This window comes from Arthrobacter sp. FW306-07-I, assembly GCF_021800405.1.
Lineage (GTDB): Bacteria > Actinomycetota > Actinomycetes > Actinomycetales > Micrococcaceae > Arthrobacter.
Genome location: NZ_CP084550.1, coordinates 2,450,824 through 2,507,695, shown reverse-complemented (window position 1 = coordinate 2,507,695; position 56,872 = coordinate 2,450,824). Strand labels below are relative to the sequence as shown.

Below are 56,872 nucleotides of genomic sequence, written 5' to 3'. Positions count from 1 at the left end.
AGGCGGGTACTGGCGAAGAAAATTCTGTTGCCTTGGAAAACGGCCTGTAAAACAGTGTCTTAATTCGGTGCCGACTTGTTCCCTGCCGGTCACAGCCCATAGAGTCGTAGACAAGTTACCGCGGTAACGTGTCAGCGATCCTCCGATCTGGAGGGTGTGGGTGCCCCCATGTGGGCCTGACATTTGCTCACGGACTACTTCATGCAAGGCGTAACAGTCGCGGCTGCGTCCCTGGTGGAGTCCCTCCGTGTTCCCCAAACTCAATTCATTGCCGGTTTCCCGCCGTTTTTTCGGCGGAAAGCAGGCGATGGCCCAAAGCCAAGGACGCAAATGTCACCACCAAGTTTGATTGACGCACACCCGAACCTCTCCGACACCGCCCCGGTGGCGCTGTCCTATGAGCTGTTCCCGCCCCGTTCCCCTGCAGCAGCGGAAACCCTCTGGACCACCATCCGGGAACTGGAAACCACTGAGCCGGACTATGTCTCCGTGACCTATGGCGCCAGCGGCTCCAACCGGGACACCGCCGTCGAACTCATTAATCGGCTCCTGCTCGAGACCACGCTGCGGCCGCTGGCCCACCTGACCTGCGTGGGCAACAGCCCGCAGGAACTAGCCACTATCGTGGGCGAACTGCTGGACACCGGCGTACGGGGCATCCTTGCCCTGCGCGGAGACCTTCCCAAGGACGCCGGCGCACCCGCCGCCGGATCCCTTCGGTACGCCCAGGACCTCATTGAACTCATCCGCCGCGTGGAGCAGCGCCGTTCGGCCCTGCTCTGTGCCGGCAAGATCGCGGTCGGCGTGGCGGCCTATCCCGCCCGCCATCCGGAATCGCCCAGCGAGGAGCACGACGTCGAGGTGCTGCTGGCCAAGCAGCGTTCCGGCGCCGACTTCGCCATCACACAGGTGTTCTTTGAGACCAGGCACTACGCCGACCTGCTCACCAGGGCCCGGCGCGCCGGCGTGACCATCCCTATCATTCCCGGCGTCATGCCGCTCACCAGCCTCCGCCGGCTCAACCGCCTGGGACAGCTCACCGGCGTGGAGCCCGCGCCGGAACTGATGGCCAAGCTGGCCGCCGCCGAGACCGACCTCGAACGGCTCCACATCGGGGTCGACGCGACGGTGGACCTGGCCAATGCGGCCCTGGACGCCGGCGCTCCCGGCATCCACATCTACACCTTCAACGAGCACCAAAGCGCGCTGGAAGTGCTGGACAAGCTGGCCCTGCCCCGGCGAAGCCGACCCGGCAGCCAGCACGGCCGGCGGGAATCCGCCGCCCGCATCCAGCTCGCCAGCTGAGCGTTTCGCGCTCCTTACACACCTTTACCCGACCAGCCCGACGTCAGGGCTGCCCAAAAAACTTAGGATCTTCCATGTCTGAGCTGACTGCACCCAAAAACACCCCGTTCCCGTCCGCTTCACTTCTCGGCTACCCCCGCATCGGCCGCCGCCGCGAACTCAAGAAGGCCGTGGAGGCCTACTGGGCCGGCAAGATCGGCGCCGCTGCCCTGGACGCCGCCGCCAAGGACATCCAGCTGGCCGCCGCCCGCCGCCTCCAGGAACTCGGGCTCACCGAAGCCGCCGCCGTGCCGGGCACCTTCTCCTACTACGACCAGGTCCTCGACACCACCGCGCACCTGGGTGCCGTTCCTGCCCGCTTCGGCAAGCTGCTCAACGCCGACGGGCAGCTGGACATCGACGGCTACTTCACACTGGCCCGCGGCAACAAGGAGCAGCAGCCGCTCGAAATGACCAAGTGGTTCGACACCAACTACCACTACCTGGTGCCGGAAATCGGCCCGGAGACAGAGTTCACCCTGGCCTCCACCGCGAAGGTTGACGAGTTCGCGTTCGCCCTGGCCAACGGGATCGAAACCCGCCCCTACATCGTTGGGCCCGTGACCTACCTGCTCCTGTCCAAGGCTTCCGACGACGCCCACGCCGGTTTCGCGCCACTGTCCCGCCTCGAGGACATCCTGCCCGTCTACGTCCAGCTGCTCGAAAAGCTCGCCGACGGCGGCGCCAACTGGGTGCAGCTCGACGAGCCGGCCCTGGTGGTTGACCAGGAAACCCCTGCCGCCGGCATCGAAGCAGCCGTTGCAAGGGCTTACGAGGTCCTGACCGCCGCGGCCAACCGTCCGCAGATTCTGGTTTCCACCCCGTACGGCTCGCTCGAAAGCCAGCTGGGCACCCTCGCTGCCACGAACATCGATGCCCTTCACATCGACGTCTTCAAGGGCGCCGTTCCCTCCGCCGCAGCGCTGGCTGGCCTGGGCAACAAGACCCTGGTGGCCGGCGTTGTGGACGGCCACAACATCTGGCGCAACGATCTCGCCGCGTCCGCCGCCAAGCTGGACCAACTGAAGGCCGCCGCCGGCAAGGTTGCCGTCTCCACCTCCACGTCCACCCAGCACGTCCCCCATGACGTCGCTGAGGAGACCCAGCTGTCAGAGCAGCTCCGCAGCTGGCTGGCCTTCTCCGACCAGAAGGCCGTGGAGGTCAAGACCCTGGCGTCCTACCTCCCGGACCCGGCCGCGGCCAAGGTTGCCATCGAGGAAGCCACCGCCGTGATCGGTTCCCGCGCCACCGCGGAAGGGGTCCGCCGCGCTGATGTCCGGGCCCGGACCGAAGCGCTTACCGCCAAAGACTTCAGCCGCTCGGCCTACGAAGTCCGCGAGGCCGCCCAGGAAGAAGCGCTGCACCTGCCGCCGCTGCCCACCACCACCATCGGCTCCTTCCCCCAGACCTCCGAAATCCGTTCGGCCCGCGCCCGCAACAGCAAGGGCGAGCTGAGCGATGAGCAGTACGTACAGCTCATGAAGGACGAAATCAAGCGCGTAGTGGACCTGCAGGAAGAGCTGGGTTACGACGTCCTGGTGCATGGCGAGCCCGAGCGCAACGACATGGTGCAGTACTTCGCCGAGAACCTCGAAGGCTTCGACGTCACCGTCCATGGCTGGGTCCAGTCCTACGGCTCACGCTGCACCCGCCCGTCGATCCTCTGGGGCGACGTCACCCGCAGCGCTCCCATCACCGTCAAGTGGGCGGAATATGCACAGTCGCTGACCGGCAAGCCGATGAAGGGCATGCTCACCGGTCCGGTCACCATCCTGGCCTGGTCCTTTGTCCGGGACGACCAGCCACTGGCTGAAACCGCCAACCAGGTTGGCCTGGCGCTGCGCGACGAGATCGCCGACCTCGAAGCCGCAGGTATCAAGGTCATCCAGGTCGATGAGCCCGCCCTGCGTGAACTGCTTCCGCTGCGCAAGGCAGACCAGGCCGACTACCTGAAGTGGTCCGTTGAATCCTTCCGCCTGGCGACCGCGGGCGCTGCCGACGCCACGCAGATCCACACCCACCTCTGCTACTCGGAGTTCGGCGTCATCATCGACGCGATCGACGGCCTGGACGCCGACGTCACCTCCATCGAAGCCGCCCGTTCCCGCATGGAGGTTGTCCACGACCTTGAGTCCCACGGCTTCGGCCGCGGGGTCGGTCCGGGTGTTTACGACATCCACTCACCCCGCGTTCCGGGCGAGGCCGAGGTCACCGAGCTCCTGTCGACCGCGGTCAAGCACGTCCCGTCCCGCCAGCTCTGGGTCAACCCGGACTGCGGGCTGAAGACCCGCGGCTATGCCGAGACGGAGGAGTCGCTGCGGAACCTGGTCAAGGCCACGCAGACGGTCCGTGCGGAACTGCTGCAAGCGGCCAAGTAGCGGACCCACGACGGCGGCTGGTCACCTGGGGTGTCCGGCCGCCGTCGTCTCCTTGATCCGCCAGGCGCTGACTGCCAGCCAAACACTTGCGGCGACAATCGCTACGATGCCGACCAACGTAGGCACTGAGTTGGCGTCGGAAAACCCTGTTTCGCCGATGATCCATCCTTGCGCCAGGTAGGCCAGCCCGGACAGCGCCATGAGCAGTCCGATGATCCGGGGAACGCGATGTGTGGCGGTCACAACAACGCCCAGCAGCACCAGTGCCGTTCCCAGCAGGAAGCTTTGGTAGCTGCGCGTGCCCCACTCCAGCCAGCGAATGCCCTCCGCCGTGGCGAAACGCGCCGCTTTTTCAGGCTCCGGAGCTGCGGCCCAGGCGTCCACCGCCTGCTTCAGGGCAACCCCGTCCACCGCCTGGAGTACGGCGTGAAGTGCCAGGGCGGCCGCGGCGGCAAGGGCACCAAAGCGGGCAAGCCAAGCCACGGCGTGCTGCTGGACGCCAAGGGCTGCCCACAGGGACACCAGGCCCGCGCATACAAGCGCCATCCCCACGAACTGGCCCAGGTGCACGGCGGTCCAGATGCCGCTGTTGGCGTAGGCGGTGAAGGAAGCGGCGTGGTCGTTGGCGTCGTGGGACTCGGCATGGAACACGCCGGCGAGTATCGAGGCCAGCACACCGGCCAGGAGCAGCGACGCAGCCAGCCGCCACGTTCCGGCTTTCACATCATGCATGAGATCCATCGTGGAACCGGCCGCTCAGCAGCGCCAGGGTCAAACGCCCTTCAGGACTCCCAGACGATCTCGTCGTCCACCACTCCGTCCTGGTCGGCGGAGGCCACCAGGACCTCATCCGTGAAGTGCTGGCCCAGGGTGAAGTCCAGGACGAAGTAGCGCTCGGGCTGGCCGGGGTAGATCCCTACGTGGCCGAGTTTCAGCGCCTTGAGGAACACCTCGTTGGTGAGCTGTTTGCGGTCCTGGACGCCAAACACCTTGTGCAGATGCTCGTCCTTGAGGGCGTTGCAGTGGAAGTGCAGGTACTCCTGGGGGCTGGTGCCCTCCTGCTCAAGTTCCTCGGCAATCATGGCCCGGACTTCGTCCACCAGCTCGGGAAGGAAGCGCAGCCGGTACTCGACTTTCCGCAGCGCGGCTTCATCGAAGTGGTCGTGCGCGTTAATGTTCAGGTCGAGTTCCAGCGGGTGGCCTCGCAGCTCGTGCTTGGCGGCGAAGAGGTGATCCCTGCCGTGGTTGAGCTCAATCTCCCCAAAGTGCTGGCTCGCTACCTTGTTCATAGTCTCAACATAGACCTGAAGGGCAGACCATTCCAGCGTTCGGCCCTAATTCACCGCTGTGCGCATCCCGGCAAGGGTTTCAGCCAGCAGGTCCACGAAAAGTTGCACCCGCGCGGTCTTCCGGTCGTTGATCAGCAGCGCAAACACGTTCCGTGCCAGCCGGATCTCGGGCACGTCCAGCACCACCACGCCTGCCGGCTTGTTCCGCAGCGCCAACTCCGGAACCAGGGCTGCACCCAGTCCTGCTGCGGCCATTTCCAGGCTGGCGTGGAAGTCATCACTGTGTGCCACCACGCGGGGGTGCAGGTTGCAGCCGGCGAACAGCCGCTCGATCACCATGGCGTCACTGGTGCCGGGGTGATGCATGATCCACGGCATTTCCGAGAGATGGTCCGCCGCCACCTTGGCATCGGCCCGGAAGCCCCAGCCTGCCGGCAGCACCACGCGGAAGTCGTCGTCGCCGATCCACTGCCGGTTGATGGTGTTGGGCCAGGCGAAGCCGGTCTGGCCCACCTGGAACACCACCGCGAGGTCCAGGTCGCCGCCGGTGCGCAGGCCCTGGATGGTCTGGCCGGGCTCCGCCACCGAAACCCGCAGGTCAATGCCGAGCTTCTTCCAGGCCGGGTTCTTGAGGATCCGGGGCAGGACATAGGTGGCCAGGCTGGGGAAGATCCCCAGCCGCAGCTCCTGGCTTCCGGTGTCCTGCGTCCTTGACGCGGCAGCCATGAGCGCCTCGATGTCGGTGAGCACCTTGGCGGCATGGCGGGTCATGACGACGGCGGCCTCCGTAGGGACCACGGCGCGCGCCGAGCGCTGGAAGAGGGTTACGCCCGTTTCCCGCTCCAGCGCGGACATCTGCTGCGAGACGGCCGAGGCCGTGTAGCCAAGCGTTGCGGCTGCCGCAGCGAACGAGCCCAGCCGCGTGACCTCCAGGAGGGTCTTCAGGTGCACGGGATTTACCACGAGCCCACAGTACTGCACCCATCCGCGGCCGCTCCTGCGCCGAATTGCCGTCTGTATACCCGGCCCAGCGACAAATGTTCAGCAGAGGAGCATAAATTGTCACTTATCCCAGCAGGAAGTGCAGGCAGGCGGCGCATCGCCGTCATTGGCAGCGGCGTGGCGGGATTAACCGCCGCCTACGTCCTGAACAGGCAGGACGACGTCACCCTGTTCGAGGCGGACTCACGGCTGGGCGGCCACGCCCACACCCATGACATGCCGCAGCCGGACGGAAGCGTCATCGGGGTGGACACCGGATTCATAGTGCACAACGAGCGGACCTATCCCACCCTGCTGCGGCTGTTCGCCGAACTCGGCGTGGAAACGCAGGACTCGGAGATGAGCATGTCCATCCGCTGCGACGGCTGCGGGCTGGAATACGCCGGTGCGCGGGACGGTGCCCGGGGAATCATCGCCAAGCCTTCCAGCCTGCTGCGTGGCCGCTACCTGCTGATGCTGCTGGAGGTCACCCGCTTTTACCGGAAGGCGAGAGAGCTGCTCAGGACGGCGCCGCCGTCGGCCGTCAGCGATGAGGTGGAAGTCCCGGAACTGACGCTGGGCGCGTTCCTGGAGCGGGAGAAGTTCAGCCCTTACTTCATCTCCCACTTCATGACCCCGGTGGTCAGCGCCGTATGGTCCTGCGATCCCACCACCGCCCTTGGCTATCCCGCGCGGTACCTGTTCACCTTCCTGGGCCACCACGGCATGCTGGGCATCAAGGGCTCACCGCAATGGCGCACGGTCACCGGCGGATCCGCCCGGTACGTGGAAAAACTCGCTGCAACACTGGGCGACGTTCGGCTGAACACGCCCGTCACGGCCATCCGGCGTCTGCCCGACGGCGTTGAGCTCGCAAGTGACAACGGACTGGAAGACTTTGACGCCGTGGTCATTGCCACCCATCCTGCCCAGGCACTTGGGTTCCTGGCGGATGCCACGCCTGAGGAGAAGGAAGCGCTGGGCGGGATGCCCTACTCGGTGAACCACACCGTGTTCCACCGGGATCCCGCCGTCCTGCCGGCGTCGGAGAATGCGAGGGCGTCCTGGAACTATCGGCTGCCGGCTTGCGACGCCAGGCCGGACAAGGTCCTGGTGAGCTATGACCTGACCCGGCTGCAGCGGCTCACGCCGGCGGACGCCCGCCCCTACCTGGTGAGCCTGGGTGAATCGGAGCTGATCGCCGACGACGCGGTGCTGGAACGGATGGTCTATGAGCACCCGCAGTACACGCCTGAATCCCTGAAGGCCCAGCAGGCCATCGCGGCGCTAAGCAACAGCAGGATCGCGTACGCCGGGGCCTACCTTGGCTGGGGCTTCCACGAGGACGGCGCCCTCTCCGGTGTGCGTGCGGCAGAAAAGCTGGGCCGCACGTGGCCGCTGCCGCTGGCCGAGTCGGGCGACGCCACCGGTGAAGGGGAGCGGGAACTCGCCGCAGAACCTGCATGACCATGGGCGCCTCGATCTACCGCACGTCCATTTCCCATGTGCGGCGCAGTCCCTTGAAAAACGCCTTCACGTACCGGAGCTACAGCTGGTTCGTTGACGTGGACGCGATTCCGCGGCTGCCGCTCCTGCTCCGCCCGCTGGCAGTGTTCCGCGCCGGGGACCACCTGGGCAATCCGGAGGCCAGCATCCGGTCCAACGTGGAGCGGTACCTGCGCACCCAGGGCATAGAGCCCGACGGCGGGCCCATCCACATGCTGGCCAGCGCCAGGGTGTTCGGTTACGTCTTCAACCCGCTCACCCTGTTCTGGTGCTACCGCGCCAGCGGAGAGCTGCAGTGCGTGGTGGCCGAGGTCCACAACACCTACGGGGAACGGCACTGCTACCTGCTGCGGACCGACCTGGCAGGGCGGGCGTCGGTGCCGAAGGCGTTCTACGTTTCACCCTTTAACGACGTCGATGGGCAGTACCGCATGAAGCTTCCGGCGCCGGGGGAGCGGCTGGCGGTCTCCATCATCCTGGAGCGGGAGGGGCAACGGCCCTTCGTCGCCACCATGGACGGACGGCGGAGACCGGCCACCATCCCGAATATCCTCGCCGCCGCCTTGACGGTGCCCGCGGCGCCGCTGCTGGTAACCGCCCTTATCCGCATACAGGGCATTAAGCTCTGGGCAAGACGCCTGCCCGTCGTTGCCAGACCACACCACCCCTCACAGGAGGCAGTTCAATGACAATGACCGACGATAACGGCACCACTGCCCACCTCGAAGACCCGGCCCAGACCGCCGCGCACACCCCTGCAGCCTGGGGCGCAACCGGTGTGCCGGCGTCACCCGCCACCATCGATCCTGACCGCTGGCCCGGTGTTGCCACGCCGCCGTCGGGCCCCAAGGCAGAGGTGGCCGGGAAAGCCGCCGGCCTGTTGTTCAAGGGAGCCGTCAAGCGGCTGCCGCTGCGGGTGGAATACCCGGACGGAACGGCCCTGGGGACCAGCGGTCCCGACGCCCCGGTGATGACCATGGTGCGGCCGGACGCGTTCGAGAAGCGGATCGGCGACAACGGGCTGATCGGACTGGGGGAGTCCTTCATGGCAGGCGACTGGGAAGCGTCGGACCTGGCTGCGGTGCTTGAAGTCTTCGCCGCCTCCGTGGACGCACTGATCCCGATGCCGCTGCAGAAGCTGCGCTCGCTGTACCTGCCCCGGACGCCCGGCCAGGAACGGAACGCCGAACAGAACACCCGGAGCAACATCTCCAGGCACTATGACCTGTCCAACGAGCTGTTCTCCAACTTCCTGGACGCCACCATGAGCTACTCATCGGCGCTGTTTCCCGAGGCAGCCGGCCCGCTGTCCTCGGTGAGTTGGGATTTCCTGGCGGCGGCCCAGCAGGCCAAGATCGACAGGCTGCTGGACAGGGCCGGCGTGGGAAAGGGGACCCGGCTGCTGGAAATCGGCACGGGCTGGGGTGAGCTTGCCCTGCGTGCTGCGGCCCGCGGTGCCACCGTTTACAGCGTCACCCTGTCCAGCGAGCAGCAGGCGCTGGCCCAGGAACGCATTGCGGAGGCGGGGTTCGCGGACCGTGTGACGGTGGCGCTGCAGGACTACCGCGCGGTGGAAGGCGAGTACGACGCCGTGGTGTCCGTGGAGATGATCGAGGCCGTGGGCTACGAATACTGGCCCATCTACTTCCAGACGATCGACCGCGTCCTGGCCCCCGGCGGAAAGGTGGCCGTCCAGGCCATCACCATGCCGCACGGGCGGATGCTGGCCACCCGCAACGCCTACACATGGGTGCACAAGTACATCTTCCCCGGCGGGTTCCTGCCCTCCGTCCGGGCCATTGAGGGCGTGACGCAGCAGCACACCACCCTGCGCGTCCGGGAGCGCATGGGGATGGGCGACCACTACGCCGCCACGCTGCGGTTGTGGGAGGAGCGGTTCCTTGCGCGGTCCCGGGAAGTGGGGGAGTTGGGCTTCGACGCGGTGTTCCAGCGGATGTGGCTCTTCTACCTCTGCTACTCCCGCGCGGGGTTCCAATCCGGTTACCTGGACGTGCAGCAGATTGTGCTGGACCGCCGGGAGGCGCAGCTTTAGTTTTGCCTTGGTGTTAAGGAAGGGGAGGGACAGGCATGAAACTTAGGACACTGGCATGGACGACGGCGGCGACGGTCGCCACTGCCGCCGCAGGCGGGGTTGCCACGGACCCCAGGAGCAGCTGGTACCTGAAGTTGCGGAAGCCGGAGTGGCAGCCACCGGCAATTGCGTTTCCCGTGGTGTGGACTGCCTTGTACGCCGATCTGGCGGTGACGTCCGCCGTCGCGCTGGACCGGGCAGCCGAACTGGACAGTGCTGCCGACAGTCCCGGCCCGGTCAGAAAGGACCACCGCCGGGAGCTGCGTGCCTACCAGGGTGCCTTGGCCGCAAACCTTGTCCTCAACGCATCCTGGAGCTGGTTCTTCTGGCGCTCCCGCCGGCCGTGGCTGGGCGCTGTCGAAGCGGCAGTGCTCGCGGCCAGCAGTGCGGACCTGGTGCGGCGGACCTACCGGCTGAACCGGACTGCCGGCGTTTCGCTCGCTCCGTACGCTGCCTGGTGCGGATTCGCCACCGTACTGTCCACGGCAATCGCCAGGCTCAATCCCGGCGCGAAGTAGGAAGCGGAGGCAGTCTTCGCCTGACGCGTGCCGGATCGAAGGGTCCCTCATCACTACATGTAGTGATGATGGACCCTTTTCCTGTGGCTGGACAGGTGGGCGACACGCCGGTGAATCACGACACGCGGACTGTGCAAAAGTGGGCAAGCCCGTCCACAGGGTGTGGACCAAGCCCGCAAAAAACCCGGGATCCCGGGCATTTTTCCGGCTCCTGCCTGTGGATTAACGGTGCATTAAATGACATACTTGTAATACATCATCTTGGGGTTCCAAAGAGGCGTCTGCACTACATGTAGTATCTACATACAGCTGGACGGGGACACCGAACCAGCAAGAGTTTAACTAAGGGGACAGGGACAATGACCGTAACGGTTTACACAAAGCCTGCTTGTGTTCAGTGCAACGCCACCTACCGGGCGCTCGACAAAAAGGGCATCACCTACCAGAGCGTTGACATCTCCCAGGACGCCGAGGCCCTCGAGCGCCTGAAGTCACTGGGCTACATGCAGGCACCCGTTGTGGTCACGGATCAGGACCACTGGTCAGGTTTCCGCCCGGACAAGATCGAGGAACTGGCTCTCTCCGCCGTTTCTTCCGTGGCCTAGGAGCCACAGCTTTTTCCTGCCGGCGACCAACTACCAGCTGAGGTGACTCCCATGGCACCAACAGCACAGCGCGACCACACGGCTCAGCGTGTGGAGGTGTCCCCGCCGGCCGCAGATCGGAACGATCCCGGGCAGGCTCTCACGGAGAGCCAGCTCATTTACTTTTCCTCCACATCCGAGAACACCAGCCGCTTCGTCGCGAAGCTTGGCCGTGAGATGGCCCGGATCCCGTTGTATCCAAAGGACGCACCCCTCCTCGCCACCCGGCCGTTCGTGCTGGTGGTGCCAACCTACGGCGGCACCGGGGGAGAGGGATCCGTTCCCAAGCAGGTCATCCGGTTCCTGAACAACCCGCAGAACAGGCAACTGCTCCGCGGCGTCATCGGCGCCGGCAATACAAACTTCGGGGAAAACTACTGCATGGCCGCGGACATCATCGCCGCCAAATGCCAGGTACCCCACCTCTATCGATTCGAACTCATGGGAACGCCGGAAGACGTCACCCGGGTCAACCAAGGATTGGACACGTTTTGGACACGACTGTCGCAGACACAGAAGTAACCAGGGCCCAGAAGCCTGAGATGCCGGCTGCCTACAAGGGCTTGGGTTATCACGAGCTGAACGCCATGCTGAACCTTTATGGTCCCAATGGCGAAATCCAGTTCGAGGCTGACCGCGAGGCCGCCCACCAGTACTTCCTGCAGCACGTTAACAACAACACCGTGTTCTTCCACGACCTGGAAGAGAAGCTCGATTACCTGGTGAAGAACCAGTACTACGAGCGCGAGACGCTGGACCAGTACACGATGAACTTCATCCGTGACCTGTTCAACCGTGCCTACAAGAAGAAGTTCCGCTTCGAGACCTTCCTGGGCGCCTTCAAGTTCTACACTTCGTACACGCTGAAGACGTTCGACGGCAAGCGCTTCCTTGAACGCTACGAGGACCGCGTCTGCATGGTGGCCCTGCACTTGGCGCGCGGCAACGAACAGCTGGCCATGCAGATGGTGGACGAGATCATCGACGGCCGTTTCCAGCCGGCCACCCCCACCTTCCTGAACGCCGGCAAGAAGCAGCGCGGCGAGCTGGTCTCCTGCTTCCTGCTCCGCATCGAAGACAACATGGAGTCGATCGGCCGCTCCATCAACTCCGCACTGCAGCTGTCCAAGCGCGGCGGCGGTGTGGCGTTCGCACTGACCAACATCCGCGAGGTGGGTGCGCCCATCAAGCAGATCGAGAACCAGTCCTCCGGCGTCATCCCCGTGATGAAGCTCCTCGAAGACAGCTTCTCCTACGCCAACCAGCTTGGTGCCCGCCAGGGTGCCGGTGCCGTGTACCTGCACGCGCACCACCCGGACATCTACCGGTTCCTGGACACCAAGCGCGAGAACGCGGACGAGAAGATCCGCATCAAGACCCTCTCCCTGGGCGTCGTCATCCCGGACATCACGTTTGAGCTGGCCAAGAAGGACGAGGACATGTACCTGTTCTCGCCGTACGACGTCGAACGCGTCTACGGCATGCCGTTCTCCGACGTCTCGGTCACCGAAAAGTACTACGAGATGGTGGACGATTCCCGGATCAAGAAGACCAAGATCAAGGCGCGCGAGTTCTTCCAGACCCTCGCCGAGATCCAGTTCGAGTCCGGCTACCCGTACATCATGTTCGAAGACACCGTGAACCGGGCCAACCCGATCGACGGCAAGATCATCATGTCCAACCTGTGCTCGGAGATCCTCCAGGTTTCCCAGCCCACTACGTACAACGATGACCTGTCCTACGCCGACACCGGCAAGGACATCTCCTGCAACCTGGGCTCGCTGAACATCGCCAAGACCATGGACTCGCCGGACTTCGGCCTCACCATCGAGACCGCCATCCGCTCGCTGTCCGCCGTCTCCGACATGTCCAACATCACCTCGGTGCCGTCCATCGCCAAGGGCAACGACCAGAGCCACGCCATCGGCCTGGGCCAGATGAACCTGCACGGCTACCTGGCGCGGGAGCGGGTCCACTACGGCTCCGAAGAGGGCCTGGACTTCACCAACATCTACTTCTACTCGGTGGTGTACCACGCGGTGCGCGCCTCCAACCTGCTGGCCATCGAAACCGGCCAGACGTTCGGCGGCTTCGAGAAGTCCAAGTACGCCTCGGGGGAGTTCTTCGATAAGTACACGGAGCAGGAATGGGTTCCGCAGACCGAGAAGGTCCGCGAGCTCTTCAAGAACGTGCACATCCCCACGCAGGCTGACTGGCGCGAGCTGAAGGCTTCCGTCATGGAGCACGGCATCTACAACCAGAACCTGCAGGCCGTGCCGCCCACCGGCTCGATCTCCTACATCAACAACTCCACCTCCTCGATCCACCCGGTGGCGTCCAAGATCGAGATCCGCAAGGAAGGCAAGCTGGGCCGCGTGTACTACCCGGCGCCGTACCTGACCAACGACAATTTGGAGTACTACCAGGATGCGTACGAGATCGGCTACGAGAAGGTCATCGACACCTACGCCGCGGCTACGCAGCACGTGGACCAGGGCTTGTCGCTGACGCTGTTCTTCAAGGACACCGCCACCACGCGCGACATCAACAAGGCCCAGATCTACGCCTGGAAGAAGGGCATCAAGACGATCTACTACATCCGTCTCCGCCAGCTCGCGCTGGAAGGGACCGAGGTGGAGGGCTGCGTCAGCTGCATGCTGTAGTTGCAGCTTCAACTAACTAGCCAAGTACGACGGCGGGTGCCCGCCCGCCGTCGTACGCTTTAACTTAGAGAAAACCACCCAACGCATAGGGGATGACATGACCGAGAAGGTCAAGCTGCTCAGCCACGTCGAGGCCATCAACTGGAACCGCATCCAGGACGACAAGGACGTGGATGTCTGGAACCGCCTGGTTAACAACTTCTGGCTGCCGGAGAAGGTGCCGCTGTCCAACGACGTCCAATCGTGGAACACGCTGACCCCCGTGGAGCAGCAGCTCACCATGCGCGTATTTACGGGCCTAACCCTGCTGGACACCATCCAGGGCACTGTTGGTGCTGTCTCCCTGATCCCGGACGCGCTGACCCCGCACGAGGAGGCCGTGTACACGAACATCGCCTTTATGGAGTCGGTGCACGCAAAGAGCTACTCCTCCATCTTCTCCACGCTGGCCTCCACCAAGGAGATCGACGAGGCATTCCGCTGGTCCACCGAGAACGAGAACCTTCAGAAGAAGGCCCAGATCGTCATGGACTACTACCAGGGTGACGACCCCCTGAAGCGCAAGGTGGCCTCCACTCTGCTGGAGAGTTTCCTGTTCTACTCGGGCTTCTACCTGCCCATGTACTGGTCTTCACGCGCCAAGCTGACGAACACGGCCGACCTGATCCGCCTGATCATCCGTGACGAAGCCGTGCACGGTTACTACATCGGCTACAAGTTCCAGAAGGGCCTGGAGAAGGTCTCCGAGGAACGCCGCCAGGAGATTAAGGACTACACGTTCGAACTGCTCTTCGAGCTGTACGAAAACGAAGTCCAGTACACCCACGACCTTTACGACGGCGTGGGCCTGGCCGAGGACGTTAAGAAGTTCCTGCACTACAACGCCAACAAGGCCCTGATGAACCTGGGCTACGAGGCAATGTTCCCGGCGTCCGTCACCGACGTGAACCCGGCCATCCTGTCGGCCCTGTCCCCGAATGCGGACGAGAACCACGACTTCTTCTCGGGCTCCGGTTCGTCCTACGTGATTGGCAAGGCTGTGAACACCGAGGACGAGGACTGGGACTTCTAGTCCCTCCTTGATGAGATCGGAGGCTGGCAGACGGTTTGCTGGCTAGCTAGTCGGCGAAACGGCCCAACGTACTTGCCGGAGCGCCGGCAATGAGGATACAGACGCTCGGCTTCAGTTGTTGAACTCGCAACTGAGGCCGAGGTGTCCTCGGCGCCCATCGGAGCTGGATTCACTTGTTGCCTTCATGACCGCCTTTGATCCGACACCTTTCAACCCTGCTTCGATCGCTCAGCAACTCGCTAACTACTGCGACTAAGGAGTCTTAGCGTGGCTCGCTTGTTTGTTTATTTCATCGGAATTGTAGTTTTCACAATTGCGATGATTAATTCGGATCCCGACAAAGGATTCTTTGCAGTTTCCAGTGGTTTCGCGATCGGCTTCGCCATACCGCTGCTAGACACCATTATTACTAACTTTCGATTTCTGAAGGTCGCTTGGTACGCCCTCCGTACTTGGCAACGCCGTGTCCGTATCTCTGCATCGTACCTTTATCGCATTCAAGTTGACGGTGACTACTTACTGGTGAAGGGTCAAAGGTTCGATCAGTATCAACCCGTTGGGGGCGTTTACAAGACTCATCCGTCATCGTCAGGAAAATTACGCGACATGAACGTCCTGGACGACGATTTGTTGGTCCCAGACGCCGTCAGCGAGGGTGATCTCCGGGTGCGCGTCCCGGGCAAACATCTAGTTTCGTTCGTACGGTGGTTTGAGGGAGAGCGTGGACGTGAGACCGACTGCTGGCGCGAGTTCCATGAGGAACTAGTTGCTACTGGCATTCTGCCCCAAGAGCTATTTCGGCTCATCAAGTACGACCGAGTCGAACGTCTTTATCGCCCTATGAAGTACAGCCCCTGGGCAAAGAGCCAGGAACTGCTGATCGCCGATGTTGTGGAGCTCCTACCTACGCCTGACCAACTGGCTGCGCTGCGGCAGCTGAAGACCACTTCAGACTCTCGGGTTCTTTGGGCTAAAGAAGACCAAATTCGACGAAGGGGAGCGGCAGATGGCGCAGCCAGCCAGATCACTCAGATAGCCCAGACCGCAGAGTGGACTATAGATGCCGCTATCTGAGATCACAGTGCTGTGCTTAGCGGCTTGCTTTGAATTTCTTCAGAAGGACAAAAAATGAGTCAGTCCGGTGATTTTCGAGTTTTTCTCAAGGAAAAGGTTAATTTGAACCAGAGCAGGTTGAACCTGCTGTCTCAACGCGTGACCGCCATTGAGAACTTCCTCTCGAACGATGAGGTCTTTGGTGAGTATGTAGTCGAAGTGATTCCGCAAGGCTCCTTTGCGCACGGGACCATCATCAAGCCCGTCGGTAACAAAGAATTTGACGCAGACGTGTTGGTCCTGATGGATGGGGTTGAAGGCTGGGAGCCCAGCGACTACGTGCAGAAGTTGTACGAGGCGTTTGGGCGGAGTGCGTCTTACAGGTCAATGCGTTCGCGCAAGAAGCGCTGCGTGACGATTGACTACGCAGGCGACTTCCACGTCGACGTGGTCCCGTTTGTGACCCTGTACGGCGCTCCTTACGTCACCAATAGGAACACCAACCAGTTCGAACCGGCTGCCCCCGACGAATTCACCGAGTGGCTAGAGGGCAAGAACCGAATGACGAACGGAAACCTCGTCAAGGTCGTCCGGCTCCTGAAGTACCTACGCGACCACAAGGCCCGCTTCGCGATCCCGTCCGTCACACTAACAGCCGCGTTGGCTCACCACGTCAGTGAGACCGCGAGGATAAGCGATCCGGACGCATATAGAAACGTCGCTAATACGCTCCGAACACTTTCAGCGGCTTTGGCTACACAACTCGCTGGATATCCGCACGACGCCCCCTGCATTATTGACCCTGGCACTGGTCGGAACCTGGCTGATCGCTGGCAAAGCCACAACTACCAGACTTTCCGGACCCGATTCGCTTCGTATGTCGAAAAAATCGATGAAGCCTGTGATGAGTCCGACTACAGCAAGGCAGTGAAAATCTGGCGAGATCTGTTCGGATCTAACTTCGGTGCGATCGTTGAGCCCGCTAGCCTTACGGCGGCGGCCTCCATCAGGCCGCTGGTACCGGCGTCGGAGCGGTTCCTGGACCGAGATTTTGCCATTCCCGAGGCTCTCAACCCCGCTTATCGCTTCAAAAACGTCGGGTACGTAGTCCCGCGGAAGGGGTTCCGTGGCGGCCCCTTGCCTCGGCGCGGTGACAGGGTCGGGAAGCGTCAATCCTTGAAGTTCAAGATTGAAAAATCGAACATACCTGAGCCATATGACGTGTACTGGAAGGTTCGGAACTATGGAGAGGAAGCAGAGAGGGCCGGCTCACTACGAGGTGAAATTCAGAAGGACAGCGGAGCACGCAACTGGATCGAGACGACATCCTACGTTGGGTACCACTACGTCGAAGCGATGATAGTCAAGGACGGTAGTTGCGTCGCAAAGAGCCGCCAGGATGTCATCGTTATCTGAGGATGAGCTCCGTATGAACGACGTGAGCAGGGAGCGGAGTCAGGGCGGATCGCACTCGTTGGCCAAGAGCCGCGGCCGCCCAAGGCTATTGCATTGAGCGGCCGTCCTGGTTACCGGGTCCGTGTCGGCGACTACAGGATCATTTACACCATTCAGGACGACGTGCTCCTGGTCGTGGTGGTGAACCTAGGGCACCGGCGGGACATTTACCAGAAGTGAGAGGCGCTGGTGTGTAGGAGTTGATCCTAGGCGGTCGCTGACCTGATGTTGCGTGCCCTGTCCAGACCCCGGAGGATTAGTTCTCCAGCAAACCCGAGGCCCAGCAGAGTGAGAAGAGTTCCGTTCCGGGCGGAACTCGCGGCCATGTATGTGTTCTGCGCTGCGGTGATAGTCGCAATATCGTTCGCGTACCAGCCGTTGACTACAGTCTGCTGCGGCGCACCCCTCGTTTCACCGTTGTTGATTTCGTTCTTGACGCTGGCTGAATTGAGCTCCGACTTCCAGTCTGAGGGGCTGCCGGCATCAACTGCAGCAGGGCCGGTGCCGAGCCACGTCAAGATGAATAAGAACGCCAAGACTGCTCCCAGGACGATGCGTGCCAGCTGGATCGGTCCCACGGCGGCAGTAAATCTTCTAATCCGGCCCTTCCCTCTGCTGACGTTCACCTGCGGGGCGGACTCCGGAACCGGTGGAACAGCCGGGCCTTTGTAGCTTGTAGACGGATCGTATGACGACATGATTTCCCCCATTTTTCGTATTTTGTTGCTACTGCCTGCTGGCAGGTACTCGGGACTAGAGACGCGCTTCGGCAAAGCGCGGCGCCATGGACTCCATCTGCTCCATAACCAGCTTGATGGCCTCCGGCTGCTTGTCTGGCGGGTACCCGAAGCGCACAAGAAGCCGCTTAATCGAGGACCGCAGCTTGGCACGCACGTCGTCGCGGACGGTCCAGTCGGTCCGGACGTCGCGGCGCATCACGGAAACCAATTCGCGGGCAATGTCAGCCAGGACGCCTTCGCCTTGGACCTCCACCGCAGACTCGTTCTGGGCGACGGCGTCGTAGAAGGCCAATTCGTCCGAATTCAGCGGGGGAGTGAACTGCTGGCCCCGCTTACCTTCCGCGGCCACCTCGCGTGCCAGCTCCACCAGCTCCGCGATCACCTCAGCCGACGTCAGCTGCTGGTTTGTGTACTTCTTCATCAGCTCGGTGATCCGCTCAGAGAACGCCCGCTGCCGGATCACGTTGTTCCGCGTGGAAGAAGCGGACTCATCGGCAATCAGCTTCCGCAGCGCCTCGATGGCCAGCTGCGGGTTCCGTGCCTTCTGCGTCTTGGCGATGAACTCGGGCGTTAAATCATCCAGGGAAGGCTTGGGCATGCCGGCAGCATCGTAGATGTCCAGCACCTCGCCTGAGGACGTCGCGGACGCAATCAGGTTACCCAGCAGCCGCTGGATTTCCTCGGGTACCGGCTCGCCGCTTGCCTGCCGGTCGCTGGCGTCCATTTTTGCCATGAACACGCGGATCTCTTCGTACACGGCAATTTCTGGGCGGAGTGCTTCCAGATCCGTCGAGGACGAGCACAAAGCCCACGCCCGGGCGAGCTGACTTGAAACCCGTCGGTACTTGGCCGCGAGCGTCTCTTCACCATCGTCCGGACGGTTACCCGGTGTACGAGGATCCCGAAGGTAATTTACTGAACCCCACGTCGCGTTGAGGAAGGCCTTCGGTCCTCCCTTATGCCAAACTGCTTTCCAGTCATAGCCGGAAAGCAGGCCTCGGCAGGCGTCCACTCGATCACGGACTAGCGCAACAGCCTCATCGATGTTCTTGCCCACCGGCTTGTTCGCCTGGTCGGACTGCGTATACTCGCTCAAGGCCTTGGACAGGTTCTCGGCCAGCGGCGCGTATGCCACCAGCAGCCCGTCCTCCTTGCCCCGGAACGTGCGGTTGACCCGGGCCAGAGTCTGCATTAGCAGGGCGCCCTTGAGCGGCCGGTCCAGGTACAGGGTGTGCAGTGGGGGAGAGTCGTAGCCGGTGAGCATCATGTCCTTGACGATGACGAGCTCCAGTTCGTCGTTGACGTCCTTGAGCCGCTCCTTCACCTGCGCATTCAGCGAATCGCGGCGCACATGCAACGACACCGGCGGAACGTCAGTCGCGTCGCCCGAGTAGACCACCTTGATCTTGCCCTTCGACAGGTCGTCCGAATGCCAGTCCGGCCGCAGTGCCACGATGGCCGAGTAGAGGTTTGCGCAAATCTCCCGCGTCCCGCCCACGATCATCGCCTTGCCCGGCGCCTCAATGAACTTGAGCATCCGGTCGCGCCGGTTCTCCCAGTGCGCCACCAGGTCCTCGGCCAGAGCAGCGATGCGTTGCGGCGCCCCGTAGACAGCGTTGACGACGGCGACACTCGCTTCAATCCGGGCACGCTCCGTATCGTCGAGGCCCAGCGTCAGTTCATCTGCTGACTTGTCGAGATCCTCCTCCGTGACGCCCTCGGAAAGTCCCACCTTGATCAGCCGCGGCTCGAAGTAGACCGGCACGGTGGCGCCGTCCTCAACTGCCCGGGACAGGTCGTAGATGTCGATGTAATCGCCGAAGACTTCCTGCGTATTCCGGTCATCAAAAGATATGGGGGTGCCGGTGAAGGCGATGAGCGTGGCGTGGGGAAGTGCGTCCCTCAGGTGGCGGGCGTAGCCGTCCAGGTCGTCGTAATGCGAGCGGTGTGCCTCATCCACGACCACAATGATGTTGCGACGGTCGGACAGCAGAGGGTGGTCAGCGCCGGCTTCCTTTTCGGACTTGCTGCGGCCGAACTTCTGGAGCGTCGTGAAGTAGATGCCGCCAGTGGTACGGTTGCTCAGCTCGTCACGAAGTTCCGACCGCTTCTTGATCTGCTTGGGCGACTCAGCGAGGAGTAGGCTGCGGTCGAAGCCTTCGAACAGCTGGCCGTCCAGTTCATTCCGGTCGGTGATGACCACGACAGTGGGGTTCTTCAGCTTCGGCTGGCGCGCCACCATGTTGGCATACAACTCCATTTCCATGGACTTGCCAGACCCTTGGGTATGCCACACCACGCCAGCCTTGCCGTTGCTTTCCACTGCCTGAATGGTGCTGGCCACCGCCTTGGTCACGGCGTAGTACTGGTGCGGCTTGGCAATCCGCTTGGCCAGTCCGCCCGAGCCTTGGTCGAAGGCCGTGAAATTGCGGAGCAGCTGCAGGAACCGTTCCTGGTTGTAGAGGCCGTCCAGCGCGGTGTCGAGGGCGGTGACGGCGTCCCCATCCACCATGTAGCCCGGGGGGACCGGGACGCCGTCGTCATCGACATTCCAAGGTGAGAAGTGGTTGAAGGGGGTGAACGGTGTTCCGTACTTTGCCTGGATGCCGTCGCTGGCGAGCGTGAAAACACAGAAGCGGAACGCCATGGGGAATTCGCGGAGGTAGGTCTGCAGCTGGGCGTGGGCGCCGGGAAGGTCGGCGTGGGCGCTGCCGGCCTTCTTCAGTTCAATAATGCTTATGGGCATGCCGTTGCAGTAAAGAACGATGTCGAAGCGCCGTTTGTAGTCGCCCTGGACCAGCGTGACCTGGTTGACGGCGAGCCAGTCGTTTTGGTCCGGTGCCTGGCTCAGCAGTCGGATGGTCGGGTTGGCTTCGTTGCCGTCGGAGTCGATATAGCTCAGCCGGTAGCCGTCGACGAGGCAGTTGTGGATGCGGTGGTTTTCGGCCATCGGATCGTTTGACTTGGGTGAAGCGACTTCCGCCAAGGCCTGCTGCAGGTACTGGGCGGGGACGACCGGATTAAGGCGCTGGAGGGCGGCAAGCAGTCGCGGCCGGATCAGCAGCTCCGACCACGACTCTCGTTCCCCTGTACCAGGCGCAATGGACTGGCCCTCCAACGGCTTCCAATCCAGCTCGCCAAGCCGCTCCTTCGCGGCGCCTTCCCAGTCGGCTTCCGAGAAGGCTACTGCTGGTGATGTCACGGTGATTCCCCCAAAATCGATTTGTTGCTCAGCTTACTCAGGCTTCTGCCCTGTCCCCGGTACCCGCCGCAACTGCGCTGAGCGTTTACACCCCGGCGTTCTCCAAAACTTTCTCCGCGTCCTTGACCCGGAGCTTGCCGGACATGAGCTGGGGGAGGAGGGTGTCACGAGTAGCAGCGAGGGTCTGGTTTTCGCTCAGGAGCGCGCTCTCCATCTCCGACATCGACGCGATTCGCTCCCCGAGTTCAGCCTGCCGGCTCCTCTCGGGGAGCCTTATACGGAGCTTGCCGAGTTCAGTTCGTGATAGCTCTGTCTGCCCGGTGCTTCCTTCGCCCATCTCTTCGATGGTTGTCTGTGAAGCCAGGAGAGCCATGCCCGCGCAGACGGGATCAGCTTTCGCTGGATCGAACCGGACAATAGTGATGTGGGAGTCAACAGTAGCGTTGTCACTGTTGGTCCAGCGTGCTACCCGGCCGAGGGTTCCCTGGCCTGTGGAGTTCACAAGTACATCATCCATCTTCAGCATCTTGTTCCTGCCGACCTTCGATGCAATTGTTCGCCGAGCCGGATCTAGGTTGACGCGCTGATCGCGGATGCACTTTTGATTGAGCACCACGACAGTGTCCTCAGCCTCCGAGTATTTTGGTGCAACGCCTCGACTAAGGAGCTCGGTAACTTCGGAAAGCGCTACCTCGTGGTCCGCGGCGCGCATTGAAGCCGCGAACAGGGCCTGCGCCAAATCTGCGGACGTCTTAGCAAGTTTGGTGTTGGCGGCGATCTTGTCGTCGAGGGCGCCCAGCACCTCTGCGATCCCTCTTTGTTGACGGATGGGAGGGAGGGAGATGGGAAGCTGCCGAAAGGATGTTTTGTTGAACTTTGGCTGCGCACTGCCGCTGATGATACCGGCGATTAGCGACTGACCGACAGGACCCGCGAGGTAGTAATACAGATAGGTCTTGTCCACCTGGTCCAGGTCTCGAGGGCGGCAGACAATCGAGTTTGGTCCCAACGTCGTTGGCATGCCCAGGTTAGGTACGCGGAACACGGTTCCGGCGTTCGCACCAACGTTAGCGACTACCACATCGCCCTCGCTCAGGCGGCTCTTACGCAGATACTCGTAGGAAGACCTATCAACATAACTGAATGGGCCGGTCCATCCGGCATTGTGATCGACGAGGCGAACTAATACCGCGTATCCCTTGGCTGAAGACGTGAAAACGTTGAGCCGTAGCGATTCGAAACTGCCATTTGCCACGTAGTCCGATACTTCGACAGCGTCTCCAAGTTTCTGGTCCAGGACGAGATTGTTCACAGCACCCGCCCCAGCTGCTCGCGCACGATAGCCGCAAGCCGCTCGGACTCCTCGAACTGCTCAAACAGCTCCTTTGAAAGCCGCGCGATCTTTTCCTCGATCGGCTCGCCGTCGGCCTCAACCTCAGCGGCACCAACGTACCGTCCGGGCGTCAGCGCGTAGTCCGCTGCCTTGACCTCCGCAAGGCTGGCCGAGTAGCAGAAGCCCGGCTCGTCGTCGTACGTCAGCCCTGCCTCAATTGCCGAAGCGGTGCCGCGCCAGGCGTGGTAGGTGTTGGCGATCTTGGCGATGTCGTCGTCGGACAGGGCGCGCTCGGCGCGGTCCACCATGTAGCCCAGGTTCCGGGCGTCGATGAAGAGCACCTGCCCGGTCCGGTCCACGGAGCCCTGGGGGCCGGCGGTCTTGTCCTTCGCGAAGAACCAGGTGCATACCGGGATGCCGGTGCTGCGGAACAGTTGGGTGGGCAGCGCCACCATGCAGGATACGAGGTCTGCTTCCACCAGCTGGGCGCGGATCTCGCCCTCGCCGCCTGAATTGGAAGACATGGAGCCGTTGGCCATGACCACACCTGCGCTGCCGCCGGGCGCCAGCTTGGAGATGATGTGCTGGATCCAGGCGTAGTTGGCGTTGCCGGCCGGCGGGACGCCGTACTTCCAGCGCGGGTCCGACTCCGAGCGGGCCCAATCCTTGATGTTGAATGGCGGGTTGGCCATTATGAAGTCCGCGCCGTTGTTCCCGGTCAGCTCTGGGTGCTGGTCGCGGGCGAATGTGTCGCCCCAGCGGGAAGCCAGGTTTGCGTTGAGGCCGTGGATGGCCAGGTTCATCTTGGCCATTCGCCAGGTGCGCTCGTTGAGCTCCTGGCCGTAGACGGAGATGTCCGAGCCCTCCAGGTGGTGGGCGGCCAGGAACTTCTCCGCCTGGACGAACATGCCGCCCGAGCCGCAGCATGGGTCGTAGACGCGCCCGCGGTGCGGCTCAAGTACTTCCACGAGTACCCGGACCACGCCGGCGGGCGTGTAGAACTCGCCGCCGCGCTTGCCCTCCGCCTTGGCGAACTTCTCCAGGAAGTATTCGTAAACCTCGCCGAGCAGGTCGCGGGCCTTGCTGGCGCCCTGGCCGGTGAACCGTGCCGAGTTGAAGAGGTCCAGCAGCTCGCCGAGGCGGCGCTGGTCCACGTTGTCCCGGTTGTAGATCTTGGGCAGCGTGGCGGCCAGGCTCTTGTTGTCCTGCATGATGAGCTCCATCGCCTCATCAATCAGCAGCCCGATGGACTTCGGCGCGGCACCGTCCACCGCATCCAGGCCCTTGGCGTTCTCCGCCAGGTACGTCCAGCGTGCGCGGGGTGCTACCCAGAACACGCCTCGTCCGGTGTATTCGTCCACGTCGTCGATCAGCTGGGAGATCTGCTCCTCGTTGAGCCCTTCAGCTTCCAGCTCGGCCTGGATCTGTTCGCGCCGTTCCTCGAACGCGTCCGATACGTACTTCAGGAACACCAGCCCCAGGATCACGTCCTTGTACTGTGAGGCATCCATCGAGCCGCGGAGCTTGTCCGCCGCCTTCCAGAGAGTGTCCTTAAGTTCCTTCATGGTGGACGGGGCGAGGTCCACCTTCACTTTCGGGGGCATTATGCAGTTCCTTTTTCTGGTACGGCGTGGGTAATAGGGTCTGTCAGGGTGAGGCTTCCGCCCGCTACGCCGTCCGTAATCAGGGTAGCGAGTTCTTCGAGTTGTTTGAGTCGTTCCTGGGCCAGAGCCTGCTCGTGTTGCAGGCGGTGCAGGGCCTCGGTGAGCGGCTGGCGTTGGGCTTCGCCTGTGCGGCGCAGCAGCCAGCCCCGCCAGGACTTGTCTGCCGGGTTGAGGTTGTTAACGTCGCTGGCGACGACGGCGGGCAGGAGGCCGCCCGGGTCGCCCTGGTCAATCCTCAGGATCCGCGCGGGAAAGACGACGACGGCGCCGCCCTCTGGGTCGACCCTCGCGGCGGGCCGCGGGCTGGTGCAGAAGACGACGTCACCCGGCTCGGTGAGCCGTCCCGCGGGGTAGTTGGCGGCGAAGTCCAGCAGGGTGATGAAGCGCGGCTGGGTGTTCTGGGGATCCATGAGTTCCTCGCGGCCCAGGATCCTGCTTCCCGCCGTCTTGTTAATGTGCTGGTCCTCGACCCGGATGCCCTTGACGTATTTGAGGTATCCGGAGCCCGTAAGTTCTGTGACGGAGACGGGAGCGGGGGAGGAAGGGTTGGCGGCAGGCTGAACACCAAGAAGCGTGGTGTCACCACTTCCCCCTGTGGACAGGGCCCTGACGAGTTCGTCGGCACGCAGTGCCGCCTCTGCGCCGGGCGCCGCCGTTGACGTAGCCTTGGCCGGCAGGTCTACCAGGGCACCGGTTCGCGCAAGCAGAAGCCGGGTCTGCACCAACCGGGCGAACCGGAAGGAGTGGGCGCGGATGGTGCCCCGGTCGCCCATGGAGGCGACGACGTCGCTGATCAGGTCCTGACTCACGTCGAGGGTGAGTGGGGTGGTGCTGAGATCCGCCACCATGGTCCACCGCTCGGCGATGGGCACGTCGGCAAAAGACGGCCCCAACACCCACAGCGCCTGCGGCTCGCGTGGCTTTGCCCGAAGGAGCCCAGACGTGAGCCGGATGATGGCCCGCGCCCGGCCGGACCGGAGCAGGTCGGCACGGACGTTGCCGGCCACGCCCGACAGTGCATCACAAAGCACCCGGGCGGGAGCAATAATGACGGCCCTCTGGGAGTCGTCCATCTGCAGCACGATGTTCTCGATGCCGGACAGGATGCCTTCGGTGTCCAGACCGGGTTCACCGGGCGCGGGATATTGCGCAACATGGACTGCAGGACCGGTGACGGCGAAGGCGCCTTTGCTATCAACCTTGACGGGCCCACTGTCCGCACCATGCACTGCCAGGCGCCGGCGGGCCAAACGTGAGGCGCCGCCGTCGTGATCCGCTGCCAAAAAGGTGGCGGACTCTGACGCGCCGAACTGCTGCGCGATGCTGAGCATGACGTCGCTTCCGCCTGGTGTGGCGTCCACAAAGACTGGCCGGCTATCCAGCGTGACCGCGAGCTCTATGGCTGCCGCGCTGATGAGGTTGAGGGCTGGGGCTGTAAGTGCGGTATTCGCATGCTCCCTCAGGCCCTCCTTGAAGCGGTGGGTCAGCAGTTTCTCAAACGCCGCCGGAGCGCTGTAGGCGCTGTTCGCCAGCCTGTCCGCAAAGCTGGCCAGCCCGGTAAGAGCGGGGCCGAGAGCCTCCAGCTCGGAGTAGAGGAACAGGTCATCAGAGTCGGCCTCATCGGCCGCATCCAGGAGACCGGATGCACTCCGGTGGCCCAGCACCTCTCCGGTGATGACTTTCAGGGCGAGCAGGGCTGTGAGGCCGTCGAAGGTCTTGCGGCCGTCCTGCAATGGCCCAGCGTGATCCGCAGGTTTCGCGTATACCGCGACGTCGTCCTTTGCCTCAGGATTGTTGCCCCGGCCGGTTGCTTGCAGCCATGCGGTCACTTGGTCGGCGTCGAAAAGTTCGACGCCGTTTACAGTTTCCACCGGCGCGGGGAACGGGAGTGAACTCGCGCTGCTGCGCTTCCGCCACATGGAGACGACGGGACGCTGAACCTGCGAGACGGATGCCACGTCCGTCAGTGTCATGCGCAGTGAGTGCGCTGCTGTGACCATTGCCGTCCCCCTTCGTTGAATGTTCCCACAGCGTAACCTGATGCCCTGACATCGCCAGACTCTTGCTGATAACCCCCGTTATCAGCTAGTCAGCGTCTGAATTTGCCTACACAGCCATAGCTTGTTTCTGCAGCCAAGAGGTGATTCTCCGGGGCTGTGGCGGTGGCGGGAAACCGCACATTGGGGGGAGGTATCCCGCCGCCGACCTGCACGACTGACGAAATGGGGCGAACTGAGTGTTGAACAACGACATCGGCCCGGGGGAGATCCCCGAAACCGAGCAGGTGGATGTAGCCGGGCAGGACGAGCCTGCCGAGGTGATCAGGCGGGGCCGGAAGAAGCCTGTCCTTCTGGCGGCGGCCGCCGTCGTGCTGTTAGCCGGCGGAACGGCTCTTGGAACGGTGTTGCCGGATCCCAAGGAAAGCACCGCGTACAAGTCCCTTGCCAGCGAGAAGTCCACCGTCGAGACCGAACGGGATGCGGCGCTTTCCAGCTACGCCTCGCTGAAAGGCAAGTACGACTCGCTTGAGAACGGAATGGCGTCCCGCGAGTCCAAGGTTGCGGCCAGGGAGGCCGAAGTCGGCAAGGCCGACGCTGCCGTGAAGACGGCTGAGGCAGCGGTCAAGGCCCGCGAGGACGCCGTGACCGGAGCCGAGAAGGCGAAGGCGGCGCGCACCGTGGGCGACGGCACGTGGACTGTGGGCACGGACATCGAACCCGGCACCTACCGGGCCGCGGCTGCCGTGGGATCCACCTGCTACTGGGGGATCTACCGCAGCGGCAGCAACGGCAGCGACATCATCGAAAACGACATCCCCGGCGGCGGCCGACCGGTTGTCACCCTGTCAGCAGGGCAAGACTTCAACTCAACCCGCTGCGGCAAATGGGAAAAACAGTAACCACTGCTACTCCGCAGCATCATCCAACCGCATCACTTGAAAGGCACCATCATGACCAACCAGAACTTCGTCCCCATCCCGCCGGCTGCCCAGGCACCTGCCACCCGCCCGTTCTACAAGAAAAAGCGCTTCGTTGTCCCCGCAGGCGTCCTGCTGGTGGGCATTCTCATGGGTTCCTGCTCCGGCGGAAGCAAGCAGGCTGCGGACTCCAGCCCCGTCGCCTCCGCCGTAGCGTCCGCTGAGGCCACCGCGCCGGCTGCCGCTGTGCCTGCCGCCCCGGCGGCGGCAGCACCGCCGTCGTCAGCTCCTGCTGCTCCCGCGGCACCTGTGGTGGGCGTTCCGTTCTCCGTGAAGATGCGCAACGGCAACGTCGCCAGGATCACTATCGTGTCCGCCGTCCGCACCGACTCAGTCACCACCGGCGCGTTCGCTACACCGCCCAAGAACGGCACCTACCTGCTCCTGGACGTGCTCTGGGAAACGGAATCCGGCAAGACGAGCTCCAACCCGCTCTACTTCACGGCGAAGGATGCCAACGGGCGTAAGGCAGACATGAGCATGTTCGCCGATAATCAGCTGGGCTCAGGCGAGGTTCTGCCCGGCGACAAGGCGCGGGGCAACGTGGCCTTCGATATTGCTCCGGGTGCTGCCACCGTCATGATTTCTGATCCGCTGCTGCAGGAGGCTGCCCGGATCCAAATTTCGGGATAGGCGGTCTTGAGGTCGAAAGGAGGCCTACCGGATTCACCGGTTCGTCTCCTTCGCACTCCTCGGAGAGCTTCTTACCGTCCTGCATTCCCGCGGCTAAGGATCAACAAGACGGATGCCCTTCTCGTCCACACGCGGTCCTTCTCAATCATGAGTTGGGTGGTAGGGCATCATGGGACCCAGCAATCGCAGTCGAAATGGAGAACCTCAGTGAGCACATTTACCGATCCGATCGTCGGCGGCGCGATGCCGATGAGCACCTACGAGGGGCAAGTGTGGGAGAAGCTCAACGATCACTGGCAGAAGCGTAACAACCGCCGTGGCCTGCCGAACTGGGCGAGCACTGCGCTCGAGCGCACCGGAGAGGTAACAGGAATGGCCGTGAACAGGGTCACGGCAGCTGTGCCAGAGGGGGTCAAAGAGCCTATCCGCCGTGCCGGCGACGCTGTCGCCACTGCAGCGGTGCGGCCAGCGCTCGAAGGCGCTGCAGCGCTTCTCGAGCTGGTCAACGACTGGGCTATGGAGCTTAACGACCCTGAGGGCGTTGAGAAGCTTGCCCGCAAGCGAGGTCTCGACCTCAATAGTTTCACCGAATTGCGGCAGCACGATCTCAAGGTTTGCGACCGGCTGCTGAAATTCAACACCCTCACGTGGCGGACAGCAGGCGCACTGGAAGGTGGGACCATGGGTGTGCTGGCTCTGACTCCCGTGGCCGGTATCCCTGTTGCCATGACAGCGGACATTCTCGTCATCCAAGTCTTGAGCACATCGATTGCGGCGCGAATCGCGTACTCGTACGGCTACGACGCTAAAGACCCCGATGAGCAGATCTTCATCCAACGCCTGGTACGCCGGTCATTCATGGCGCAAGCAGCCAAGGTCGAGCCGCTGCGTGACGTCGCCCGCGCAGCTGACGCTATCAAGGGACGTGTTCGGTGGTCGGAGAAACTCCGTGCCGACCATCGTCTGCTGGCCGCCCTGGAGAAGTTACTGCAGCACGTTGGTCCGGCCGGTACCAAAGTGCCGGTTCAAAACGTCGCTAAAGTGTTGCCGTACGTGGGCATCCTCATTGGTGCCGGCATGAACTCAGCAGTTCTCGGCAACGTGGCCGCTGATGCGCAGCGGTACTGCCAGACCCGATTCCTGTGTGAGAAGTACGGGTTGCCGCTGCCGGCGGCCCTGGTTACTGATTCAGACGAGCCGTTGGCTGAGGCCCGGATCGACTAAAGCAGCCATGACGACCTCATGAAATAGGCACACTGCTTCGCGGTTGCGATCTGATATGCAGTGACTGGGATTTGCATGTGTCACGGAAGCGGTCCCACGATACGACGGAAGAGCACATCGATAACCCGGAGTAGCGGGCTGCCATCAGCGATGTTGTCCAGGTTGCCGAGATGACGGGCGCTCTGAAACCCACTCAGAACAACGATAATTGATTTGGTAACGCGGCAAAGAAGATAATAGAAGCAATGAAGGCCTCCGGATCGTTCCGGAGGCCTTTTGCATTCCCTGACCCCCGCACCAGCTGCCGTGCACGCCGATCCGCTTATCCATGAACGAATATTCTGTCCAAAATTCCAGCCCTTGGCATCCGCCAAGGGCACTTTGCTTTAACCCACTAAAGGAGAAACGATGACCGAGCAAGAAATCACACCGTACTTTAATTGGACTAAAAACCTGCTTCGCTACCACGAGCGGTCTGTTGTGGTTCAGGTGCCGGGCATTCAGGAATGGAGTCTGTGCTTCAGCGCAACGGCCGCCCGCATCGACAGGTTCTTGCAGCTGGGGCACGAGGGGTGCTTAACTCTGCCCCAATCCCTTGTACTCGACATAATTGAACTCGACCGGGGCGCGCCTTCCGACGCCCTTGCCGCTGACGGGTTGCTCAAGAACTTCGTGTTGTTCTGGAGTGCCCTAGCAGATGTCTATGGCGGTACCGGCACTAGGTCCCAGACTGAGGCAAAGCGTCTCGAACTCCTTATGGAATGGTCTTTGTTGCTCACTGCCCTGCCGGGGACAAACTACCCGGGAGTGAAGCTGTTGGCGCCTCGATACCGACACGAGCGCGCGCGGCTGGCTCTGACGAATGACTGTGACAGGTTTGAATGGCCCCGGTAGGACGGTTATCTCTGGCCCCACTTCATGACTCGCCGGGCACTTTGTGACGGTTATATGTGGCCCCACCTTCAACGTTGGATTCATCAGTGTATGGATGCGGCGGAAGGCTGGTCTGGATGGAGTCGAGAGTGGAGTTGTTCGCGCAGATCCGAAGGGATGCCCGGGTCGAGGGCCTCTCGGTCCGTGCACTAGCGGCTAGGCACAGGGTTCACCGAAGGACTGTGAGACAGGCTCTGGGATCTGCTTCCCCTCCCGAACGCAAACCACGACAAGGCGTGGCCTGGCGGTTGGAGCCGTTCAAGCCTGCGATCGATGCCATGCTGACTGAGGATACGACGGCGCCACGGAAGCAACGCCATACTGCCCGACGGATTCTGGCCAGGCTCATTGAGGAGCGCGGGGCGGAGGAGTTGTCGTATTCGACCGTGCGTGACTATGTGCGGGTCCGTCGGGCTCAGATCGATGTGGAGGCCGGCCGCCGGGTTGAAGTATTCGTCCCGCAGGAGCATGCCCCGTGTGCGGAGGCGGAGGTGGATTTCGGTGAAGTCTGGGTGGTTCTGAATGGTGTGAAGACGAAGTGTCATATGTTCGTCTTCCGGTTATCCCACTCCGGTAAGGCTATCCACCGGATTTACCCGACACAGGCCCAGGAAGCGTTTCTGGAAGGCCACATCGCAGCCTTCCAAGTTTTGGGCGGCATCCCAACGAAGCACATCCGCTACGACAATCTCACCAGCGCGGTCAGTGCCGTGGTGTTCGGGCAGGGCCGGCAACGGCAGGAGAACGACCGGTGGGTGTTGTTCCGCTCGCACTACGGCTTTGATCCCTTCTACTGCCAGCCTGGCATTGCAGGGGCTCACGAGAAGGGTGGGGTCGAAGGCGAGGTGGGCTGGTTCCGTCGTAACAGGCTCTCGCCCATGCCTGTCGCTGCGTCTCTGGATGAGCTCAACGACCGGATCCGTGAATGGGAATCCCTGGACGGCCGGCGGCGGATCAATGACAGGATCCACACCATCGGCCAGGACTTCGAGGCCGAACAGCCGTTCCTGGCGCCGCTGCCGGGAGAGGTCTTCGACCCGGGGCTGGCGCTGACACCGCGGGTGGACCGGTCCTCGATGATCACGGTGCGGATGGTGAAGTACTCCGTTCCGGCCCGGTTCATCGGCAGGAAGGTCCGGGTGTCCTTGCGGGCCTCCGAAGTCGTGGTTTTCGACGGCCGTGCCGTGGCCGCCAGGCATCAGCGGATTGTTGCCAAACACGGGCAGTCAGTTCAGCTGGATCACTACCTCGAGGTCCTCAAGACCAAACCCGGCGCACTGCCTGGTTCCACGGCTCTGGCCCGGGCGCGGGAGTCGGGCGCGTTTACCAGTGCTCATGAGGCGTTCTGGGCCGCCTCCCGCAGGGTCAACGGCGACGCGGTCGGCACCCGTGAACTCATCGGCGTCCTGCTGCTTCACCGCTCCATGGACGCATCCGCTGTCACTGCAGGAATCACCGCAGCCCTGGGAGTGGGTGCGGTCAGCGCCGACGTCGTCGCGGTCGAAGCCCGCAGACACGCAACGATTTCTTCCGGAGGTGGGTCCGGTCCGGACCGTCATCCCGGTGCTCATGTGGAAGTGAATGTGCAACGGGTTGTCAGCCTCACCCAGCGCCGGCTCATGGACCCTGCAGCCGTCATCGCAGGACTCCCGCCGGACACCCGGCCAATGCCCTCGATTAGTGCTTATGACGAGTTGCTGGCCAAACGCACCCATACCGAAGGAACAGTGTCGAAGGAGAACATCTCATGAGCCCCAGCGTCCCTGGAACAAGCATCACTCCGACCCTGCGCCGGCGGCGTGGCCTGACCGAGCAGGCGGCGGTCGCGGCCGTGGACCAGGCCTGCCGGCGGCTCCGGTTGCCCACCGTCCGGGCGGTGCTCGATGAAGCCCTCAACGTCGCGGGGAAGGAACAGCTCTCCTATCAGGGGTTCCTGGCGGAGCTGTTGCTGGCCGAGTGTGATGACCGGGATCGGCGCTCCTCGATCCGCCGCGTCAAAGCAGCCGGCTTCCCGCGGGATAAATGGCTCGGGGATTTCGATTTCGACGCGAACCCGAACATCAACGCCGCCACGATCCACACCCTGGCAACCGGGGACTGGATCCGCAAAGGATCGCCCCTGTGCCTGATCGGCGACTCCGGGACCGGGAAGTCCCACCTGCTCATCGGCCTCGGCACCGCCGCGGCGGAGAAGGGCTACCGGGTCAAATACACGCTGGCCACCCGGCTCGTGAACGAACTCGTCGAGGCCTCTGATGAGAAGGTCTTGGCCAAGACCATTGCCCGCTACGGGCGCGTGGACTTGTTGTGTATTGACGAACTTGGCTATATGGAACTGGACCGGCGCGGTGCAGAGCTGTTGTTCCAGGTCCTCACCGAACGCGAAGAAAAGAACTCCGTGGCCATCGCCAGCAACGAGTCGTTCTCCGGCTGGACCAAGACTTTCACGGATCCACGTCTCTGTGCAGCCATCGTGGACCGTCTGACATTCAACGGCACTATCATCGAAACCGGCACTGACTCTTACCGGCTCGCCCGCAGTCTCGCAACGGCCCAGGGCCAGTAAGCGCGGTCCAGGCCCTCCGTCCGAGAACGTGTCCTCGGGCTCGGAGAAGACGCGGAGCGGAGGTATCGTAGAACCCAGACCAGATATCGGATTTCGATATCTGTATTCGACATTGGGAGTGCGATGCGTGAATTGATGCGTGCAGCCGTGCGGCTCCACATCCTCCACCACGCCGCCGAGGAAGACATCCACGGCGCCTGGATGTCCGAAGAGCTGGCCAACCACGGGTATTCCATTTCTCCCGGAACCCTGTATCCGACACTGCACCGGATGGAGCAGGACGGCCTGCTGGTCTCCCGCCAGGAAGTAGTCGGCGGCAGGCCCCGCCGCGTCTACCGGGCTACGACAGCAGGCCTTGACGCCCTGGCTGAAGGCCGCAGGTCCATTGCTGAACTCGCCGCCGAAGTCCTCCCCACGTCCCCGAAGGAGAACCCGTATGAGTAACCCTCAGGCCCTGGCCCGCCGGTTGGGAACATTCGACGCGTCCGTCATCGGTCTTGGCTCGATGATCGGCGCCGGTGTGTTCGCGGCTTTCACCCCTGCAGCGGCCGCGGCAGGGTCCGGCTTGCTGGTTGGTCTGGTCGTCGCGGCCTTCGTGGCGTTCTGCAACGCCACATCCTCCTCCCAGCTCGCCGCCGTCTACCCGACCTCAGGCGGAACCTACGTCTACGGCCGTGAACGGCTGGGTCCCTGGTCCGGATTCCTGGCAGGGTGGGGATTCGTGATCGGCAAAACCGCCAGCGCCGCGGCCATGGCCATGACCTTCGCCGCCTACGCGGCCCCGGCAGGGTGGGAACGTCCCGTGGCCATCGCCGCCGTGATCGTTCTCGCCGCCGTGAACTACCACGGCGTAACAAGGACAGCCGGGCTGACCCGCATCCTCGTCGTGGCCGTGCTGGCAGCCCTCGCGATCGCCGTTGCGGCCTGCTGGGGAGGCTCCTCCCCGGACCCGGCAAGGATTCTCGGGGACGGGCTGCTGGCTCATGGCTGGTACGGGATCTTGCAATCCGCGGGGCTGTTGTTCTTCGCCTTCGCCGGCTACGCCAGAATCGCGACCATGGGCGAAGAAGTCCGTGACCCCAAACGCACCATCCCCCGCGCTATCGGTATCGCCCTGGGCATCACCATCATCGTCTACGCCGTCATTGCAGTCACCCTCCTGGCGACCATCGGCCCCGAAGGAGTGGCAACCAACCCCACACCCCTCGCCGCCGCGGTAGAAGCCGGGTCGATGTCATGGGCCGGCCCCGTAGTCCGGGCAGGAGCAGCGGTCGCGGCACTGGGCGCCCTGCTGGCCCTCATCGCCGGGCTGGGACGAACCAGCCTGGCCATGGCCCGCGAGCACGACCTTCCGCACTGGCTCTCCGCCGTCCACCCCCGCTACAAAGTCCCCCACCGGGCCGAGACCACTCTGGCCGTGGTGATCTGCGCGATCATCTCCGTCGCCGACCTGCGAGGCGCGATCGGTTTCTCCTCGTTCGGCGTGCTGATCTACTACCTGGTCGCCAACATCGCCGCTTTCACGCAGCCGGACACGGATCGCCGTTATCCCAAAGCACTGCAAGTGCTTGGCGCCGTGGCATGCGTTGCCCTGGTCGCCACCCTCCCGCCGCTGTCTGTGGTGCTCGGCATCCTCATGTTCGCGGCAGGAATCATCCTGCGCCTGGTCAGGCTAAGCAGAAAATCCTGACCCGGACGGGGCCGGATATGGCCGCCCTAACGGGGCCAAAAATAGTTGACATACTCAGACGAAGCTACGGAAAGGGCCGACTGACTTCGCGCACGTGGCACTGGGCCTTCAACTTGTGCAGGACCATGAAGCCTCGCTCGGCATGCGCTGGAATATGCGGTCAGCCTCGTTCTCGAGGATTGACGAGGCTGGTGGCAGAGGACGAAAAAGCTCTCTGCAGTCCTGGGATAAGTGCCGTGGCAAGCTGAACACCCACGACCAGGAATTTTCGGTCGAGGCTTCGAGCGTTCGTGCAGTGGAGAAGCCCGCCCTGATGCTCGAACTCCACGGCAATTGGCGGGACCACTGGACGAACACATTGCCTTAGCGGCAATCCCCGACTGAGCTAACGACCTTCACTAGCGCGGTCCACAACGTACACCTGACGTAGGGGGATACGCGTCCTCCAGCGCGGCTCCAACTTGTCGTAGTTGTCGAGGGTCAGTTCCACGACTTCCGCTCCTGTGAGCAGCCGCAGGTTTTGCCGTTCACGCTCGTAGCCCAAAGCGTCTTTGCTGAAACTACCAAGGCAGACAAAGAGGGCAAGTTCACCGTGTGCAAGCGTTCCACTCAGGCGTTGAACGTCCGGCCGGGACTGCTGCGCGGCAGTGTGTTTGCACTGGACTTTAATCACCGGTGGTTCGAGGCCGAGAGGGTCCTTGTGCGCGATGACATCAACACCGCCGTCCGAGGAGTAAGGCGTCACGCGCGCTTGGTATCCCATGGCGCGGAGGAGATCGGCGGTGAAATGTTCAAACTCTTCGTGTGAGAGGTCTTGCAGCAGGGTCTTCAGAATGAAGTCGTGGGTGAATTGGTCCAAACGGGCGGCACTTGGCTCGGTTTCGATCCACTCATCTACCGCGTGTGACTCAATTGAAACAACGTGTTCCTGTGTCGGGCTGTCCGTACCTGCATCGAGGAAGTTCATGAACACGGGAACATTTTTCTTGACCCGGAAAAGCGTCATTGCAGAGCCAATTTCATAGAGTGCAGCCTGGGGAAACAAGCCTCGAGAAACTCCCGTCTTGACCCACCTGACCTTGCGCCGGTGAGGGTGCACAGGGACTTCGGGTAGGTATTCGTATTCTCCCGTAATGACGCCAAAGTTGAGGGTGCTATCGGCGCGGTACGGTGCGATGACGACGTCGCCTGCCTTCATTTCAAAGCCGAAGCGATAGAGAATGCCAGCCCAGACTGGGATAGCTCCTGCCTTGGCTTCCGGATAAGCGCCGCTAAGTGCGCGCTTCAATGAATCGCGGTCTCTGCCGATTGAGCGAATGTCGGGAATGGCAGACCAGCCGATGCTGATGAATCCCTCCTCAACCAATTCATCAGACAGTGCGTCATTGTGAATGCCCCAGACTGCAACCAACTTGTCCCCGACCTCTCCCTTGCCGTTCAGTCAGCTCAGCCTACCGTCGGACCTCCCAGGATACTTAGGGAAACCTCCGTCCCGCTGGTCTGATCGACGCCATGCCGGTAGGCAACCTCGTAAAAACGTGGAGCTCGAGGGGCTTCTCGGATGCGACGTCGACGGTCCCCGAGGCGGTCTTCCGAGAACTGCACCGACAAACTTCCAATTCGACCTGCCACTGCGCCCTGGCCGCCGGAGATGTGTCGCGCGTATTTCCGCCGATTCGTTGTTGGAAGTTCTTCCGACTAGATCAAAATCTCACATACGCCCGCCTGTGAGCTCGGAAGCTAGTTGGCGATTTCGTTCTGGACCGTTGGCGAAAAACTGGCCTAGTTGGCGGTAGCACAGGACAGTGTGAGGTTTCCAGAGAACTTTGGCAACTGTTCATGCAGTTGGCCAAATGGGTGAGACGCCCTACCTGTCGGAAGTGCGGGGCCACCTCCTTGGAGGACTTGCAAGGAGGTGGCCGGGGATGTCCTCCTCCATCAAAAGCGGCAGTCCCTGTTGTCTATATTGCAACGGGGAAGACAACCGAAGACAACGCCAGGCGTTATCCGGTTTGCGCCGTTGGCAACTGGACGTACTGGAGCGACGGCATGCTGGAGCTGATAGCGAAGAAACTGGTCTCGGTCAGCGCCGATGCCGTGACCATAAAGAGTCCCCGGCACGATCAGCGCGCCGGAGCCTCTTCATGGTCAACTGAGAGTCAGGCTGGGATCGAGTGGCACGCCATTTGTTCTGTGGTGGACCTTAGCCATTGTGCACGTCGCCCAATCCCGAAAAGAACCGGATGCCCGCGGGGCGTTCGGCTAGGAAACATAGCGCGAATAGGCGCCACATCAGCTTTAATCCGTCAGAATAATGACGGCACGTGGATCCTTGGGGGAAGCCGTCGTTGACGGTGCTGCCGCCCGGGCACCGTGGCGCATCACCACCTCAATGAAAGGTACATTATGACCCACCCTCACTCCGACCCCAGCTCTGCTCCTGGGGAGATCTCCGAGCCCCCAGTCCCCGCGCCGTACCAGGGCGGACAGTCCCCGACGGCTCCCCAGCCGCAGCAGGGCTACCCGGCAGGCCCCCAACAGCCGTATGCGGGTCAGCCGCAGTACCAGGCCCCGCAGCAGCCGTATGCTGGCCAGCCGCAGCACCAGGCCTACCCGCCGGCGCCCCAGCCGCAGGCACAGCAGTACCCGGGGCAGCCGCCGATGCCGAACCCGGCCTTCAGCTACCCGCAGCCGAAGTCGAAGATCGTCGCGGGTCTGCTGGGGATTTTCCTGGGCGGACTTGGCATCCACCGCTTCTACCTGGGCTACACCAAGATCGCCGTCATCCAGCTCATCCTGACGATCGTGCTGGGCTTCGTGACGTTCGGCCTTGGATTTGTTGTCGGTTTGTGGGGCCTTATCGAAGGCATCATGATCATCGCCGGTTCGGCGTACTTCCGTACAGACGCACACGGTGTCCCGCTCCGCGACTGACTCTGCCAGCCACCAACGATTCAAAGGGGACGACATCTTGACTGAAATCATCCATGACAGGCCCGAGCAACTGGCGCAGATCAACGCCGGCCTGCTGCAGGGCGAGATCGTGTACGCGGTATACGACTGCATCGGAGTCGGCACCGGCTTCGTCGGCATCACCAACATGCGGGTCATCCTGCAGGACAAGAGCTTCGTCGGCAACAAGCTTGCCATCGTCTCCGTGCCCTACAAGAACATCCGGTCCGTCTCCATGCTCTCCAACAAGTCGATGATGGGCCGGTTCGCATCGACCTCAAGCATCGGCATCGACACGGGGGGAAGCGTGAAGGAAGCGGACTTCCGGGGCGACGACAAGGCCCGTCACGCGCACGACCTGATCCTCTGGAACGTGCTCAACACCAAGTAGCGCTACAAAGGGCGGTCGGGACCATCCGGCCGCCCTTTGCCGTGCCCGAATCTTCGCCTGTCTGCACCCGGAGGAGACTTCGAAGCCGGGGTGAACCCCCGAACGTTGCCGCGGGTCTGCTCGTCCTCGCCGAAGCCGGCGGCATCACCACAGACTGGAAGGGGCAGGACCTCCACTTCCGGGCAGGCACGGACACAATCAATCTGGCGGCCAGCAACGGCTGGGTTCACGGAGAGATGCTCGAGGTTCTGGGGAAACTCAAGATGGCATCAGCTTTGGCCATCTGAGTCTCGATGAGCTCCGCGCACATGTAATCTGTCCCCAACATCACCACGTCCTGGGGGATCAGATGACCGAGAACGACCCGCCGGTGCCACCGGAACCGCAGCCCAGCAACCAGCCGTTCGCCGCGCCCGGCCAGCCACCTAACCAACCGCCGCAGTACCATCAAGCACCGCCGGCTCCGTACGGCCAGCAGCCGCGCCCACCGCAGTCTTACGTGCAGCCACAGCCGTACCCAGCACAGGGTTATGGGCAGCCGGCCTACGCCCAGACGTACCCGCAGAATGCACCGTACCCGTACCAGGCCCAGCCTGGCTGGACAGCCCCGCTGCCGCCCAAGTCCAGCATCCGCACCGCCGCCGGCGTCATGACCATCGTGATGGGCGCCTGGATGCTCGTCACCGCGGTTGCAGGCTTCGGCTTCGGCCTGCTCCTCCTGGGCCTGACGGCCCTCACCGCCGGCATCCTGGTGCTGGCACTGCGAAGGAGCAAAGGCGTTCAGATCTTCGCGCTTGTCTGCTCCGGAGTCGCCGTCTTGGCTGCACTCCTTTCGTTCGCAACTGTCGGAGTGATCGCACCCCTGATGCTCTTGTCACTGGCAGCCCCGGCCACAGTGCTCATCAGCATGAGCGTGGCCAAGGAGAGGCGGGGCGCCTGACCCGACGCACGAAAAGGCCCCGACCCGACTCAACGGACCGGGACCTTTCTGTTAGTGGGTCAGGAAAGTCCGCCACGTTCCATCCCTGAGCAGGATTCCTATGCAGTGGAAAACAGACCCCTCATTGTCCGCCAGACCACGGTAATGTCCTCCCTGTCGAGGATCTACGGCCGAAGAACCAGCCCAGCCTATGGCAGAGCCGGAGTTCGATTCGTTCTCGGCGCCAAGAGGATGCAGGGAGCGCCGAGCGGGCGACGTCGCCGGACGTCCAAAATAGGGTGCAGGTCCAGGCCGCCTTTAAAGTACACGTCATGGTTGCATCACCCATGAGATGGTTACAAAGATCGGTACCCTGCACTATTAGTGGCGTGACAGTTCACGGTGCCTATCGATTTCGCCAAATAGGTCAGTAGGTCGACCTGGGCAGTAGTCCGCCAAAACAGGAGAATCGCGGTGGTCCGCATCTGGCGCTTTTCGCCAAGTAACCTTGGGTCTCACAACGCCCGCCCACGCACCTTCCCGTCATGCCACCAAGAGGACTCCGCACACGTCGTGCGGAGTCCTTTCGGCTTTCCTGGCAGCTTACTTGGCATCGAGGTAGGCGCGGAGAAACTCTTCTCCCGCCGAAGGCGGTATCCGAAGGTAGTCCACGGTCCCACCCAGAGCGGTGGGCATAGGTGTGCAGGGCCGTTGTGGTTGCCACTGCCCGGCTATTGGCGCGAGCGAAGACGGCCATTGTGGCGGTTCCCAGTCCTGGTGTTCGCTTTTGTACTTCCGCCCTGAAGGTGAAACCCAGCCGGGCGGCTCATTTTTCGTTGCCGGCGTCGGTGTCCAACCGCTGGCGTGTTTGAGTCTGTGGTGCCGGGGACAAGGTTGTCCCAGGTTGGCGATCCCGGTGGTTCCGCCGTGGTGCCAGGCCAGGAGGTGGTCGGCTTCGTTGTCCAAGGAGTGGTTGCTGCATCCGGGAAATGGGCATTTGCCGTCGCGCATCCGCAGCCAGTTCCGCATAGCCTTTGTGAGCCGGTAGCTGGTGCGACCGATTTCCAAAGGTGCCCCATCGCGAGGGTCCACGAGCACGCGATGGAACGAATCCGCTCCATTGGCCACCAGGTTGCGTGCCATGGAGGCGGGTATGGGGCCGAACCCGTCCAGCATTGCTGGCTCCTCCGTCAGTCCGAGCAGGGAGAACACAGGTACGCTGACCAGAACCTCGGCGCGGGGCGTGGGGATATCGGCTGGACCGTCGGCTGCTGCGCTGCTGCCGGTACTGCCGCTGCTGCAGCGGGTGCAGCCGACTTCGCTGCGGAGGGCTGCCGTTGCGAGAATATCTACCCGCAACTGGGTGAGCGTTCGGTCCTCGTGGGGTCCTTGGAGGCCCCGCGCGATCGCGGTGATGCGGTTCCAGATCGCGGCTGCCTGGTCCGCTGGCAGGTAGGCGGACACGCGGGCCATCCCGTCCTGTTCGGGGGTGTATTCCAGGCATCTGTCCTGCGCACCCTTCGCATGGCGTTTTTCGATGCTGTCAGGGTGGTGCCGTTCCCGCCACGTCCGGGCCTTCCGCCGGAACCTAAAGGCCGGCATCTCGCCGGCCGGGCAGCCGCGGACAGGGTTGAGCGCGCCGGCATCGAGGAATTGGGCTTCAAGTGCACCCGCTGCGTCGCGGTCAAGGGTGGCGGTCTCATCGACGATCACCTTGGCGTGTTGCCACGAAACTGTTCCCTCCTGAAGTGCCGCCAGGGTAAGGGGTAGGAACGTAGTCAAAGCGTGGGATTGCTCAAGAAGCGTGGCTGCGGCCCGATCGCCGATGGCCAGTACGCAGCCCACCTCAGCGGCTATGGCCATCTCCTGGGCCTGGACCGGCACGTCCAAGGGGGCCGCGGATCGCGCCGATTCCGCATACGTAGCCGTTGCCTCGGCCTTCAAGGCCGCGATGCGAGCCTCAACCCGTGCGCTCAAGGCAAGGATGTCCAGGCACCCGTCAGCGACAGAAGCCAGGGGGTCAGTGCCCGACGCCGGCCCAAAATGTGGCCCAGCCACTGCAGCGCGGATGATGGCAATGGCGTCGTCCATCGCCCCAAACGCCTTCTCCACTGCTTCGCTTGCCATGTACTCATTATTGAGGGAGGGTCTGACATTCACGTGGGCAGGTCTTAAGGACGTGCAACTACATCCGGCGGACCCGGAATCCGTAGCCGGGAGAGGAATTCTTCCTCGCCCGGAGTGGTTCCAGCAGTATGACCCTTCCCCGGATTTCCATGCTCGACCGTGCCAACGCCCGGGAGGGGTTTCCTGCTGCCGACGCCCTGAACCGGGTGCTGGAACGGGCCCAGCGGGCCGAGGAATGGGGTTACCACCGCTTCTGGGTCGCAGAGCACCATGCGGTGCCGGGCATTGCCGGTTCCGTACCCGCCGTGCTGATGGCCGCCGTTGCTGCCCGGACGCACTCCATCCGGGTCGGTTCAGGAGGCGTCATGCTTCCCAACCACCAGCCATTCGTGGTGGCCGAGCAGGCGGCCACGCTGGAGGCTCTTCATCCCGCGCGGATCGACTTGGGCGTCGGCCGGTCTGTCGGTTTCACCCCGGCAGTCCGGGATGCGCTTCGCGCCGGGAAACAGGAGGCTGAGCGGTTTGAAGACCAGCTGGCCGAACTGCTTGCCTACCTGTCCGGAACCGCATCCATCACAGCCCGGCCGCGGAACGACTCGGCTACACCGGTATTCGTGCTGGCCACGGGTTCGGGAATCGAAATTGCAGCCCGTGCCGGCCTGGCTGTAGTGCTGGGCGGGCCAGCCGTGTTCCGGACAGACCAGAACGGCAGACTCCCGGCGCTGGACAGGTATCGCTCACAGTTCCGTCCATCACGCTGGTTCCAGCGGCCCTACATCATGGTTTCCGCGAACGTAGCGGCGGCCGCGACTCACCAAGCGGCAAGGGAACTGCTTTTGCCCGAAGCCATCGCGCTGGCCCGTTCCAGGACCACCGGTGAATTCGCTGCCCTGGCGCCCGTGGGTCCCACCGAGTGGGCCGGGCTGACTGTCCGCGAAAAGGAAGCGGTCGAAAGAAGCCTGTCCACATCGCTCTACGGCACGGCCTCCGAGGTACGGACCCAAGTCCAGCACCTGCTCGCGACCTCCGGAGCTGACGAGTTACTCGTCACGGGCGGAGCCTTCGACGTCGCGGCACAGGCGGAATCGGATCGGATCCTGGCCGGGCTCTTTCCCCAAGAAGAGCTCCCCAGCATGGACGACCGCCGTGGATTCGTAGCATCCCGTTGACGCGCACGCCACGCTGAGCGGAACCATCGCCGCGTGCGGGGGCAGTCTGGGTGACCCGGGTTTAAGGGCCGGCGGCGGTTTGGGGGGCTGCATCCGGTCTCGGGATGCTGCGGCCGCCGGCCCTGTCCCCATGTGTAGAACCTGCCCCAGCGACAGGATCTTGCCCTCAAAGATAGGACCCGTTCCTAAACGGCAGCCCACGATGGGCACAAGGTTTGCTCAAGAGTGGCCACGTCACTACCGCTGGGTCCCAGATTGCTGGCCGTCGGATAGGATGCCAATTCCACCAACGATAGAAAGACCGCAGTGAAGCAGAGTATTTTCTCCCGTGTCGCCCAGCTCGCCAAGGCCAACCTGAACGCCCTCCTCGATTCCGCCGAAGACCCGCAGAAGATGCTGGACCAGATGGTCCGCGACTACTCGGAAAACATCCGCGAAGCCGAGTCCGCAGTGGCCCAGACGATCGGCAACCTTCGCATGGCCGAAGACGACTACAAGCGGGCAGTGGACGACGCCAACACGTGGGGCAAGAAGGCCATCGCAGCCTCCCGGAAGGCCGATGAGTTCCGCGCCGCGGGGAACAGTGTTGACGCGGACAAGTTCGATGCCCTCGCCAAGGTCGCCATCGGCCGGCAGCTGACTGCCGAATCCACCGCGAAGGCCCAGGCACCTGCTCTGGCCGCGCAGAACCGGGTGGTCGACCAGCTGAAGAACGGCCTGGACATGATGAGGGGCAAGCTCGGGGAGCTGACCGCTAAGCGCAACGAGCTGGCGAACCGCGCCCGGGTCGCGGCCACCCAGTCCCAAGTGCACGAGGCGCTCAAGGCCCTGGACGGCGGGGACCCAACTTCGGCGATCGGCCGTTACGAGGACAAGGTCCGGCGCCAGGAAGCCACCGTCCGCGGCCAGCAGGAACTCGCCGCCTCATCACTGGACGCCCAGTTCGCCTCCCTGGAAGACCTCGGCGAGCAGACCGAAGTGGAGGCACGGCTTGCGGCGCTGAAGTCCATGGACCGGAAAGCCATCGACTACTAGGACGTGGTCCAGGGCGGCGCGGCAAATTCCGTCAGACCAGCCAGCGCCACCAGCGTGGCTGCTCCGGCTCCGGTATCGGTTCGGGTTCCGGTTCTTCACCCAGGGCCAGTGCGGCCTCAACGATGTCGTCCGCGGTGAGCGTCATAACTGCCTCACGATCGAGTGCGTCGAGACTTTGTTCCTCGTCAAGCGACAGCCGCAGCGCCTGGCGGTTCAGCGCCTGCTCGAACAGCGTGCGGGCGAACCGTGCATTGCCGGAGTCCTCACCCGCGTGGAGCCCGGCGAGGATGCGGCGCAGCATCTGGTCCGCACCCGGCTCCAGCCTGTACTCGTGCTGGGCCAGCATCTGGCGGAAGATCGTCTGGAGTGCGTCGACGGAGTAGTCGTGGAATGTGATCTCGCGGGCGAACCGGGAGCGCAGCCCGGGGTTCGAGAGCAGGAAGGATTCCATCAGCCGCGGGTATCCGGCCACGATCACCACCAGGCGATGCCGGTGGTCCTCCATCCGCTTCAGCAGGACCTCGATCGCCTCGGGGCCGAAGTCCATCCGGCCGTCCTCCGGAGCCAAGGCGTAGGCCTCGTCGATGAACAGGACGCCGTCCAGGGCACGGCGGATGACCCGGTCCGTCTTGATGGCGGTCTGTCCGACGTACTGCCCCACCAGGCCGGAACGGTCCACCTCCACCAGGTGGCCTTTCTGCAGCAGCCCTACCGCGCGGTACATCTCCGCCAGAAGCCGCGCCACAGTGGTCTTGCCCGTGCCTGGGTTTCCCAGGAACACCAGGTGCTGTGATGTGGCCACCTCCGGTAGGCCGTGGGCCTTGCGGCGGGCCTGGACCTGGAGCAGTGCGACGAGTGCCCGCACCTGTTCTTTGACCGTCTCCAGCCCGACCAGCGCGTCGAGCTCGGCCTGCACCTCGGACAGCGGCCGGGCCGGCCCGGGCCTGGGACCAACGAGATCGCCAACGAGGTCGTCGACGCGCTCCGAACCGGGCAGCTTGAGCTGATCGGCCAGGTGGCCGATGGTTTCGCGCAGCTCGTCGAGCGGTTTCCGACTGGCAGCCATGCCTCCACTGTAGTACCCGATTCCGGCCACGAACGTTTTCGTCCTGCTCCCAAACGACGGGCCGTAGCGGGGGAAAGGGTCCGGCCCTAGGATGGCGCCATGAGGAAGTGGGGCGAAATGCATCCCGCGCTCCGTGCAGTTTTGGTGGGCGTTGTGGCCTGCGCCGCCATCCTGGCGGCTGGTCTCATCCTTGGGGGCACTCTCGAAGACGCGGTCGCCAATGCCGCCTTCTATGCGCTGATGATCGGCGGCGGCGTGTTCTTTATGACGACGCGGTTCCCGACGGACGCGGCCAAGCCGGATGAGCCCGGCAAATTTGTCATCTTCCTGCGCTTCCCCGACTCATCGCCGGGCTCGCTCAGCAGCACATGGCAGATGGGCGTCGCCAGCCCAGGCCCGGGACGGATCGATTTCCAGCCGACCGTCCACGGCGAACTGATAGCCAGTGGCCGCAGCAAGGCGCTTACGGGGCTTAGGGCCACGGAGTTCCCACCACGGAAGGCCAACCGCCAGGATGCCAAGCAGGAAGTGCCGTTGGACTTTCACGTCATTAGCCTGAACTCAGACGCTGGCGTTATTGACATCGCAGCCGGACCGGCCACTCTCCAGAATCTTCAGCGCGTCGTATTGACGCCCTCTTAGGCGATGACTGCGTTCAAGGCGCTGCGCCGGCGGTCGGCCGATGCGCCCTATCAGTTTTCGGGAGGGGAGCAGACGTGACCCTCGGTGTCCATGGGGTACCCGCAGAGCGGGCATAGTGGACGGCCGGCGCCCACCACCTCACGCGTGCGCTTGGTGAATGCGCGAGCGGTGCCCACCGGCATTCTCACCAACACCATTTCGGGTACCTCAGCGTCGTCCTGGTCAAAAGATTCGTCATCACCATCACCATCGACATCGCTGATGGGGTAAGCCTCTATGACCACCTGCGCCGTCGTCGGGTCCCAACCCAGGCTCATGGCGCCGGTTCGGAATTGCTCTTCAACGACCTCAAGCGGGTCGTTATCGACCAACTCGATAGGAGTACCCGTGGGGACGCTGAAGGGATTGCCCTCAAGGGTGTTGAGCTGGTCGAGAATTTCGTCTATCTTCTCTGCGAGCAGAGCTGCCTGCTGCTTTTCCAGACCGATGGTTACAATTTGCCTGCCTGTCCGTACTTGCAGGTAGAACGTACGCGCCCCCGGAACACCGACGGTGCCGATAACGACCCGGTCAGGCCAGGAAAACTCGTGAACAAGTGTAGGCATGGCAGTAGTCTAGGCGACATGAGCTTCGTCGGCCGGTGGGCCGCATGGACGAACCCCTTCAGCTTGCTACGCCACTTGGCCGCCGCCGTGACCGTCCCACTTGCTTTGGGCGGCGTCGCCGAGGTCCTGTGGGCACGCGGGTACCGACAGAGGTAACTCTGTAGCGCGCGGGCCCGACGGATCCGTCCTGCTGGGTAGTGTGAATAGATGCACTTCTCTTCGGAACTCCTTGAAGGCGTTGTCCTCCGGCCAGTCCAGAAGCTGGACGCCAGGGCGCTGGCTGAGGCGTTTCAGAAGAACCGCGCCCATCTTGCGCCGTGGGAACCGATTCGTCCCGACAAGTTCTACACAGTCCAGGGACAACAAGAGGTGATCACCAGGCAGCGACAGGAACTTTCTGCGGGCACCGGCCTTCCAATGGTGTTGGTGCGTAAAGATGAGGTCGTCGGCCTGCTGACCCTGAGTTCGATCGTGCGGGGTGCCTTCCAAAATGCACATCTGGGTTACTGGGTGGACCAAGCTTTGCAGGGTTCCGGGATCATGACGGCGGCGGTGGCAGCCGCTGTCAACATCGCCAAACATGACCTCGCGCTGCACCGTCTTGAGGCCGCGACCCTGGTGCACAATCCGGCATCACAGCGGGTGCTGGAGAAGAATGGATTCGAGTCCTACGGCACCGCGCGAGCCTATTTGCGGATAGCCGGGTTATGGCAGGACCACCGCATGTTCCAGCGGATTCTCTAGACGACAGGAGTAGGAGGGAAGGCTCAGTTGGCGGCTGGGTGCGGGATCGCAGCAGTCATGAAGCACGCAGTTGGGCCAGCACCAGTCCGACGGGGATGCTGACGGCCCGTCCAAACTACTGCACACCATCTCAGGGCAGGGGCCGGTTAGTCCGCTAAGGAGTAGGCAGAACCCGAAGGGGTGCGTTGCAGGACGCCGAAGTCGACCATGTAGCGGCGCAGCAGCACCACGTCATCGGTATAACTGAGCAGCCGCTCATTGACCTGCCTTTCAGCGAGCTTTTCGCCGGGTGCGATGGCCTCGGTGGCGATCCTCGCCAACAGCGCCCTACGTTCTGCAAGGTTCGCCGGATATCTCTCTATTCGGCCCAGTCGCATGAACCTGTCCAGCCCGGTCTGTGGCTGCCGGCGGGGTTGCTGGGCCAGCAGGTCCCGGAAGATGGTCTCCTCCGCCACCAGCTCACCGGATGCCCGCCGCTGGACGAGCCCGGACTCCAGCAGCGCGGCGATGGCCCGGTGGCGCCGCTGCTCCTTCACGTCAGGCAGGATATCGTTGGGGGCCGCCCCCAGTACTATCTGGGCATAGGCGGTCCTGGCATCACTGTTGCCCAGCGCCGCCAGCACGCGACGCCAGTGGGGTCCGTTCATTTTCGATCCTCGGGCCACGCCATTCTCCTCCTGTGCCGTCGAGCCACACCATTGCCTCGAGGCGTGTTGGCGATCGTAGCCCGCGGGCCGCAGTTCCCGGAAGCTGGCTGCACGCTAAGACAAACCGCAGCGTTGCCCAAGTATTCGGGAAAGATGCTGCCAGGAAACCCAATAACCGGTCCGGACACGCACTGCAGCCCCTACGCTCATCATGCACGCATCACAAAGTGGGGGAGAAAACCGTGAGCAGTCATTCAGCACCGCCACACTTGGGGGCCCGTGTACCCGGCCAGGCCGTCATCGAGGAGTTGCTGGCATTGCAGGGCAAGGTGCCGCCGCGCTCTACGCTTCAGCGGATCCTCGGAATGAGCCCCCTCAGTGCGGAAAGCTCACCCTGGTACCGAGGTGCCCTCGGTGAGCTGGTGGTCGGAGAGATTCTGGAAAATCTGGGACCCGAATGGCTGGTTCTCCACGCCGTCCCGGTCGGGGCAGGTTCTTCCGACATAGACCACGTGCTGATCGGCCCCGCCGGCGTCTTCACCATCAACACGAAGAACCATTCCGGCCAGTCGGTCTGGGTGGCAGGCAGGACCCTCATGGTTGCCGGCAGGAAGACCCGGCACCTCTACAATGCGGCCCACGAAGCTGCCCGCGCCTCAAAGCTGCTGACTGCCGCGGCGGGCCTTCCTGTTAAGGTGACTGCCGTCGTCGTCATAGTCGAGCCCAAGACGCTGACTATAAAGGCGCGCCCCGAGCAGGCGGTGGTGGTCACCGACGCCCAATTGGCGCGCTGGCTGCGCAGGTCCAGCCCAGTGCTCGCCTGGGCGGAACTGGCCCGTATCTCCGGCGTCGCCGTCCAGCCTGGCACTTGGCACAAGCGTCCGGCAGCACAAAATGACCCGCAGCTGCTTCAACAAAACTTCGACGCGCTCAGGCACCTTGTTGTCCAGGCACGACGGCGGCGCGCGGCATGGGCGCTTGGCGTACCGGCGGTGACCCTCCTGGCGTTGATGAACGGGGCCTCCCTTTGCGCGGCTATCCTGCACCGGTTGGCCGGGCACTAAGAGGCACCGGGACATTTAGCACTGTTCCGGGTCCGGGAAGCTCTCCAAACTGGGGGGATGCGACTGCCGACAAGCTTGCTCCCTGTGCTGGGGACCGCGGCCGTGGCGGGCGCCTACATCCGCTGGTTTCGTCCCTGGCAACTCACTTGGGGCGCCACGCCGGAAGAGGTCTCGCGGGCGATGCCCGGCGACGAACTGGTGCCCAAACCGACGTTCAACGCTACGAGGGCCATCACCATCGGCGCAGCGCCGGAACGGATATGGCCATGGCTGGTCCAAGCGGGGCTTGGCCGCGGCGGTTGGTACAGCTACGACATCCTGGACAACCTGGGGCGCCCGAGTGCACGGCGCATCATCCCTGAGCTGCAGGACCTTAGCGTAGGTGACATTGTTCCCATGAGCCCCGACGGCAAACACGGCATCCCGGTCCAGAGGATTGACCCGCCACTTTCCATGGTCTGGGGCACGCCGGGGGATAACAGCTGGACATGGCAGCTTGAGCCCATGAGCGAAGGTTCAACCCGGCTTGTCAGCCGTATCCGCGCCCGCTACCGCTGGTTTTCACCCGCAATTTTGTTCTCGGCACTCGTGGAATTCGGCGACATCTGGATGATGCGGAAGATGCTGCTCACCCTCCGCCAGCGCGCCGAAGCCGCATCGAGGTGAGGTATGCACCCTCACTACGCCTCCTCAGCTTTCGCATAAAGCGCAAGGAGGTCACGGCTGAACTCATGCGGGGACGTTTCGCAAGGGCTGTGTCCACCCCGGTAGACGCCGATCCGGGCACGGATTGCCTGCGCGAACAGCCGGTGCAGCTGGAGCGGCCACAGGTCATGCTCGCCGACGGCCACGAACTTGGGAAGCGGGGCCTCAGCCAGCTCGTGCCGTAGGTCCGGGACGTTCTGCATCAGCGTGTAGATATCGCGGATGGAGGAGCGGCGTGTGAAACGGAAGCGGTAGTTTACGAACCGCTGCCTTCCTGGAGGTACGTGGGCCACCCTGCCGCTGCGGATTCCCCAAATGAGCAGCGCGGCGCCTGCCCTGCCGTTGACCCACGTGCTGAACCGGCCAATGCGGCTCACACCCCGGAAACTCGGGCCCGGTTCCGGCGGGCACCCAAGGAAGGTGATGGACCGGAAGAGGTCCGGCCGCTCAACATAGGCGAGCTGGGCGATGATGCCCGCGAAGGAATAGGCCACAACATGCACAGGGGTTGCCGTAGATTCCATAACCGCCAGGAAGTCGTCCACGAACAACCGGTAGTCGTAGTGCTTCCGGGGCGGCACCAGGTTCTCCGGCCCTGCGCCCGCCGACTGGTACTGGCCGGCAAGATCGTACGTCAGGGCGTAGTACCCCGCGCCGGCCAGGTCCGGCAGCATGAGGGAAAAGTCCTCTTTGGATCCGGTGGCACCGGGGACCAGGACGACGCACGGATCCTCCGGATTGCCCAAGGCCATGGCCGCGAGCTTGCCGCTGGGGACGTCCAGCGTAAAGTGCACCGAGCCAGGCGGCGGCACCGACCAGTCGACGTCCCCCAGCTCCGCATCCAGCAGGGCAGCCGCATCCACGCGGGCAGAGCCAAATTCCTCGGGGTCAACCCCGTACTCTCGTTGGCCCGGCTCCGACATGGTCCCAAGATAACCCAGCCGGCGGGGCCTAGTCAGCGGCAGAGGGTAGACCCGCCACCTTGCCCACGAAGGCATGGAGCCGCCGGTACACTTCCTGGGATTCCGGGTAGCGGTAATCCTGTTGCCAGGTATGTTCGGTGTTGGCGCTGGCCCAGGGGTAGATGAGGGCATCCACTGGAACGCCATGGTCCTGCAGTCGCTCGATGAAATTGAGGTTGGACCGGTAAAAGAAGTCGCGCTCGGAGGTGGTGACGAAGACCGGCGGGTGGCTCCCGTCCAGCCACTCGATAGGGGACAGGTACCCGGCTGCAGACTTCAGTCGTGCTGGTGTCAGGGGAGCCGTGGCCGGCAGCAGCATGCGAACGAAGTTCAGGCTGAGGACAAAGCCGCTTTCAAAAAACACCGAAAAATCGACGGCGCTGCAGTGCTGGACAAGCCCTTTCACATGCCCCGCCGGAACGGCCGGCAGCAGCGAGTAGTGTGCGGCGAGCTCAGGGCGCAGGCTGATGGCGGTGAGCAGGGCCGAAATCTGCCCGCCCGCGGAGTCCCCGCCCAGGATCAGGCGCGCAGGGTCCCCGCCGTACTCCTTGATGTTGGCCACAACCCATGCAAGGGCGGCGTTCGCGTCCTCGAGCACGTGCCCCATGTGGAACCGCGGCGCGTGCCGGTAGTTGACGTTGACCACCACCATCCCGCCCAAGGCCTGGTTGGCGCAGTACTTGGTCAACGCTGACTTGTCGCCGGACGTCCATCCTCCGCCGTGGAAATAGACGTAGACCGGCAGGCCCCTGCCATCTGCCACCGCATCTTGAGCCGACGCCTGTGCCACCGAGAAGGGTGTCACTACATCCAGGCGGTGGGCGCGCAGGCCATCGCCCACATAGTCGAGGTCGTGGACATAGGCCACCTCGGTGACGGGATCCGTGTTGAACCGTATCCGCTCCCGCGAGCTGACCGAACGCATCAGCAGCCGCCACGTCCACACAGGTACGCGGCGCAACGCAGTCCGGGCCCGGCGGGCCAGCGGGAACGCGCCACCGGAATGGGCAGCCACCGTCATTCCTCCATTTTACGAGCCGGTGGCCCGGGCCTACCCCTGCCCGCCTTCCATGATCCGCCGCGCGTCCTCCTGGGCCCTCAGGGCCAGGGTTGTCACCACCTCACCCCTCATCACCGGGCTGGAGGCGGAGCCCATGTTCCGGAGTTCGGACACCGTGCGCGGCGGGTTCACGCTGTGGGCCACCGCATGGCAGTTGGGGCACAGCGGAATGAGGTCGGCTATGGGGTCCAGCTGGTATCCGCTGTCCAGCATGTCCGGCGGCACCACATGGTGCACGGCGAGCGCCTCCGGTGCGTTGCCGTCGTAGGCGGACTCGAAAGAGAACCCGCAGGCGGCGCACGATGTGCCGTGAAACGCAAGGCAGACCCGCCGCGCGTCGAGGTCCCGTTCGTAGCGGCTTACCTGAACGGTGCTGACGGCGTCGGGCGGCAGGCTGCCCCCGACCACCTCAGCGCGTCCCGCCGTCGTGGGCCCGCAAGCACGCCACAGCCGGCGCAGGGGAGGCTCGTACGACGGCGGCAAGGCCACCAGGGAAGGTCCGCCCGCCTTGGGCCAGTGGTCACGGGGGAGCCCGTCGCCAAGGATGCCGGGCCGTATCTGCTCACCCAGTGCGAGCAGCGCATCGAAGGCGACGGCGACGAACCATTCGCCCGTTCCAGCCAGCTGGTACGGCTCCGACGCGACCACTCCGTGACCGATCAGGCCGCTGCCGGCTTCATTGCTGCCGCACAGCAGGAGCCAGGCTTCGGTGCCCGGGCTGAGGCCAGGGCCGGCGTCCGGGTGCTGCTCCAGGCACCACCGCTCCACCGCCCTGCCGGATTCCGCGACGTGCGCGACGACGGCACGGTAGTCCCAGCGCAGAAGCCTATTTGTGTCGCACCCGAGAATTACCGCAGCCACTGCGCACCGAACTCCACCACGCGCCGTCGTACCTCAAACACCGGGGCGGGAATTAGATCGGTTCCTTGGCCAATGCCTTGGTCTTGGCGGGCGTTTCGCGGCCCAGGCGTTGATCGAGCGTGACGCGGAGCCGCGCCGCCGCAACCTGGACACGGTGCTCGGCGGCCGAACCGGTTTTCTTGGCCGGCTTGGCTGCGGTGTTCCGGGGAGTGTGGACGAAACGATGTTCAGGCGATGTTGCGCTCACGGTCCAACCTCCTTGGTACTGTCGTCATCCGTCGTTCCATTCTCGCCTAAGTTGCCGCCGTCGTCCACGAAGGCCAGCTCCTGCCCCGGCCCGGCGTCCACCTGGCCATCGTCCCCGTTCTCCTCGCCGTTCTCGTCCCCGGACACGCTCTTCCAGGCGATATCGAACAACTCGAGTTCCTCGGTCCGGGCCAACTCGCTCCTGGCCAGGACCTCCAGGGTTGCCAGCCCCAGCGCCTTGGTCCCTTCATCCGGGTCCAGCGCCCGGTCCAATGCCCACTGGGTGCGGCGCCACCATTCCGCCCTGCTGTCCGCCTCGGTCTTCTGCTGAAGGGCGTTGGCATCGGCTTCGCGCTTTTGATCCAGGGCTGTCTTGTCCGCGGCAGTGCGCTGTTTCAGGGTGCGCCAGTTGATGTAGAAGGCCAGCAGGGCGGCGATGAGGACGGCCAGGGGCCCCAACCCCGCAAGGATGACCCACCAGTCAGCCGGACCGGAGTGGACGACGACATCCAGCGGATCGGGGGAGGGAACTGGGGTCACCGGACCAGCTTAGGCGCCAGGTTCGGGCGGCAGCGGGACGACACTCCACCTGCATTCCCCGTCATCAGCAGATGGGCGGCTGCTTCAACTGCGCTGCTCCAACTGCCGCTGTTTCAACTGCCCCGACGGGAGATGAGGACCGGGCCCTGGGCGTGGTGCAGGACTGCATGGGCGGTGGAGCCCATGGTTTCCCTGAGGATGCCCTGGCCCTGGGAGCCCACCACCACTATCCGGGCTTCTGCGGAGGCCTGGAGGATGGCATGCGGGACCGAGCTGTCCGTAAGGATCTTTCCGTCAATGCGGATAGCGGGTGCCGCGGCACGTGCATGGGCCAACGCGGACGACAGGATTGTCCGGGCGTCACTGTCGGAGTCCTGAGTGTCCGATCGCCGGCGGCCCGGGGGCTGGTGCTGGACATGGACTACCTCGAGTGGGGCCCGCCATGCCGTCGCCAGGGCACAGGCATCCTCCAGCGCTGTGGGGGAACCTGAAGCGTCGACGGCGGCGACGACCGGCCCGTCCGGGTGGAGGTCCTGCCGGATCACGGCGACGGGGCAGGCAGCGGTGGCTGCCAGCTCCAGGCTCACGGAACCCACGAGCAGGCCCAGGAAACCGCCCAGGCCGCGGCTGCCGACAACCAGAAGTTCTTCTCCCCTGGAAACACGGGCCAGAAGCTGTGCAGGCACTCCGTGAAGCAACGTGCTCCTGACCTGAAGGCCTGGAACCTCTGCTGCCGCCTGTGCCACGCCCTCTTCCAGGACGGCCTGGGCTGACTGTTCCAGGCCACTGCCTGACACGCCCGGAACCGGACCCAGGTGCCTGGTGAGCAGCGGCCATAGTGAACAATGCACCACGTGGAGCCGGCGGTTCACCGCCCGGGCGTGCCTGGCTGCCCAACGGACAGCGGCCGCGGCCTCATCCGATCCGTCATAGCCGACCACCACGGCTCCGGGTTCCTGCGTCATGTGACTCCGCTCCCATCAGACCGAGCCTCACCAGCGGGACCTTCGGCCCTTTGGCGGCCCTGCACGTTGGCCCATCCTGATTCTAAATATTGGGGAGGGATATGGGCAGCGTGGTCAGCCGGATTGCCGCGATGATGCTTGCCCTGGCTGCCCTGCTCCTGGGGTTCGCTGTCCCAGGCAGCGCAGTGGCACCCGTGGCTGTCATTGTGGAGGACACCGCAGGGGTGCTTGACCAGAACACGCTGCTGCCCGCCGTCGAACGCATCCAGTTCTACGAGCCCACCCGCGTTGCCGTCTTCACCTACAACGGAAAAGCGGAGGACAACCTCAACGAAGAAGTGCTGAAGTTTGCCCGGTCCAGGCATCCCGAATGGATCAGTGCCGACGGCCAAAAATGGGCCGACGGGCTGTTCATTTTCGCGCTGGACCCTGTGGGCCGCCACGTGGGGACCTACATGGGCGAGGACCGGAAGGTGTCGCTGGAACAGCGCAGCGACATCCAGGACGCGTCGAAGGAACTGTTCCGGGACGCCCAATGGACCGAAGGAACGGTGGCAGGCATTCGACGTGGCGCCGAGCTGATCAACCAGCCGTGGTACAGGTCCGCCGCGTTCACGATCACGGCGTGGGTCACCGGCGGCATTGCGGTGCTCGGTGCCGCCGCATGGCTGATCGTCCGGGAGGTGACCAGAAGCACCTGCCGGAAACACATCGAACGCGGGGACCGCAGCTACTCCAACGTCAGTATGGACCTGGACGTGACGGAACTGAATGCCGGGACCATCCCGGAATCGTCCCGCTATGGGAGCCAGGTCCTGGAGAAACACCGCACCTTCCTGAGCCGGTACGCCGCCGTCACAGAGCTGTCCAACCAGGTGCACGCAATGGGCAGGCGGTCCTTGAGTAGCCGGAAGAACCTCAAGCTTGCCCGCCAGTTCGCGGACAGCGCCGCCGAACTGGATGCGCTGGATGACGTCATCGCGGACAGCAACGCCCTGCTGAACCGCGCCGACACGTGGCCCACCGCCTGGGACCGGCAGCTTGCCCCGTTCCGCAGGGACTTGGCCGGACTCGAGCAGCTCCTGGCCAAGCGGCACGGACAGGGGGACTCCGCAACGGCCGCCGCGTTGCGGTCCTTCCGCGACGAAAGCCTGCGGGAGATCGAGCGGTGGACCGCAGAACTGGCAGACGGACGGATCTCGCCGGAGGAGGCCCTGGACCGGCTGTACAAAGCACGTACCCGGCTCTCCGAGTTGCTGGAGAACCACGCGGAAACGGTGATCGAGGGCTTTGCCAGGAATGAGCGGGAGGCACGCCTGATGCGGGAGCAAATGGAAACCGCCCACGAAGGCCGGGACCACCATAAACAGCGGACTTATGAACCAAGCATCCTGGGGACGGTCTACCCGTCGTACCAGTTTTTCTCCGTCGCCACCTTCAACTCCGGATTCAACACAGGGGTCAGCAGCGTCAATTCGGCCAGGGGCGGCGGCAGCACCACCGGTTACGGCAGCAGCGGCGGAAGCTTTTCCGGCTCCGGTAGTTCGTCCGGCTTCTAGATTCCCCTGGGGGTAGTGGACGCCCGCTCGGCTTTGGCGCCGCGTGGCCGGCAGCAGACGCACAGGAGTGGGGCCCATCGTCAGCGATGGGCCCCACCGGTCTTCCTGGTCAAAGGGCCGTCCGCCCTGAGGCCTTGGACGGCGCTTATCTTATGCTGCCCCGACAGAGTTGAGCAGGCGGGTCCCGCGGCGTACCGCATATCGCGGATGCGGTACCGAAGCATGGAGAACGCCCGGCGGAGGCGGCGCCACATCCCGGATCAGGCCGGTGCCTGCGCATTCACGTACCTCTTCGATGGCGGCGGCCGCCGCCTGCTTGTCGGTGAACTGTCCGGAAACCGCCAATACATGTCCATCGGGCATCACTAGCCGGAACCGAATCTGCGAATCATCATCGACAAACAGTTCGAACGTACCTGCCATAAGCCTGGTTCTCCTCCATCGTCCTGCCTCCGTTGGTGAGGCTACGTCCTGCGCCGGTATCCGGCGCAGCGAAATGCTGGTGCACAACCACGGCGTTGTGCACCGTTCGACCTGAACAACCATCCCAGAAGCCCGGTCCGGCTTTTAGGGACCAAGGTCCCGGATTGCAAAGGTGGGGGATGCTAGGCAGCCAGGCGCGAAAGGCGGATCAACACAATCCCTGTGGCAATGAACCACACCCAGAGCAGGATGCCGTAGCCCCAGTAGAAGTCCGGGACAGCCTGCCGAAGGACCTCACTGACCACTCCCAAAGCACCGGTGCCGATGCCGAACCACGCCAGGAACTGCGGGAAGGGCGCCCTCGCCGTCACCATCGCCAGTCCCATCAGGAGGATCCCGAAGGCGGAGAGGACGCCCACGATGGCAGGTGTGTTGTTCTCGGCGATGATTGCTTCAGCAGCGGTAGCGTAAGCGCGGCGTTCCTCGTCCCTCCCGGTGGCCATGTAGCGGTCGCTGAGGTAGACGAGGTTGAGGGAGCCCCTGCTGGTGACCGGGACGGCAAGCAGGAGCGCCCAGGGCAGGGCGCCAAAGATCAGCGCGATCAAGGGCAAACTCTTCCGGAAGGGCATAAGCGCCACGAAGAGTCCTGTGAAAACAAGCACCGGGAGGATGTTCGGCAGGATCCACAGGACCTGCTCGGCCACGTAGTTCGCCTTATTCGCCGCAATGAACTCCAGGGTGGCGGCTCCGCCGTGCACCGGCGGAGGCGCCAGGAAGTCAAGCACCAGCGCGGCTACCAACAACAGGACGAACAGGATCGATGATGCCCCCGCCGTGAGATAGAGGAGCCCCCATTCCCGCTGGGCCCGGGGAGCGCCGTGCCGTTTCATCCCTGGAGCCTGCCATCCGTAGGGCGCGTCCGGTAGTGCCGATGGGCCCGGTAGACGGGGCACCATTGCTGCCACCGGTGACCAACGGCCCTGTTCCGCCATGCCAGTCCTTGGCAAACTGCCTTTTTGAATACCGATTACGTTCGCCGGGAGTGAGACATGTCCGTAAATGAGCCGCACACAGGCAACGGCATGGAGGAGCATCTGCGGATAGAACTGGAGGACGCCGCATCGGTGAAATGGTGGGTACGAATCCTCTCCACCCTTGGCTCGCAGTACGGACGCACCCAGCTTCGGTTCGTTGGCAGGACGGAGGACGGCCGCAGGCTTTATGTCAGTGACACGTTCCCCGGGCCGCCCCTGAACGCCACCCCTCCCGCAGAAGCCTGGGCTCCAGGCCTGGAGGCGAGCCTCAGCCAGTTGCGCGGGGAAATTGCCCGCGACGGTTGGTCGGAGACCAGCCAGGGGGCGCAGCCGTGGGAGTTAACCTATGTCCGCCGCAAGGGCTTGTTATCTTGACTCTTCTCCCATGGAGGAATTGTGTGTCCCGGCGGCGCAGGTGCGCCGGACCAGGCGTCCAAGGCGCGAAGACCAGATCCCGGCATGGATAAGTTGGGGGTTACCGGGTGCCGCCGAGCAACGTTCCAGCCTCGTCCGAGGGTTTCAGCAGCCAGTCCCGCGCCTTGTCAGCGGACGTGAAGTACCGTATCGGGAACCCGGCAGAGATCAGGGACAGGCGGAACATGGCGATGACGCGGTCAACGGGTGAGGTTCCCAGAAGTGCCATGCGCGAGATGCTGGATGCATCGGGGAAGAGTTTCCGGGCGGCCGCGGAGTGGGTGACGCCCTGAATTTCGACCAGCATTGGCAGCCTGGCGCCCCGCGTCAGGGTGGAGATGGCTTCCAGGGCGGCCTTGGCGACGTCGATGCCGATGTAGACTCCCGGATTCCAGCGCAAGTGCAGGACCCCATCGGACAGCTCCACCGTGCCCTTGCCTTTGATGTCCACCGCGCTCCTCCCTCCCTTGTCCTGACCCGAATCCAGCCTTGACGGTAGCCGAACCGAACGGCATCTGCACCAGGACACTCCCGAACGTCGTCGGGCCGGAGACCTTTCATCTGCTCATATAGCCTAGGTGCAGCGCTCATGGGGGTAACAGGAATCAGTGCTTCCCGCGTCGAGCGCGACTGTCGCCCAACCCTGTTTTACGCTGTGTCGCAGGGCGGATGAGCAGCAGCGCGAGCACCACGACCCACGCAAGGGTCGTCATGATGTTGACGCGCTCCCAGAGCCCCGCCCACGGCGTCGGCAGGTTGGCTTGGAGAGCCGGGGCATCCCCGGC

At 63.4% G+C, this 56,872-nt stretch carries 56 protein-coding genes (1 of these 56 cut by a window edge); 33 read left to right on the top strand and 23 right to left on the bottom strand.

Annotated elements, in window-relative coordinates; genetic code table 11:
• Positions 1–330: 330 nt before the first annotated feature.
• Together LFT46_RS11580 and metE are read left to right on the top strand one after the other, a co-directional pair.
• The gene (locus LFT46_RS11580) at positions 331–1,305 is read left to right on the top strand and encodes a methylenetetrahydrofolate reductase (protein ID WP_236819711.1); all 975 of its coding nucleotides are present in this window, start codon (positions 331–333) and stop codon (positions 1,303–1,305) included.
• Positions 1,306–1,379: 74 nt separating this feature from the next.
• Positions 1,380–3,722, top strand: a complete 2,343-nt coding sequence (gene metE, locus LFT46_RS11575) for a 5-methyltetrahydropteroyltriglutamate--homocysteine S-methyltransferase (protein WP_236819705.1) — start codon at positions 1,380–1,382, stop codon at positions 3,720–3,722.
• 21 nt (positions 3,723–3,743) lie between these two features.
• Here the strand turns inward: metE and LFT46_RS11570 are convergent, their stop codons facing one another.
• From LFT46_RS11570 to LFT46_RS11560, 3 genes are read right to left on the bottom strand one after another with little or no spacing between them, the layout of a single operon-like run.
• On the bottom strand, positions 3,744–4,454 hold the full coding sequence (locus tag LFT46_RS11570) for a DUF4386 family protein (RefSeq protein WP_236819703.1): 711 nt from the start codon (positions 4,452–4,454) through the stop codon (positions 3,744–3,746).
• A 50-nt stretch (positions 4,455–4,504) separates the two neighbouring features.
• On the bottom strand, positions 4,505–5,011 hold the full coding sequence (locus LFT46_RS11565; RefSeq protein ID WP_236798569.1) for a DUF2004 domain-containing protein: 507 nt from the start codon (positions 5,009–5,011) through the stop codon (positions 4,505–4,507).
• Positions 5,012–5,056: 45 nt separating this feature from the next.
• Positions 5,057–5,974, bottom strand: coding sequence for a LysR family transcriptional regulator (locus tag LFT46_RS11560; RefSeq protein WP_236798568.1), 918 nt, complete (start codon positions 5,972–5,974; stop codon positions 5,057–5,059).
• Positions 5,975–6,070: 96 nt separating this feature from the next.
• Between LFT46_RS11560 and LFT46_RS11555 the strand changes: the two genes are divergently transcribed.
• The 11 genes from LFT46_RS11555 (at position 6,071) to LFT46_RS11505 (ending at position 17,175) form a co-directional block, all read left to right on the top strand.
• Positions 6,071–7,459: an NAD(P)/FAD-dependent oxidoreductase gene (locus LFT46_RS11555; protein ID WP_236819701.1), complete on the top strand. Its 1,389-nt coding sequence runs from the start codon at positions 6,071–6,073 to the stop codon at positions 7,457–7,459.
• Positions 7,456–8,187 carry a DUF1365 domain-containing protein gene (locus LFT46_RS11550; RefSeq protein WP_236819699.1) on the top strand — a complete coding sequence of 244 codons (732 nt, stop codon included), beginning with the start codon at positions 7,456–7,458 and terminating at the stop codon, positions 8,185–8,187. Before LFT46_RS11555 ends, LFT46_RS11550 begins: the two co-directional genes overlap by 4 nt.
• Positions 8,184–9,551, top strand: a complete 1,368-nt coding sequence (locus tag LFT46_RS11545) for a class I SAM-dependent methyltransferase (RefSeq protein ID WP_236819697.1) — start codon at positions 8,184–8,186, stop codon at positions 9,549–9,551. The genes LFT46_RS11550 and LFT46_RS11545 overlap by 4 nt, the downstream gene beginning before the upstream one ends.
• 35 nt (positions 9,552–9,586) lie before the next feature.
• On the top strand, positions 9,587–10,108 hold the full coding sequence (locus LFT46_RS11540; RefSeq protein WP_236819696.1) for a TspO/MBR family protein: 522 nt from the start codon (positions 9,587–9,589) through the stop codon (positions 10,106–10,108).
• A 359-nt stretch (positions 10,109–10,467) separates the two neighbouring features.
• Positions 10,468–10,713 (top strand): glutaredoxin-like protein NrdH, encoded by a 246-nt coding sequence (gene nrdH / locus LFT46_RS11535; protein WP_066276552.1) that lies wholly within the window; start codon positions 10,468–10,470, stop codon positions 10,711–10,713.
• A gap of 51 nt (positions 10,714–10,764) precedes the next feature.
• Entirely contained in the window at positions 10,765–11,274 is a 510-nt protein-coding gene (nrdI, locus tag LFT46_RS11530; RefSeq protein WP_442863641.1) for a class Ib ribonucleoside-diphosphate reductase assembly flavoprotein NrdI, read from the top strand.
• Between the two features lie 20 nt (positions 11,275–11,294).
• Positions 11,295–13,415 (top strand): class 1b ribonucleoside-diphosphate reductase subunit alpha, encoded by a 2,121-nt coding sequence (gene nrdE, locus LFT46_RS11525; RefSeq protein WP_141181701.1) that lies wholly within the window; start codon positions 11,295–11,297, stop codon positions 13,413–13,415.
• A 97-nt stretch (positions 13,416–13,512) separates the two neighbouring features.
• Positions 13,513–14,487 carry a class 1b ribonucleoside-diphosphate reductase subunit beta gene (gene nrdF / locus LFT46_RS11520; protein WP_141181700.1) on the top strand — a complete coding sequence of 325 codons (975 nt, stop codon included), beginning with the start codon at positions 13,513–13,515 and terminating at the stop codon, positions 14,485–14,487.
• A gap of 267 nt (positions 14,488–14,754) precedes the next feature.
• On the top strand, positions 14,755–15,561 hold the full coding sequence (locus LFT46_RS11515; protein ID WP_236819693.1) for an SMODS-associated NUDIX domain-containing protein: 807 nt from the start codon (positions 14,755–14,757) through the stop codon (positions 15,559–15,561).
• A gap of 54 nt (positions 15,562–15,615) precedes the next feature.
• A complete protein-coding gene (locus tag LFT46_RS11510) occupies positions 15,616–16,956 on the top strand; it encodes an SMODS domain-containing nucleotidyltransferase (RefSeq protein WP_236819691.1) in 1,341 nt (446 codons plus the stop codon).
• A 93-nt stretch (positions 16,957–17,049) separates the two neighbouring features.
• Positions 17,050–17,175, top strand: a complete 126-nt coding sequence (locus LFT46_RS11505; protein ID WP_236819683.1) for a type II toxin-antitoxin system RelE family toxin — start codon at positions 17,050–17,052, stop codon at positions 17,173–17,175.
• Positions 17,176–17,201: 26 nt separating this feature from the next.
• Here LFT46_RS11505 and LFT46_RS11500 read toward each other — a convergent pair whose 3' ends face one another.
• From LFT46_RS11500 to LFT46_RS11480, 5 genes are all read right to left on the bottom strand, one after another.
• Positions 17,202–17,705 carry a hypothetical protein gene (locus LFT46_RS11500; RefSeq protein ID WP_236819681.1) on the bottom strand — a complete coding sequence of 168 codons (504 nt, stop codon included), beginning with the start codon at positions 17,703–17,705 and terminating at the stop codon, positions 17,202–17,204.
• Positions 17,706–17,748: 43 nt separating this feature from the next.
• Complete coding sequence (locus tag LFT46_RS11495) at positions 17,749–20,937, bottom strand: type I restriction endonuclease subunit R (protein WP_236819679.1); 3,189 nt, start codon at positions 20,935–20,937, stop codon at positions 17,749–17,751.
• A gap of 85 nt (positions 20,938–21,022) precedes the next feature.
• Positions 21,023–22,249 carry a restriction endonuclease subunit S gene (locus tag LFT46_RS11490; protein ID WP_236819677.1) on the bottom strand — a complete coding sequence of 409 codons (1,227 nt, stop codon included), beginning with the start codon at positions 22,247–22,249 and terminating at the stop codon, positions 21,023–21,025.
• Positions 22,246–23,874: a class I SAM-dependent DNA methyltransferase gene (locus LFT46_RS11485; RefSeq protein WP_236819669.1), complete on the bottom strand. Its 1,629-nt coding sequence runs from the start codon at positions 23,872–23,874 to the stop codon at positions 22,246–22,248. Before LFT46_RS11485 ends, LFT46_RS11490 begins: the two co-directional genes overlap by 4 nt.
• Positions 23,874–25,934: a hypothetical protein gene (locus LFT46_RS11480; RefSeq protein ID WP_236819667.1), complete on the bottom strand. Its 2,061-nt coding sequence runs from the start codon at positions 25,932–25,934 to the stop codon at positions 23,874–23,876. Before LFT46_RS11480 ends, LFT46_RS11485 begins: the two co-directional genes overlap by 1 nt.
• 236 nt (positions 25,935–26,170) lie before the next feature.
• Between LFT46_RS11480 and LFT46_RS11475 the strand changes: the two genes are divergently transcribed.
• From LFT46_RS11475 to LFT46_RS11440, 8 genes are all read left to right on the top strand, one after another.
• The gene (locus LFT46_RS11475; protein ID WP_236819665.1) at positions 26,171–26,833 is read left to right on the top strand and encodes a hypothetical protein; all 663 of its coding nucleotides are present in this window, start codon (positions 26,171–26,173) and stop codon (positions 26,831–26,833) included.
• Between the two features lie 51 nt (positions 26,834–26,884).
• Entirely contained in the window at positions 26,885–27,544 is a 660-nt protein-coding gene (locus LFT46_RS11470) for a DUF4352 domain-containing protein (protein ID WP_236819663.1), read from the top strand.
• A gap of 207 nt (positions 27,545–27,751) precedes the next feature.
• Entirely contained in the window at positions 27,752–28,768 is a 1,017-nt protein-coding gene (locus tag LFT46_RS11465; RefSeq protein ID WP_236819661.1) for an EcsC family protein, read from the top strand.
• 408 nt (positions 28,769–29,176) lie between these two features.
• Positions 29,177–29,662, top strand: coding sequence for a hypothetical protein (locus LFT46_RS11460; RefSeq protein ID WP_236819659.1), 486 nt, complete (start codon positions 29,177–29,179; stop codon positions 29,660–29,662).
• A 116-nt stretch (positions 29,663–29,778) separates the two neighbouring features.
• The gene (gene istA, locus LFT46_RS11455; protein ID WP_236819657.1) at positions 29,779–31,452 is read left to right on the top strand and encodes an IS21 family transposase; all 1,674 of its coding nucleotides are present in this window, start codon (positions 29,779–29,781) and stop codon (positions 31,450–31,452) included.
• Complete coding sequence (gene istB, locus LFT46_RS11450; protein WP_094180402.1) at positions 31,449–32,267, top strand: IS21-like element helper ATPase IstB; 819 nt, start codon at positions 31,449–31,451, stop codon at positions 32,265–32,267. The genes istA and istB overlap by 4 nt, the downstream gene beginning before the upstream one ends.
• Before the next feature lie 123 nt (positions 32,268–32,390).
• Positions 32,391–32,711, top strand: a complete 321-nt coding sequence (locus LFT46_RS11445; protein WP_094180403.1) for a PadR family transcriptional regulator — start codon at positions 32,391–32,393, stop codon at positions 32,709–32,711.
• A complete protein-coding gene (locus LFT46_RS11440; protein ID WP_236819655.1) occupies positions 32,704–33,957 on the top strand; it encodes an APC family permease in 1,254 nt (417 codons plus the stop codon). Before LFT46_RS11445 ends, LFT46_RS11440 begins: the two co-directional genes overlap by 8 nt.
• A 385-nt stretch (positions 33,958–34,342) precedes the next feature.
• On the opposite strand, the gene LFT46_RS11435 is transcribed toward LFT46_RS11440, so the two are convergent.
• Complete coding sequence (locus tag LFT46_RS11435; protein WP_236819653.1) at positions 34,343–35,368, bottom strand: restriction endonuclease; 1,026 nt, start codon at positions 35,366–35,368, stop codon at positions 34,343–34,345.
• A 995-nt stretch (positions 35,369–36,363) separates the two neighbouring features.
• Between LFT46_RS11435 and LFT46_RS21165 the strand changes: the two genes are divergently transcribed.
• From LFT46_RS21165 to LFT46_RS11410, 4 genes are all read left to right on the top strand, one after another.
• Complete coding sequence (locus LFT46_RS21165) at positions 36,364–36,891, top strand: TM2 domain-containing protein (RefSeq protein ID WP_272910794.1); 528 nt, start codon at positions 36,364–36,366, stop codon at positions 36,889–36,891.
• Between the two features lie 37 nt (positions 36,892–36,928).
• Positions 36,929–37,300 (top strand): PH domain-containing protein, encoded by a 372-nt coding sequence (locus LFT46_RS11420; protein WP_236819651.1) that lies wholly within the window; start codon positions 36,929–36,931, stop codon positions 37,298–37,300.
• Positions 37,301–37,341: 41 nt separating this feature from the next.
• A complete protein-coding gene (locus LFT46_RS11415; RefSeq protein WP_236819649.1) occupies positions 37,342–37,587 on the top strand; it encodes a hypothetical protein in 246 nt (81 codons plus the stop codon).
• A gap of 62 nt (positions 37,588–37,649) precedes the next feature.
• The gene (locus LFT46_RS11410; protein ID WP_236819646.1) at positions 37,650–38,240 is read left to right on the top strand and encodes a hypothetical protein; all 591 of its coding nucleotides are present in this window, start codon (positions 37,650–37,652) and stop codon (positions 38,238–38,240) included.
• A gap of 582 nt (positions 38,241–38,822) precedes the next feature.
• Here LFT46_RS11410 and LFT46_RS11405 read toward each other — a convergent pair.
• Positions 38,823–40,346, bottom strand: a complete 1,524-nt coding sequence (locus LFT46_RS11405; RefSeq protein ID WP_236819644.1) for an HNH endonuclease signature motif containing protein — start codon at positions 40,344–40,346, stop codon at positions 38,823–38,825.
• A gap of 128 nt (positions 40,347–40,474) precedes the next feature.
• Here LFT46_RS11405 and LFT46_RS11400 point away from each other — a divergent pair, with 128 nt between their 5' ends.
• Together LFT46_RS11400 and LFT46_RS11395 are read left to right on the top strand one after the other, a co-directional pair.
• A complete protein-coding gene (locus LFT46_RS11400; RefSeq protein WP_236819642.1) occupies positions 40,475–41,515 on the top strand; it encodes an MsnO8 family LLM class oxidoreductase in 1,041 nt (346 codons plus the stop codon).
• A gap of 306 nt (positions 41,516–41,821) precedes the next feature.
• Complete coding sequence (locus LFT46_RS11395; RefSeq protein ID WP_236819640.1) at positions 41,822–42,550, top strand: PspA/IM30 family protein; 729 nt, start codon at positions 41,822–41,824, stop codon at positions 42,548–42,550.
• Positions 42,551–42,581: 31 nt separating this feature from the next.
• Here LFT46_RS11395 and LFT46_RS11390 read toward each other — a convergent pair whose 3' ends face one another.
• Positions 42,582–43,616, bottom strand: coding sequence for an AAA family ATPase (locus tag LFT46_RS11390; protein WP_236819638.1), 1,035 nt, complete (start codon positions 43,614–43,616; stop codon positions 42,582–42,584).
• 99 nt (positions 43,617–43,715) lie between these two features.
• Here LFT46_RS11390 and LFT46_RS11385 point away from each other — a divergent pair, with 99 nt between their 5' ends.
• The gene (locus LFT46_RS11385; protein WP_236819636.1) at positions 43,716–44,258 is read left to right on the top strand and encodes a hypothetical protein; all 543 of its coding nucleotides are present in this window, start codon (positions 43,716–43,718) and stop codon (positions 44,256–44,258) included.
• Between the two features lie 50 nt (positions 44,259–44,308).
• Here LFT46_RS11385 and LFT46_RS11380 read toward each other — a convergent pair whose 3' ends face one another.
• Complete coding sequence (locus LFT46_RS11380; protein ID WP_236798550.1) at positions 44,309–44,863, bottom strand: DUF3090 domain-containing protein; 555 nt, start codon at positions 44,861–44,863, stop codon at positions 44,309–44,311.
• 207 nt (positions 44,864–45,070) lie between these two features.
• Between LFT46_RS11380 and LFT46_RS11375 the strand changes: the two genes are divergently transcribed.
• Positions 45,071–45,607 carry a GNAT family N-acetyltransferase gene (locus tag LFT46_RS11375; protein ID WP_236819634.1) on the top strand — a complete coding sequence of 179 codons (537 nt, stop codon included), beginning with the start codon at positions 45,071–45,073 and terminating at the stop codon, positions 45,605–45,607.
• 146 nt (positions 45,608–45,753) lie between these two features.
• Here LFT46_RS11375 and LFT46_RS11370 read toward each other — a convergent pair whose 3' ends face one another.
• Positions 45,754–46,254 (bottom strand): DUF2087 domain-containing protein, encoded by a 501-nt coding sequence (locus tag LFT46_RS11370; RefSeq protein ID WP_236819632.1) that lies wholly within the window; start codon positions 46,252–46,254, stop codon positions 45,754–45,756.
• A gap of 242 nt (positions 46,255–46,496) precedes the next feature.
• Here LFT46_RS11370 and LFT46_RS11365 point away from each other — a divergent pair, with 242 nt between their 5' ends.
• Positions 46,497–47,318, top strand: a complete 822-nt coding sequence (locus LFT46_RS11365; protein WP_236819630.1) for a nuclease-related domain-containing protein — start codon at positions 46,497–46,499, stop codon at positions 47,316–47,318.
• Between the two features lie 57 nt (positions 47,319–47,375).
• Positions 47,376–47,984: a hypothetical protein gene (locus LFT46_RS11360; RefSeq protein WP_236819628.1), complete on the top strand. Its 609-nt coding sequence runs from the start codon at positions 47,376–47,378 to the stop codon at positions 47,982–47,984.
• 14 nt (positions 47,985–47,998) lie between these two features.
• Here LFT46_RS11360 and LFT46_RS11355 read toward each other — a convergent pair whose 3' ends face one another.
• From LFT46_RS11355 to LFT46_RS11330, 6 genes are all read right to left on the bottom strand, one after another.
• The gene (locus tag LFT46_RS11355; protein ID WP_236819626.1) at positions 47,999–48,946 is read right to left on the bottom strand and encodes an alpha/beta fold hydrolase; all 948 of its coding nucleotides are present in this window, start codon (positions 48,944–48,946) and stop codon (positions 47,999–48,001) included.
• 28 nt (positions 48,947–48,974) lie between these two features.
• A complete protein-coding gene (locus tag LFT46_RS11350; RefSeq protein ID WP_236819624.1) occupies positions 48,975–50,006 on the bottom strand; it encodes an alpha/beta hydrolase in 1,032 nt (343 codons plus the stop codon).
• 30 nt (positions 50,007–50,036) lie between these two features.
• Positions 50,037–50,906 (bottom strand): HNH endonuclease, encoded by an 870-nt coding sequence (locus LFT46_RS11345; RefSeq protein ID WP_236819622.1) that lies wholly within the window; start codon positions 50,904–50,906, stop codon positions 50,037–50,039.
• A gap of 52 nt (positions 50,907–50,958) precedes the next feature.
• On the bottom strand, positions 50,959–51,153 hold the full coding sequence (locus LFT46_RS11340) for a hypothetical protein (protein ID WP_236798541.1): 195 nt from the start codon (positions 51,151–51,153) through the stop codon (positions 50,959–50,961).
• A complete protein-coding gene (locus LFT46_RS11335; protein ID WP_236798540.1) occupies positions 51,150–51,692 on the bottom strand; it encodes a hypothetical protein in 543 nt (180 codons plus the stop codon). Before LFT46_RS11335 ends, LFT46_RS11340 begins: the two co-directional genes overlap by 4 nt.
• Before the next feature lie 113 nt (positions 51,693–51,805).
• Positions 51,806–52,657 (bottom strand): universal stress protein, encoded by an 852-nt coding sequence (locus tag LFT46_RS11330; RefSeq protein WP_236819619.1) that lies wholly within the window; start codon positions 52,655–52,657, stop codon positions 51,806–51,808.
• Between the two features lie 101 nt (positions 52,658–52,758).
• Here LFT46_RS11330 and LFT46_RS11325 point away from each other — a divergent pair, with 101 nt between their 5' ends.
• Positions 52,759–54,216, top strand: coding sequence for a DUF5129 domain-containing protein (locus LFT46_RS11325; RefSeq protein WP_236819617.1), 1,458 nt, complete (start codon positions 52,759–52,761; stop codon positions 54,214–54,216).
• A gap of 150 nt (positions 54,217–54,366) precedes the next feature.
• Here LFT46_RS11325 and LFT46_RS11320 read toward each other — a convergent pair whose 3' ends face one another.
• Together LFT46_RS11320 and LFT46_RS11315 are read right to left on the bottom strand one after the other, a co-directional pair.
• On the bottom strand, positions 54,367–54,639 hold the full coding sequence (locus tag LFT46_RS11320; protein ID WP_236819615.1) for a YegP family protein: 273 nt from the start codon (positions 54,637–54,639) through the stop codon (positions 54,367–54,369).
• 182 nt (positions 54,640–54,821) lie between these two features.
• Positions 54,822–55,529 (bottom strand): DUF4386 family protein, encoded by a 708-nt coding sequence (locus LFT46_RS11315; protein ID WP_236798536.1) that lies wholly within the window; start codon positions 55,527–55,529, stop codon positions 54,822–54,824.
• A gap of 159 nt (positions 55,530–55,688) precedes the next feature.
• Here LFT46_RS11315 and LFT46_RS11310 point away from each other — a divergent pair, with 159 nt between their 5' ends.
• Positions 55,689–56,048, top strand: coding sequence for a hypothetical protein (locus LFT46_RS11310; protein ID WP_236798535.1), 360 nt, complete (start codon positions 55,689–55,691; stop codon positions 56,046–56,048).
• A 100-nt stretch (positions 56,049–56,148) separates the two neighbouring features.
• Here LFT46_RS11310 and LFT46_RS11305 read toward each other — a convergent pair whose 3' ends face one another.
• Both LFT46_RS11305 and LFT46_RS11300 read right to left on the bottom strand, forming a co-directional pair.
• Positions 56,149–56,538 (bottom strand): DUF7793 family protein, encoded by a 390-nt coding sequence (locus tag LFT46_RS11305; RefSeq protein WP_236798534.1) that lies wholly within the window; start codon positions 56,536–56,538, stop codon positions 56,149–56,151.
• A 154-nt stretch (positions 56,539–56,692) separates the two neighbouring features.
• Positions 56,693–56,872 carry the final stretch of a DUF998 domain-containing protein gene (locus tag LFT46_RS11300; protein WP_236798533.1) on the bottom strand. Its footprint extends 525 nt past the window's final position, so the window shows 180 of its 705 coding nt (coding positions 526–705); the start codon falls outside the window, past its right edge; its stop codon occupies positions 56,693–56,695.

Bases quoted from the DNA above. Each gene is read 5' to 3' on its own strand.
- LFT46_RS11580 (WP_236819711.1), top strand. From the start codon at position 331: ATGTCACCACCAAGTTTGATTGACGCACACCCGAACCTCTCCGACACC.
- metE (WP_236819705.1), top strand. From the start codon at position 1,380: ATGTCTGAGCTGACTGCACCCAAAAACACCCCGTTCCCGTCCGCTTCA.
- LFT46_RS11570 (WP_236819703.1), bottom strand. From the start codon at position 4,454: ATGCATGATGTGAAAGCCGGAACGTGGCGGCTGGCTGCGTCGCTGCTC.
- LFT46_RS11565 (WP_236798569.1), bottom strand. From the start codon at position 5,011: ATGAACAAGGTAGCGAGCCAGCACTTTGGGGAGATTGAGCTCAACCAC.
- LFT46_RS11550 (WP_236819699.1), top strand. From the start codon at position 7,456: ATGACCATGGGCGCCTCGATCTACCGCACGTCCATTTCCCATGTGCGG.
- LFT46_RS11545 (WP_236819697.1), top strand. From the start codon at position 8,184: ATGACAATGACCGACGATAACGGCACCACTGCCCACCTCGAAGACCCG.
- LFT46_RS11540 (WP_236819696.1), top strand. From the start codon at position 9,587: ATGAAACTTAGGACACTGGCATGGACGACGGCGGCGACGGTCGCCACT.
- nrdH (WP_066276552.1), top strand. From the start codon at position 10,468: ATGACCGTAACGGTTTACACAAAGCCTGCTTGTGTTCAGTGCAACGCC.
- nrdI (WP_442863641.1), top strand. From the start codon at position 10,765: ATGGCACCAACAGCACAGCGCGACCACACGGCTCAGCGTGTGGAGGTG.
- nrdE (WP_141181701.1), top strand. From the start codon at position 11,295: ATGCCGGCTGCCTACAAGGGCTTGGGTTATCACGAGCTGAACGCCATG.
- nrdF (WP_141181700.1), top strand. From the start codon at position 13,513: ATGACCGAGAAGGTCAAGCTGCTCAGCCACGTCGAGGCCATCAACTGG.
- LFT46_RS11510 (WP_236819691.1), top strand. From the start codon at position 15,616: ATGAGTCAGTCCGGTGATTTTCGAGTTTTTCTCAAGGAAAAGGTTAAT.
- LFT46_RS11500 (WP_236819681.1), bottom strand. From the start codon at position 17,705: ATGGGGGAAATCATGTCGTCATACGATCCGTCTACAAGCTACAAAGGC.
- LFT46_RS11485 (WP_236819669.1), bottom strand. From the start codon at position 23,874: ATGCCCCCGAAAGTGAAGGTGGACCTCGCCCCGTCCACCATGAAGGAA.
- LFT46_RS11480 (WP_236819667.1), bottom strand. From the start codon at position 25,934: ATGGTCACAGCAGCGCACTCACTGCGCATGACACTGACGGACGTGGCA.
- LFT46_RS11470 (WP_236819663.1), top strand. From the start codon at position 26,885: ATGACCAACCAGAACTTCGTCCCCATCCCGCCGGCTGCCCAGGCACCT.
- LFT46_RS11460 (WP_236819659.1), top strand. From the start codon at position 29,177: ATGACCGAGCAAGAAATCACACCGTACTTTAATTGGACTAAAAACCTG.
- istA (WP_236819657.1), top strand. From the start codon at position 29,779: ATGGAGTCGAGAGTGGAGTTGTTCGCGCAGATCCGAAGGGATGCCCGG.
- istB (WP_094180402.1), top strand. From the start codon at position 31,449: ATGAGCCCCAGCGTCCCTGGAACAAGCATCACTCCGACCCTGCGCCGG.
- LFT46_RS11445 (WP_094180403.1), top strand. From the start codon at position 32,391: ATGCGTGAATTGATGCGTGCAGCCGTGCGGCTCCACATCCTCCACCAC.
- LFT46_RS11440 (WP_236819655.1), top strand. From the start codon at position 32,704: ATGAGTAACCCTCAGGCCCTGGCCCGCCGGTTGGGAACATTCGACGCG.
- LFT46_RS21165 (WP_272910794.1), top strand. From the start codon at position 36,364: ATGACCCACCCTCACTCCGACCCCAGCTCTGCTCCTGGGGAGATCTCC.
- LFT46_RS11410 (WP_236819646.1), top strand. From the start codon at position 37,650: ATGACCGAGAACGACCCGCCGGTGCCACCGGAACCGCAGCCCAGCAAC.
- LFT46_RS11405 (WP_236819644.1), bottom strand. From the start codon at position 40,346: ATGGCAAGCGAAGCAGTGGAGAAGGCGTTTGGGGCGATGGACGACGCC.
- LFT46_RS11400 (WP_236819642.1), top strand. From the start codon at position 40,475: ATGACCCTTCCCCGGATTTCCATGCTCGACCGTGCCAACGCCCGGGAG.
- LFT46_RS11390 (WP_236819638.1), bottom strand. From the start codon at position 43,616: ATGGCTGCCAGTCGGAAACCGCTCGACGAGCTGCGCGAAACCATCGGC.
- LFT46_RS11385 (WP_236819636.1), top strand. From the start codon at position 43,716: ATGAGGAAGTGGGGCGAAATGCATCCCGCGCTCCGTGCAGTTTTGGTG.
- LFT46_RS11380 (WP_236798550.1), bottom strand. From the start codon at position 44,863: ATGCCTACACTTGTTCACGAGTTTTCCTGGCCTGACCGGGTCGTTATC.
- LFT46_RS11375 (WP_236819634.1), top strand. From the start codon at position 45,071: ATGCACTTCTCTTCGGAACTCCTTGAAGGCGTTGTCCTCCGGCCAGTC.
- LFT46_RS11370 (WP_236819632.1), bottom strand. From the start codon at position 46,254: ATGAACGGACCCCACTGGCGTCGCGTGCTGGCGGCGCTGGGCAACAGT.
- LFT46_RS11360 (WP_236819628.1), top strand. From the start codon at position 47,376: ATGCGACTGCCGACAAGCTTGCTCCCTGTGCTGGGGACCGCGGCCGTG.
- LFT46_RS11355 (WP_236819626.1), bottom strand. From the start codon at position 48,946: ATGTCGGAGCCGGGCCAACGAGAGTACGGGGTTGACCCCGAGGAATTT.
- LFT46_RS11350 (WP_236819624.1), bottom strand. From the start codon at position 50,006: ATGACGGTGGCTGCCCATTCCGGTGGCGCGTTCCCGCTGGCCCGCCGG.
- LFT46_RS11330 (WP_236819619.1), bottom strand. From the start codon at position 52,657: ATGACGCAGGAACCCGGAGCCGTGGTGGTCGGCTATGACGGATCGGAT.
- LFT46_RS11325 (WP_236819617.1), top strand. From the start codon at position 52,759: ATGGGCAGCGTGGTCAGCCGGATTGCCGCGATGATGCTTGCCCTGGCT.
- LFT46_RS11320 (WP_236819615.1), bottom strand. From the start codon at position 54,639: ATGGCAGGTACGTTCGAACTGTTTGTCGATGATGATTCGCAGATTCGG.
- LFT46_RS11315 (WP_236798536.1), bottom strand. From the start codon at position 55,529: ATGAAACGGCACGGCGCTCCCCGGGCCCAGCGGGAATGGGGGCTCCTC.
- LFT46_RS11310 (WP_236798535.1), top strand. From the start codon at position 55,689: ATGTCCGTAAATGAGCCGCACACAGGCAACGGCATGGAGGAGCATCTG.